Source organism: Streptomyces sp. NPDC102274, assembly GCF_044766385.1.
Classification (GTDB): Bacteria; Actinomycetota; Actinomycetes; order Streptomycetales; family Streptomycetaceae; genus Streptomyces.
In genome coordinates this window covers 80,624-138,294 of the sequence record NZ_JBIWLW010000024.1, presented here as the reverse complement: position 1 = coordinate 138,294, position 57,671 = coordinate 80,624, and the positions used below count along the sequence as shown (strand labels likewise).

At 70.4% G+C, this 57,671-nt stretch carries 46 protein-coding genes and 2 pseudogenes (2 of these 48 running past the window's edge); 31 read left to right on the top strand and 17 right to left on the bottom strand.

What is annotated here, in order from left to right; genetic code table 11:
- The 10 genes from ACIRQP_RS28375 to ACIRQP_RS28330 form a co-directional block, all read left to right on the top strand.
- Positions 1 to 4,417: the 3' portion of a HAMP domain-containing protein gene (locus ACIRQP_RS28375; protein ID WP_403894399.1), read on the top strand. Its footprint begins 1,127 nt before the window's first position; 4,417 of the gene's 5,544 nt are visible here — the last part of the coding sequence; its start codon lies beyond the left edge, outside the window; its stop codon occupies positions 4,415 to 4,417.
- Between the two features lie 277 nt (positions 4,418 to 4,694).
- On the top strand, positions 4,695 to 5,363 hold the full coding sequence (locus ACIRQP_RS28370; RefSeq protein ID WP_403894396.1) for a two-component system response regulator: 669 nt from the start codon (positions 4,695 to 4,697) through the stop codon (positions 5,361 to 5,363).
- 102 nt (positions 5,364 to 5,465) lie between these two features.
- On the top strand, positions 5,466 to 8,297 hold the full coding sequence (locus ACIRQP_RS28365; RefSeq protein WP_403894394.1) for a DNA translocase FtsK: 2,832 nt from the start codon (positions 5,466 to 5,468) through the stop codon (positions 8,295 to 8,297).
- 305 nt (positions 8,298 to 8,602) lie between these two features.
- On the top strand, positions 8,603 to 9,424 hold the full coding sequence (locus ACIRQP_RS28360; RefSeq protein ID WP_403894417.1) for a helix-turn-helix domain-containing protein: 822 nt from the start codon (positions 8,603 to 8,605) through the stop codon (positions 9,422 to 9,424).
- Between the two features lie 49 nt (positions 9,425 to 9,473).
- Positions 9,474 to 10,985: a 30S ribosomal protein S12 methylthiotransferase RimO gene (gene rimO / locus ACIRQP_RS28355; RefSeq protein ID WP_403894391.1), complete on the top strand. Its 1,512-nt coding sequence runs from the start codon at positions 9,474 to 9,476 to the stop codon at positions 10,983 to 10,985.
- Positions 10,982 to 11,677 (top strand): CDP-diacylglycerol--glycerol-3-phosphate 3-phosphatidyltransferase, encoded by a 696-nt coding sequence (pgsA, locus tag ACIRQP_RS28350; RefSeq protein ID WP_403894389.1) that lies wholly within the window; start codon positions 10,982 to 10,984, stop codon positions 11,675 to 11,677. The genes rimO and pgsA overlap by 4 nt, the downstream gene beginning before the upstream one ends.
- 35 nt (positions 11,678 to 11,712) lie before the next feature.
- Positions 11,713 to 12,255: a CinA family protein gene (locus tag ACIRQP_RS28345; protein WP_403894387.1), complete on the top strand. Its 543-nt coding sequence runs from the start codon at positions 11,713 to 11,715 to the stop codon at positions 12,253 to 12,255.
- A gap of 109 nt (positions 12,256 to 12,364) precedes the next feature.
- Positions 12,365 to 12,748 (top strand): helix-turn-helix domain-containing protein, encoded by a 384-nt coding sequence (locus tag ACIRQP_RS28340; RefSeq protein ID WP_030350081.1) that lies wholly within the window; start codon positions 12,365 to 12,367, stop codon positions 12,746 to 12,748.
- Between the two features lie 162 nt (positions 12,749 to 12,910).
- The gene (locus tag ACIRQP_RS28335) at positions 12,911 to 13,381 is read left to right on the top strand and encodes a Dps family protein (protein WP_403894384.1); all 471 of its coding nucleotides are present in this window, start codon (positions 12,911 to 12,913) and stop codon (positions 13,379 to 13,381) included.
- A 243-nt stretch (positions 13,382 to 13,624) separates the two neighbouring features.
- Entirely contained in the window at positions 13,625 to 13,813 is a 189-nt protein-coding gene (locus tag ACIRQP_RS28330; RefSeq protein WP_403894382.1) for a hypothetical protein, read from the top strand.
- 38 nt (positions 13,814 to 13,851) lie between these two features.
- Here the strand turns inward: ACIRQP_RS28330 and ACIRQP_RS28325 are convergent, their stop codons facing one another.
- Both ACIRQP_RS28325 and ACIRQP_RS28320 read right to left on the bottom strand, forming a co-directional pair.
- Positions 13,852 to 14,610, bottom strand: a complete 759-nt coding sequence (locus ACIRQP_RS28325; RefSeq protein WP_403894379.1) for an Fpg/Nei family DNA glycosylase — start codon at positions 14,608 to 14,610, stop codon at positions 13,852 to 13,854.
- Positions 14,611 to 14,628: 18 nt separating this feature from the next.
- A complete protein-coding gene (locus tag ACIRQP_RS28320) occupies positions 14,629 to 19,275 on the bottom strand; it encodes an ATP-dependent helicase (protein ID WP_403894376.1) in 4,647 nt (1,548 codons plus the stop codon).
- An 80-nt stretch (positions 19,276 to 19,355) separates the two neighbouring features.
- On the opposite strand from ACIRQP_RS28320, the gene ACIRQP_RS28315 reads away from it, so the two are divergent.
- The 5 genes from ACIRQP_RS28315 (at position 19,356) to ACIRQP_RS28295 (ending at position 23,299) form a co-directional block, all read left to right on the top strand.
- Positions 19,356 to 20,189 carry an AraC family transcriptional regulator gene (locus ACIRQP_RS28315; RefSeq protein ID WP_403894373.1) on the top strand — a complete coding sequence of 278 codons (834 nt, stop codon included), beginning with the start codon at positions 19,356 to 19,358 and terminating at the stop codon, positions 20,187 to 20,189.
- 181 nt (positions 20,190 to 20,370) lie between these two features.
- Positions 20,371 to 21,162 (top strand): AzlC family ABC transporter permease, encoded by a 792-nt coding sequence (locus ACIRQP_RS28310; RefSeq protein ID WP_403894370.1) that lies wholly within the window; start codon positions 20,371 to 20,373, stop codon positions 21,160 to 21,162.
- Positions 21,159 to 21,467 carry an AzlD domain-containing protein gene (locus tag ACIRQP_RS28305; RefSeq protein ID WP_403894367.1) on the top strand — a complete coding sequence of 103 codons (309 nt, stop codon included), beginning with the start codon at positions 21,159 to 21,161 and terminating at the stop codon, positions 21,465 to 21,467. Before ACIRQP_RS28310 ends, ACIRQP_RS28305 begins: the two co-directional genes overlap by 4 nt.
- Before the next feature lie 112 nt (positions 21,468 to 21,579).
- Positions 21,580 to 21,774 (top strand): DUF3046 domain-containing protein, encoded by a 195-nt coding sequence (locus ACIRQP_RS28300; RefSeq protein ID WP_030350089.1) that lies wholly within the window; start codon positions 21,580 to 21,582, stop codon positions 21,772 to 21,774.
- A gap of 334 nt (positions 21,775 to 22,108) precedes the next feature.
- Positions 22,109 to 23,299, top strand: coding sequence for an AI-2E family transporter (locus ACIRQP_RS28295; protein ID WP_403894414.1), 1,191 nt, complete (start codon positions 22,109 to 22,111; stop codon positions 23,297 to 23,299).
- 83 nt (positions 23,300 to 23,382) lie between these two features.
- On the opposite strand, the pseudogene ACIRQP_RS28290 reads toward ACIRQP_RS28295, so the two are convergent.
- Both ACIRQP_RS28290 and ACIRQP_RS28285 read right to left on the bottom strand, forming a co-directional pair.
- Positions 23,383 to 23,751: pseudogene (locus ACIRQP_RS28290) on the bottom strand (MMPL family transporter); the annotation flags it as partial.
- Between the two features lie 638 nt (positions 23,752 to 24,389).
- Positions 24,390 to 26,180 carry an FG-GAP repeat domain-containing protein gene (locus ACIRQP_RS28285; RefSeq protein WP_403894364.1) on the bottom strand — a complete coding sequence of 597 codons (1,791 nt, stop codon included), beginning with the start codon at positions 26,178 to 26,180 and terminating at the stop codon, positions 24,390 to 24,392.
- A 591-nt stretch (positions 26,181 to 26,771) separates the two neighbouring features.
- Here ACIRQP_RS28285 and recA point away from each other — a divergent pair.
- Together recA and recX are read left to right on the top strand one after the other, a co-directional pair.
- A complete protein-coding gene (gene recA, locus ACIRQP_RS28280; RefSeq protein ID WP_403894361.1) occupies positions 26,772 to 27,899 on the top strand; it encodes a recombinase RecA in 1,128 nt (375 codons plus the stop codon).
- Positions 27,791 to 28,489, top strand: a pseudogene (gene recX, locus ACIRQP_RS28275) (recombination regulator RecX); the annotation flags it as partial. The gene recA and the pseudogene recX, both read left to right, overlap by 109 nt.
- 130 nt (positions 28,490 to 28,619) lie before the next feature.
- On the opposite strand, the gene ACIRQP_RS28270 reads toward recX, so the two are convergent.
- The 8 genes from ACIRQP_RS28270 to ACIRQP_RS28235 all read right to left on the bottom strand — a co-directional run bounded on the left by ACIRQP_RS28270 (position 28,620) and on the right by ACIRQP_RS28235 (position 35,066).
- Positions 28,620 to 29,084: a rhodanese-like domain-containing protein gene (locus tag ACIRQP_RS28270; protein ID WP_403894359.1), complete on the bottom strand. Its 465-nt coding sequence runs from the start codon at positions 29,082 to 29,084 to the stop codon at positions 28,620 to 28,622.
- On the bottom strand, positions 29,081 to 29,677 hold the full coding sequence (locus tag ACIRQP_RS28265) for a cysteine dioxygenase (protein ID WP_403894357.1): 597 nt from the start codon (positions 29,675 to 29,677) through the stop codon (positions 29,081 to 29,083). Before ACIRQP_RS28265 ends, ACIRQP_RS28270 begins: the two co-directional genes overlap by 4 nt.
- A gap of 76 nt (positions 29,678 to 29,753) precedes the next feature.
- Positions 29,754 to 29,840: a putative leader peptide gene (locus ACIRQP_RS28260; RefSeq protein ID WP_311307652.1), complete on the bottom strand. Its 87-nt coding sequence runs from the start codon at positions 29,838 to 29,840 to the stop codon at positions 29,754 to 29,756.
- A gap of 54 nt (positions 29,841 to 29,894) precedes the next feature.
- The gene (locus tag ACIRQP_RS28255; RefSeq protein ID WP_403894354.1) at positions 29,895 to 31,487 is read right to left on the bottom strand and encodes an FAD-dependent monooxygenase; all 1,593 of its coding nucleotides are present in this window, start codon (positions 31,485 to 31,487) and stop codon (positions 29,895 to 29,897) included.
- A gap of 143 nt (positions 31,488 to 31,630) precedes the next feature.
- Positions 31,631 to 32,536, bottom strand: a complete 906-nt coding sequence (locus ACIRQP_RS28250) for an amino acid ABC transporter permease (RefSeq protein ID WP_403894351.1) — start codon at positions 32,534 to 32,536, stop codon at positions 31,631 to 31,633.
- Positions 32,533 to 33,207, bottom strand: a complete 675-nt coding sequence (locus ACIRQP_RS28245; protein ID WP_403894348.1) for an amino acid ABC transporter permease — start codon at positions 33,205 to 33,207, stop codon at positions 32,533 to 32,535. Before ACIRQP_RS28245 ends, ACIRQP_RS28250 begins: the two co-directional genes overlap by 4 nt.
- A 74-nt stretch (positions 33,208 to 33,281) precedes the next feature.
- Positions 33,282 to 34,115 (bottom strand): glutamate ABC transporter substrate-binding protein, encoded by an 834-nt coding sequence (locus tag ACIRQP_RS28240; protein ID WP_403894345.1) that lies wholly within the window; start codon positions 34,113 to 34,115, stop codon positions 33,282 to 33,284.
- 165 nt (positions 34,116 to 34,280) lie between these two features.
- Complete coding sequence (locus ACIRQP_RS28235; RefSeq protein ID WP_403894342.1) at positions 34,281 to 35,066, bottom strand: amino acid ABC transporter ATP-binding protein; 786 nt, start codon at positions 35,064 to 35,066, stop codon at positions 34,281 to 34,283.
- Between the two features lie 297 nt (positions 35,067 to 35,363).
- Here ACIRQP_RS28235 and ACIRQP_RS28230 point away from each other — a divergent pair, with 297 nt between their 5' ends.
- Together ACIRQP_RS28230 and ACIRQP_RS28225 are read left to right on the top strand one after the other, a co-directional pair.
- Positions 35,364 to 36,077 carry a response regulator transcription factor gene (locus ACIRQP_RS28230; RefSeq protein ID WP_403894339.1) on the top strand — a complete coding sequence of 238 codons (714 nt, stop codon included), beginning with the start codon at positions 35,364 to 35,366 and terminating at the stop codon, positions 36,075 to 36,077.
- 6 nt (positions 36,078 to 36,083) lie between these two features.
- A complete protein-coding gene (locus ACIRQP_RS28225) occupies positions 36,084 to 37,475 on the top strand; it encodes a sensor histidine kinase (protein WP_403894337.1) in 1,392 nt (463 codons plus the stop codon).
- A gap of 14 nt (positions 37,476 to 37,489) precedes the next feature.
- On the opposite strand, the gene ACIRQP_RS28220 is transcribed toward ACIRQP_RS28225, so the two are convergent.
- Positions 37,490 to 38,491, bottom strand: a complete 1,002-nt coding sequence (locus ACIRQP_RS28220; protein WP_403894334.1) for a TAXI family TRAP transporter solute-binding subunit — start codon at positions 38,489 to 38,491, stop codon at positions 37,490 to 37,492.
- A 118-nt stretch (positions 38,492 to 38,609) separates the two neighbouring features.
- Between ACIRQP_RS28220 and miaB the strand changes: the two genes are divergently transcribed.
- Positions 38,610 to 40,097 carry a tRNA (N6-isopentenyl adenosine(37)-C2)-methylthiotransferase MiaB gene (gene miaB / locus ACIRQP_RS28215; protein WP_403894332.1) on the top strand — a complete coding sequence of 496 codons (1,488 nt, stop codon included), beginning with the start codon at positions 38,610 to 38,612 and terminating at the stop codon, positions 40,095 to 40,097.
- A gap of 61 nt (positions 40,098 to 40,158) precedes the next feature.
- The gene (locus ACIRQP_RS28210) at positions 40,159 to 40,893 is read left to right on the top strand and encodes a class III extradiol dioxygenase subunit B-like domain-containing protein (protein WP_403894330.1); all 735 of its coding nucleotides are present in this window, start codon (positions 40,159 to 40,161) and stop codon (positions 40,891 to 40,893) included.
- A 371-nt stretch (positions 40,894 to 41,264) separates the two neighbouring features.
- Here the strand turns inward: ACIRQP_RS28210 and ACIRQP_RS28205 are convergent, their stop codons facing one another.
- Positions 41,265 to 41,510 (bottom strand): antitoxin, encoded by a 246-nt coding sequence (locus ACIRQP_RS28205; protein WP_403894327.1) that lies wholly within the window; start codon positions 41,508 to 41,510, stop codon positions 41,265 to 41,267.
- A 41-nt stretch (positions 41,511 to 41,551) separates the two neighbouring features.
- Entirely contained in the window at positions 41,552 to 41,713 is a 162-nt protein-coding gene (locus tag ACIRQP_RS28200) for a gliding motility protein (RefSeq protein ID WP_403894324.1), read from the bottom strand.
- A 293-nt stretch (positions 41,714 to 42,006) separates the two neighbouring features.
- On the opposite strand from ACIRQP_RS28200, the gene miaA reads away from it, so the two are divergent.
- The 6 genes from miaA to hflX all read left to right on the top strand — a co-directional run bounded on the left by miaA (position 42,007) and on the right by hflX (position 50,058).
- Positions 42,007 to 42,945 carry a tRNA (adenosine(37)-N6)-dimethylallyltransferase MiaA gene (gene miaA / locus ACIRQP_RS28195; protein WP_403894321.1) on the top strand — a complete coding sequence of 313 codons (939 nt, stop codon included), beginning with the start codon at positions 42,007 to 42,009 and terminating at the stop codon, positions 42,943 to 42,945.
- A 107-nt stretch (positions 42,946 to 43,052) separates the two neighbouring features.
- Positions 43,053 to 43,496, top strand: a complete 444-nt coding sequence (locus ACIRQP_RS28190; protein WP_403894412.1) for a hypothetical protein — start codon at positions 43,053 to 43,055, stop codon at positions 43,494 to 43,496.
- A 34-nt stretch (positions 43,497 to 43,530) separates the two neighbouring features.
- Positions 43,531 to 44,457, top strand: coding sequence for a diaminopimelate epimerase (dapF, locus tag ACIRQP_RS28185; RefSeq protein ID WP_403894318.1), 927 nt, complete (start codon positions 43,531 to 43,533; stop codon positions 44,455 to 44,457).
- Between the two features lie 137 nt (positions 44,458 to 44,594).
- On the top strand, positions 44,595 to 46,745 hold the full coding sequence (locus ACIRQP_RS28180; RefSeq protein ID WP_403894315.1) for a RelA/SpoT family protein: 2,151 nt from the start codon (positions 44,595 to 44,597) through the stop codon (positions 46,743 to 46,745).
- Between the two features lie 156 nt (positions 46,746 to 46,901).
- Positions 46,902 to 48,443, top strand: coding sequence for a M1 family metallopeptidase (locus tag ACIRQP_RS28175; RefSeq protein ID WP_403894312.1), 1,542 nt, complete (start codon positions 46,902 to 46,904; stop codon positions 48,441 to 48,443).
- A gap of 124 nt (positions 48,444 to 48,567) precedes the next feature.
- On the top strand, positions 48,568 to 50,058 hold the full coding sequence (gene hflX, locus ACIRQP_RS28170) for a GTPase HflX (RefSeq protein WP_403894309.1): 1,491 nt from the start codon (positions 48,568 to 48,570) through the stop codon (positions 50,056 to 50,058).
- Positions 50,059 to 50,193: 135 nt separating this feature from the next.
- Here the strand turns inward: hflX and ACIRQP_RS28165 are convergent, their stop codons facing one another.
- Together ACIRQP_RS28165 and ACIRQP_RS28160 are read right to left on the bottom strand one after the other, a co-directional pair.
- A complete protein-coding gene (locus ACIRQP_RS28165; protein ID WP_403894306.1) occupies positions 50,194 to 51,372 on the bottom strand; it encodes a trypsin-like serine peptidase in 1,179 nt (392 codons plus the stop codon).
- Between the two features lie 187 nt (positions 51,373 to 51,559).
- Positions 51,560 to 52,786 (bottom strand): trypsin-like serine peptidase, encoded by a 1,227-nt coding sequence (locus ACIRQP_RS28160; protein WP_403894303.1) that lies wholly within the window; start codon positions 52,784 to 52,786, stop codon positions 51,560 to 51,562.
- Positions 52,787 to 53,100: 314 nt separating this feature from the next.
- On the opposite strand from ACIRQP_RS28160, the gene ACIRQP_RS28155 reads away from it, so the two are divergent.
- From ACIRQP_RS28155 to ACIRQP_RS28140, 4 genes are all read left to right on the top strand, one after another.
- Entirely contained in the window at positions 53,101 to 54,459 is a 1,359-nt protein-coding gene (locus tag ACIRQP_RS28155; protein WP_403894300.1) for a diaminobutyrate--2-oxoglutarate transaminase family protein, read from the top strand.
- Positions 54,460 to 54,496: 37 nt separating this feature from the next.
- Entirely contained in the window at positions 54,497 to 56,410 is a 1,914-nt protein-coding gene (locus ACIRQP_RS28150; protein WP_403894297.1) for an IucA/IucC family protein, read from the top strand.
- Positions 56,411 to 56,451: 41 nt separating this feature from the next.
- Positions 56,452 to 57,189, top strand: coding sequence for a GNAT family N-acetyltransferase (locus ACIRQP_RS28145; RefSeq protein WP_403894294.1), 738 nt, complete (start codon positions 56,452 to 56,454; stop codon positions 57,187 to 57,189).
- Positions 57,190 to 57,368: 179 nt separating this feature from the next.
- Positions 57,369 to 57,671: the 5' end (the start) of an IucA/IucC family protein gene (locus tag ACIRQP_RS28140; RefSeq protein WP_403894291.1), read on the top strand. The gene runs 1,617 nt beyond the window's last position; only the first 303 of its 1,920 coding nucleotides appear in the window; its start codon is at positions 57,369 to 57,371; the stop codon falls past the right edge of the window.

The window sequence follows — 57,671 nt, the reverse complement described above, 5'->3', positions numbered from 1 at the left end:
GGGGCTGCTCGGCGGCCAGGCGCAGGTCCCCGGCGCGGCCGGGACGTGGAAGGACCTCACGGACTCGGTCAACAGCGTCTTCCGCAATCTGACCTCTCAGGTGCGGGACATCGCGCAGGTGACGACGGCGGTCGCGAACGGCGACCTGTCGCAGAAGGTCACCGTCGATGTCGCGGGCGAGATGCTGGAGCTCAAGAACACCGTCAACACGATGGTGGGTCAGCTGAAGTCGTTCGGTTCCGAGGTCACGCGGGTCGCCCGGGAGGTCGGCGTCGAGGGCCGCCTCGGCGGCCAGGCCGAGGTGCCGGGAGCGGCCGGGACATGGAAGGACCTCACCGATTCGGTGAACACGGCCTTCCGTAACCTGACCGGCCAGGTGCGGGACATCGCGCAGGTGACCACGGCGGTCGCCAATGGCGACCTGACCCAGAAGGTCACGGTCGACGTGGCCGGCGAGATGCTGGAGCTCAAGAACACCGTCAACACGATGGTGGCGCAGCTGTCCTCGTTCGCGGATCAGGTCACGGTCATGGCGCGGGACGTGGGTACGGAGGGCCGGCTCGGCGGCCAGGCGCGGGTGGACGGCGTCAGCGGTACGTGGAAGGAACTCACCGACTCCGTCAACTTCATGGCCGGGAACCTCACCGATCAGGTGCGCCAGATCGCGCAGGTGACCACGGCCGTGGCGCGCGGCGATCTGTCGCAGAAGATCGATGTGGACGCCCGGGGCGAGATCCTGGAGCTGAAGAACACGATCAACACCATGGTCGACCAGCTCTCGGCCTTCGCGGACCAGGTGACCAGGGTCGCGCGTGAGGTCGGTACGGACGGGCGGCTGGGCGGTCAGGCGCAGGTGCCCGGCGTCGCCGGAGTCTGGCGGGATCTGACCGACTCCGTGAACGGCATGGCGGGGAACCTCACGGCGCAGGTCAGGAATATCGCGGGCGTCGCCACGGCGGTGGCGCGCGGTGACCTGTCGCAGAAGATCGACGTGGACGCGCGCGGCGAGATCCTGGAGCTGAAGAACACCCTCAACACCATGGTGGACCAGCTGTCCAACTTCGCCGAGCAGGTCACCAGGGTGGCCCGGGAAGTGGGCACCGAGGGCATCCTCGGCGGTCAGGCCGAGGTCCAGGGCGTCTCCGGCACCTGGAAGGACCTCACCCAGTCCGTCAACTTCATGGCGAACAACCTGACGTCGCAGGTCCGCAATATCGCCGAGGTCACCACGGCGGTCGCCAAGGGCGATCTGTCGAAGAAGATCACCGTCGATGCCAGGGGCGAGATCCTCGATCTGGTCACGACCGTCAACACGATGGTGGACCAGCTGCTGAACTTCGCCGACGAGGTGACACGCGTCGCCCGTGAGGTGGGTACGGAAGGCATCCTCGGCGGTCAGGCCAGGGTCCGGGGTGTCACCGGAATCTGGAAGGACCTCAGCGACAACGTCAACACCATGGCCAACAACCTCACCAGTCAGGTGCGCAATATCTCGCGGGTCTCCTCCGCGGTCGCCAACGGTGATCTGACGAAGAAGGTGACGGTCGAGGCGCGCGGCGAGGTCGCCGAACTCGCCGACACCGTCAACACGATGGTGACGACGCTGTCCTCCTTCGCGGACGAGGTGACCCGGGTCGCACGCGAGGTGGGCACCGAGGGCGAACTGGGCGGCCAGGCCAGGGTTCCGGGCGTGTCGGGTACGTGGAAGGACCTCACCGAGTCCGTGAACTCGATGGCGTCCAATCTGACCGGCCAGGTGCGCCAGATCGCGACGGTCACCACCGCCATCGCCAAGGGCGATCTCACCAAGAAGATCGACATCGATGCCCGCGGTGAGATCCTGGAGTTGAAGAACACCATCAATACGATGGTCGACCAGCTCTCCTCGTTCGCCGATCAGGTGACCCGGGTGGCCCGCGAGGTGGGTACGGACGGGCAGCTGGGCGGCCAGGCCCGGGTACGGGATGTCGACGGCACCTGGCGCGACCTCACCGAATCGGTGAACGAGATGGCCGGAAACCTGACGCGCCAGGTGCGGGCGATCGCCGCCGTCGCCACCGCGGTGACCCGCGGCGATCTCAACCTCAAGATCGATGTCGACGCGGCGGGCGAGATCCAGGTCCTCCAGGACAACATCAATACGATGATCGCCAATCTGCGGGACACCACCCTCGCCAATGAGGAACAGGACTGGCTCAAGGGCAACCTCGCCCGTATCTCCGGGCTGATGCAGGGCCGCCGCGATCTCGACGACGTGGCCTCGCTGATCATGAGCGAGCTGACCCCGGTGGTCTCGGCGCAGCACGGCGCGTTCTTCCTGGCGATGCAGACCGGTACGGTGCCGCAGGTCGGTACGGACACCGGCAAGGACGCCTCGTACGAGCTCTGCATGCGCGGCAGTTACGGCTACTCGGCGGGGTCGATGCCGACGTCCTTCCGGCCGGGCGAGACGCTCATCGGGACGGCCGCCGAGGAGAAGCGCACCATCCAGGTCAATGTGCCGCCGGGCTATCTGAAGATCTCGTCCGGGCTCGGGGAGGCCGCGCCCGCGCATGTGATCGTGCTGCCGGTGCTCTTCGAGGGGAAGGTCCTCGGTGTGATCGAGCTGGCGTCGTTCCAGCCGTTCACGCATATCCAGCGGGACTTCCTCAACCAGATCGCCGAGATGATCGCGACGAGCGTCAACACCATCAGCGTCAACTCCAAGACGGAGGTTTTGCTGAAGCAGTCGCAGGAGCTGACCGAGCAGCTGCGGGAGCGCTCCGCCGAGCTGGAGAACCGGCAGAAGGCACTTCAGGAGTCCAACGCGGAGCTGGAGGAGAAGGCCGAACTGCTGGCACAGCAGAACCGCGACATCGAGGTGAAGAACACCGAGATCGAAGAGGCCAGGCAGGTGCTTGAGGAGCGCGCCGAGCAGCTCGCCGTCTCGATGCGCTACAAGTCGGAGTTCCTGGCGAACATGTCGCACGAGCTGCGCACGCCGCTCAACTCGCTGCTCATCCTCGCCAAGCTGCTCGCGGACAATGCCGAGTCGAACCTCTCGCCGAAGCAGGTGGAGTTCGCGGAGACGATCCATGGCGCGGGTTCGGATCTGCTCCAGCTGATCAACGACATCCTCGATCTGTCCAAGGTCGAGGCGGGCAAGATGGACGTCAGCCCGACCCGTATCGCGCTCGTCCAGCTCGTCGACTATGTGGAGGCCACCTTCCGGCCGCTCACGGCGGAGAAGGGGCTCGACTTCTCCGTACGGGTCTCGCCCGAGCTGCCCGCGACGCTGCACACGGACGAGCAGCGGCTGCTCCAGGTGCTGCGCAATCTGCTGTCCAACGCGGTGAAGTTCACCGACAGCGGGGCGGTGGAGCTGGTGATCCGGCCGGCCGGTACGGATGTGCCGGACGCCATCAGGGAACAGCTGCTTGAAGCGGGTTCGCTGCGGGACGCGGACGGCGATCTGATCGCGTTCTCGGTGACCGACACCGGGATCGGGATCGCGGCGAGCAAGATGCGGGTCATCTTCGAGGCGTTCAAGCAGGCGGACGGTACGACCAGCCGGAAGTACGGCGGTACGGGTCTCGGACTGTCCATCAGCCGGGAGATCGCCCGGCTGCTCGGCGGTGAGATCCATGCCGCGAGCGAGCCGGGGCGGGGCTCGACCTTCACGCTCTATCTGCCGCTCCACCCCAGCGAGCTGCCGCCGCAGGGTTATCCGCAGCTGACGCCCGCCGGGATGCAGCAGCTGACCTCCGTGGGCCTCCACCCGCGGGGACATCAGGCGGACGAGGGTGCGGCGGAGGCGGCGGGCCAGGCACAGGGGTCGCTGGCGGCGTCGTCCGCGCCCGCGGAACTGCCCGGTCCCACCGCGCTGTTCCGGCGCCGGCGCAAGAGCGCGGGCGCCGTGGAGAAGGGCTATCAGCCCCAGGGCGGGGCTCCGGGTACCTCGGACGGCCCGTCGGGCGGGTCGCGCGGGCTGGAGTCCTGGGGGTCGGGTGTGGCCGGCGCGGGCCGTCAGGAGGCGCCGCGGGAGAGCCGTACCTTCTCGTTCGACAACGAGAAGGTGCTGATCGTCGATGACGACATCCGTAATGTCTTCGCCCTCACCAGCGTGCTGGAGCAGCACGGACTGTCGGTGCTGTACGCGGAGAACGGCCGTGAGGGCATCGAAGTCCTGGAGCAGCACGACGATGTGACGGTCGTTCTGATGGACATCATGATGCCGGAGATGGACGGTTACGCGACGACGACGGCGATCCGCAGGATGCCGCAGTTCGCCGGGCTGCCGATCATCGCGCTCACCGCGAAGGCGATGAAGGGCGACCGGGAGAAGGCCATTGACTCCGGAGCGTCCGACTATGTCACCAAGCCGGTCGACCCCGATCATCTGCTGTCGGTAATGGAGCAATGGATGCGCGACAAGTGATCGGTGGGTGCACGAATCAGGGTGATGTGCTGACGGACTATGCCCGACGGCGTGTGAGGCACCGCGATTCGGGGAACCTTCTGGTCCCGCGCCGCGTTTCCGCTTCGAGCACAGTGACATAACGGTGACAGGGTGTGGCGACAGGCGGGGTGCGGCTACCATGACCGGCACAAGGACGGACGGCGTAAGGGAGCCGTCCCCTGGGGCGGCGCCCGGTGTTTCGCCGAGCTCCGCGAGCAGGGGACGCCCCATGCCGGGGCGAGGAGGGCGGGCGGCCATGGTGCAGAAGGCCAAGATCCTCCTGGTCGATGACCGGCCGGAGAATCTGCTGGCGCTGGAGGCGATCCTCTCCGCGCTCGATCAGACGCTGGTGCGGGCATCGTCAGGGGAGGAAGCGCTCAAAGCGCTGCTGACGGACGACTTCGCGGTCATTCTGCTGGATGTCCAGATGCCGGGGATGGACGGTTTCGAGACCGCCGCGCACATCAAGCGGCGGGAGCGTACGCGCGATATCCCGATCATCTTCCTGACGGCCATCAACCATGGCCCGCATCACACCTTCCGGGGATACGCGGCGGGTGCGGTGGACTACATCTCGAAGCCGTTCGACCCCTGGGTGCTGCGCGCCAAGGTCTCGGTCTTCGTCGAGCTGTACATGAAGAACTGCCAGCTCAAGGAGCAGGCCGAGCTGCTCAGACTCCAGCTGGCCGGGGCGGGCGAGGTCAGGGAGCCGGCCGGGCTGCTGGCCGAACTGTCCGCGCGGCTCGCGGCAGTTGAGGAACAGGCCGAAGCGCTCTCCAAACAGCTGGACGACGATTCGGCGGACGCCTCCGCCGTGGCCACCGCCGCCCATCTGGAGCGCAAACTCACCGGTCTGCGGCGGGCGCTCGACGCGCTGGAGCCGGGGACGGGGTGCGGTTCGCCGCCCCTTCCCTCGCCGAACTGACCGCGCGGGCACGTCAGTTTCCCGCCGAAGCGCGGGCGACACGAACGGGTGAAGCGGTGGGCACACGTGTCCCTGGCCGTTCACACCGGTAACCTCACCACCATGGCCTCACGTACGTCCGGCAAGGGCTCCCAGGGCACGGCGGGCACCGCGAAGCCGCGGGCCGGCCGTACGACCGGTGCCGCGAAGGCGGCGCCCGCCAAGAAGACCGCGGCGAAGAAATCCGCGCCCGGCAAGAAGGCACCGGTCAAGAAGGCTCCCGCGAAGAAGGCCGCCGCCAAGCCGGCGCCCAAACCCGCACCGAGCCCCACCGGCGGTGTGTACCGGCTCGTCCGCGCCATCTGGCTCGGAGCGGCGCACGGCGTCGGCGCGATGTTCCGCGGCATAGGGCGTGGCGCGAAGGGACTCGACCCGGCCCATCGCAAGGACGGGCTGGCCCTGTTGCTGCTCGGCCTCGCTCTCATCGTCGCGGCGGGCACCTGGTCGAATCTGCGCGGTCCCGTGGGCGACCTGGTCGAGATGCTCATCACCGGAGCCTTCGGCCGGCTCGATCTGCTGGTGCCGATACTGCTGGGCGCCATCGCCGTACGGCTGATCCTCTATCCCGAGAAGCCCGAGGCCAACGGACGGATCGTCATCGGACTGTCGGCGCTCGTGATCGGGGTGCTCGGGCTGGTCCACGTCGCCTGTGGCGCCCCGGGACGCGACGCGGGCACCGAAGCGATACAGGACGCCGGCGGGCTGATCGGCTGGGCCGCCTCTACACCGCTGATCTTCACAACGGGCGAGGTCCTCGCCGTACCGCTGCTTCTGCTGCTCACTCTCTTCGGTCTGCTCGTGGTCACCGCCACCCCCGTCGCCGCCATCCCGCAACGACTGCGGCTGCTCGGCACCAAACTGGGGATCATCCAGCCCGACCGGGAGCCGGAGGGGTTCGACGACGAGCGGTTCGACGACGACGAGCGGTACGACGAGCAGTGGCGCGAGGCGCTGCCCTCCGGCGGACGCCGTCCGGGCACGCGTCGGGGCGGGCGCCCCGGGGAGTACGACCCCGACCGGGCCGAGGTGGAGGCGCTCTCCAAGCGGCGCCGGCCGCGCAGGGCCTCCGTACAGCCGTCCATGGACCGTCCCATGGACGCCGTGGACGTGGCCGCCGCCGCCGCGGCGGCGCTGGACGGTGCCGTACTCAACGGGATGCCGCCCTCGCCGATCGTCGCGGACCTCACCCAGAGCGTTTCCGTGGACCGTGGACGGAAGACGGGGCAGCGGTCCGGAGAGCGCCAGGAGTCCCTGGAAGAGCCGATCGAGGACGCGACGGAGCGTTCCGGACCCGTACCGACCGCGCGCGAGACCGAGAGACCGTCCGCGGGCACCGCCGGTGTCGCCGATCTGACCAAGCCGCCGCCCGAGCGGGACAAGCCGCTGCCGCCGCGCGCCGAACAGCTCCAGCTCCGCGGGGACATCACCTACTCGCTGCCGTCGCTCGACCTGCTGGAGCGCGGCGGGCCCGGCAAGACGCGCAGCGCCGCCAATGACGCCGTCGTCGCCTCGCTCAGCAATGTCTTCATGGAGTTCAAGGTCGACGCGGCCGTCACCGGCTTCACCCGGGGTCCGACGGTCACGCGGTACGAGGTGGAGCTGGGCCCGGCCGTGAAGGTCGAGCGGATCACCGCGCTCACCAAGAACATCGCGTACGCCGTGGCCAGCCCCGACGTACGGATCATCTCCCCGATCCCCGGCAAGTCCGCGGTCGGCATCGAGATCCCGAACACCGACCGTGAGATGGTCAACCTCGGTGACGTCCTGCGGCTCGCGGACGCCGCCGAGGACGACCATCCGATGCTGGTCGCGCTCGGAAAGGACGTCGAGGGCGGCTATGTGATGGCCAACCTCGCGAAGATGCCGCACGTACTGGTCGCGGGCGCGACCGGGTCCGGAAAGTCGTCCTGCATCAACTGCCTGATCACGTCGGTGATGGTCCGGGCGACCCCGGAGGACGTCCGGATGGTCCTCGTCGACCCCAAGCGGGTCGAGCTGACCGCCTACGAGGGCATCCCGCATCTGATCACGCCGATCATCACCAACCCCAAGCGGGCGGCCGAGGCGCTCCAGTGGGTCGTACGGGAGATGGATCTGCGCTACGACGATCTCGCGGCGTACGGCTACCGCCATATCGACGATTTCAACAAGGCCGTGCGTGACGGCAAGGCCATGGCGCCCGAGGGCAGCGAGCGCGAGCTCTCGCCGTATCCGTATCTGCTGGTGATCGTGGACGAGCTGGCGGACCTGATGATGGTCGCCCCGCGTGACGTCGAGGACTCCATCGTCCGCATCACCCAGTTGGCCCGCGCGGCCGGAATCCATCTGGTGCTGGCCACCCAGCGTCCCTCGGTCGACGTCGTCACCGGTCTGATCAAGGCGAACGTGCCCTCGCGGCTGGCGTTCGCGACGTCCTCCCTGGCGGACAGCAGGGTCATCCTCGATCAGCCGGGCGCGGAGAAGCTGATCGGCAAGGGCGACGGCCTCTTCCTTCCGATGGGGGCGAACAAACCGACCCGTATGCAGGGCGCCTTCGTCACCGAGGACGAGGTCGCGGCGATCGTCCAGCACTGCAAGGATCAAATGGCACCCGTCTTCCGGGACGATGTCGTGGTCGGGACGGCGAAGAAGAAAGAGATCGACGAGGACATCGGCGACGATCTCGACCTTCTCTGCCAGGCCGCCGAACTGGTGGTCTCCACACAGTTCGGTTCGACCTCGATGCTCCAGAGGAAGCTGCGGGTCGGCTTCGCCAAGGCCGGCCGGCTGATGGATCTGATGGAGTCGAGGAACATCGTCGGCCCGAGCGAGGGCTCCAAGGCTCGCGATGTCCTGGTCAAGGCGGACGAACTCGATGGAGTGCTCGCGGTGATCCGCGGGGAGTCTCTCTCGTAGGCAGGGAAACGGAACCTCGGGACAGTCCGAGGGCAACCGTTTCCCGTGCGCATACGTCAAGTTGGAGAGAGGAAGAGCGTCAGCTTCTCCTCTGCGCCGTCCGGCCATTCTGATGGCGTACAAAATGCTTCCGCCCGGTTGCCCCACCCTTTCGTACCACCCATAGACTGAACGTCCAGCAGGTGGCTACACGCTCGAAAGGCGCCCCCGTGTCCATCGGCAAATCCCCCGACGGCAAGTCCCCAGACTCCCCAGACGGCAACGTTCCCGACGATCGAGTCGATGATCAAGTTGACGGCCCCGTCGTGGAACATGTCCCCGACGGCGCCGACTCCGACGCCAACCCCCCTGCGGTGGAACGGCCTTCGATCGGCCGGGTGCTGCTGCAGGCTCGTATCGCCGCGGATCTGACGGTCGACGAGGTCAGCGGCTCCACCCGAGTGCGCATCCCCATCGTGCACGCCATCGAGCAGGACGATTTCTCGCGCTGCGGCGGCGACGTCTACGCCCGCGGGCACATCCGTATGATCGCCCGCGCGGTCGGGCTCGATCCCGCGCCGCTGGTCGAGCAGTTCGACTCCGAGCACGGCGGGCGGCCGGTGCCCACGCCCGCGGCGCCGATGTTCGAGGCCGAGCGGATCAGGCCGGAGCGCCCCCGGCCCAACTGGACCGCGGCCATGGTCGCCGCGATCGTGGTCGTGACCGGCTTCGTCGGCTTCACGGCGTTCGGCGGCGGGGACGACAGCCCGAAGACCAAGCAGGTCGCCGAGGGAGCGAAGCCCTCGAAGAGCGGCAAGCCGAGCCCCACGAAGTCGGCCGACCCCAAGCCCGACCCGTCGGACAGCGCCATCGCCGCAGCCCCGCTCGACAAGGTCACGGTGAAGCTGTCCGCCATAGACGACAAGAGCTGGATCTCCGCCAAATCGTCCAACGGCAAGCTGCTGTTCGACGGAACGCTGAAGAAAGGCGATTCCAAGACCTTCCAGGACGACGAGCAGATCGATCTGATCCTCGGAAACGCGGGCGCGATCGAGCTCTTCGTGAACGGCAAAAAGGTCGAGGACGAGTTCGAGCCGGGCCAGGTTGAGCGACTCTCGTACACCCAGGGCGACCCCGAGGCCGGCTGAGCAACCCTGCACGGCGGGGGCGGGGCCAGGACAAAGTAGTCTTGAGCCCATGCCCGAACGCCGTACCGTCGCCCTTGTCACTCTTGGCTGCGCCCGTAACGAGGTGGACTCGGAGGAGCTTGCAGGCCGCTTGGCAGCGGACGGCTGGGAGCTCGTCGAGGACGCCTCGGGGGCGGATGTCGCCGTCGTCAACACCTGCGGGTTCGTCGAAGCCGCGAAGAAGGATTCCGTCGACGCCCTGCTGGAAGCCAACGATCTCAAGGATCAGGGCAGAACCCAGGCCGTCGTCGCCGTCGGCTGCATGGCCGAGCGGTACGGCAAGGAGCTGGCGGAAGCCCTTCCCGAGGCCGACGGCGTGCTCGGATTCGACGACTACGCCGATATCTCCGATCGGCTGCAGACCATCCTCAACGGCGGCATCCACGCCTCGCATACGCCTCGCGACCGGCGCAAGCTGCTGCCGCTCAGCCCGGTCGAGCGCCAGGGCGCCGAGGTGGCGCTGCCCGGCCACGCGCAGTCCCCGGCCGAGGTGGCGCCGGCCCCCGAGGACCTTCCCGAGGGGGTCGCTCCGGCCTCCGGGCCGCGCGCCCCCCTGCGGCGGCGGCTCGACCGCAGCCCCGTCGCCTCCGTGAAGCTCGCCTCCGGCTGCGACCGGCGCTGCTCCTTCTGCGCCATTCCCTCGTTCCGCGGCTCCTTCATCTCCCGGCGCCCCTCCGATGTGCTGGTCGAGGCACGCTGGCTGGCCGAGCAGGGCGTCAAGGAGGTCATGCTCGTCTCCGAGAACAACACCTCGTACGGCAAGGACCTCGGCGACATCCGGCTGCTGGAGACGCTGCTGCCGGAGCTGGCGGCCGTCGACGGGATCGAGCGGGTGCGGGTCAGTTACCTCCAGCCCGCCGAGATGCGGCCGGGGCTGATCGACGTGCTGACCTCGACGCCCAAGGTCGCGCCGTACTTCGATCTGTCCTTCCAGCACTCCGCGCCGGGTGTGCTGCGCGCGATGCGCCGCTTCGGGGACACCGACCGCTTCCTGGAGCTGCTGGAGACCATCCGGGGCAAGGCGCCGCAGGCCGGTGTGCGCTCCAACTTCATCGTCGGCTTCCCCGGGGAGAGCGAGGCGGACTTCGCCGAGCTGGAGCGCTTCCTGACCGGGGCGCGGCTCGATGCCATCGGCGTCTTCGGCTACTCCGACGAGGACGGTACGGAGGCCGCGACATACGCCGACAAGCTGGACGGCGACGTGATCGCCGAGCGGCTGGCGCACCTCTCCCGGCTGGCCGAGGAACTGACCTCCCAGCGGGCCGAGGAGCGGCTCGGCGAGAGCCTGGAAGTGCTCGTCGAATCGATCGACCCGGAGGGCGGGGAGGCGGCGGTCGGCCGCGCGGCGCACCAGGCGCCCGAGACGGACGGCCAGGTGATCTTCACCTCCGGCGAGGGCCTTCGCCCCGGCCTTGTGGTCGAGGCCAAGGTGGTCGGTACCGAGGGTGTGGATCTGGTGGCCGAGTATCACGACCTTCCGGGGGACGGCTCCCGGATCCCGGGCGAGGAGGCTGCCAGATGACCGGAGTCCCGGCGTCCGCGGCGGGCGGCGGCGCGACACCGGTGCCTGCTGGTGGCAACGGTTCGAAGCAGGCACCCGGCGGCAAGCTGGGGGCCGCGGCGGTCAATCAGGCCAGTCTGTGGAACATCGCCAACCTCCTCACCATGATGCGGCTGGTGCTCGTGCCGGGCTTCGTGCTGCTGCTGCTCCAGGACGGCGGTTTCGACCCCGTCTGGCGCGCCTGGGCCTGGGCCGCTTTCGCCGTCGCCATGATCACGGATGTCTTCGACGGGCATCTGGCGCGGACGTACAACCTGGTCACCGACTTCGGGAAGATCGCCGATCCGATAGCGGACAAGGCGATCATGGGAGCGGCGCTGATCTGTCTCTCCGCGCTCGGTGATCTGCCGTGGTGGGTGACGGGGGTCATCCTTTTCCGTGAACTCGGCATCACGCTGATGCGGTTCTGGGTGATCAGGCACGGAGTCATTCCGGCCAGCCGCGGCGGCAAGATGAAGACGCTGGCGCAAGGCGTGGCCGTCGGGATGTACGTACTCGCGCTGACCGGGCCGTTGGCCACGCTGCGGTTCTGGGTGATGGCCGTGGCCGTCGCGCTGACCGTGATCACGGGACTGGACTACGTACGGCAGGCGGTCGTCCTGCGACGCCAGGGGCTGGCGGCGGAGCGCGCGGCGGCCGAGTCCGCGCGGTGAGTGCCGTGGGGGCCGCGGCGCGGGGAGCCGGGGCGGTGTCGGACAGCGGCGCCGATGTGCGCTCGGCGGCTGACCGGGCGGCCCGGGTGCTGGAGATCCTGGCGGAGCGCGGCGGGACGCTGGCGGTTGCGGAATCCCTCACCGGCGGTCTGGTGGCCGCGGAGCTGACGGCGGTCCCCGGTGCCTCCCGGACCTTCCGCGGGTCCGTCACGGCCTACGCGACGGACCTCAAACGGGATGTTCTGGGCGTCGACGGGACCCTTCTGGAGGAGCGCGGCGCCGTGGACCCCGAGGTCGCGCTCCAGATGGCGGCCGGCGTACGCCGCGTGCTCGGTGCGGGCTGGGGAGCGGCGACCACCGGGGTCGCGGGTCCCGATCCACAGGACGGGCGGCCCGTCGGCACCGTGTACGTGGCCGTTGTGGGACCGGAAGGCGTGGGGAAAGTGGCCGCACCGCGGTTGAACGGCGGCCGGGCGGACATTCGTAAAGAGAGTGTACGGAGCGTGCTCGGACTGCTCCTCAGCGAACTCTCCGGGAACGGGCGGGCACAGGATACGGAACAGAACGGGGGGAATTGATGTTTGCAGCCCTGAGTGAACACGACATCGCTCCCCGCACGGCCGCAGCACTAGGCGGTACGGTGGGGCGTGAAGGATGCGGCTACGCGGTCCGAGGAGGGAGCCACCGATGATTCTGCTCCGTCGCCTGCTTGGTGACGTGCTGCGTCGGCAGCGCCAGCGCCAGGGCCGTACTCTGCGCGAAGTCTCCTCGTCCGCCCGGGTCTCGCTCGGTTATCTCTCCGAGGTGGAACGGGGGCAGAAGGAGGCTTCCTCCGAGCTGCTCTCGGCGATCTGCGACGCGCTTGACGTACGGATGTCAGAGCTCATGCGTGAAGTGAGCGACGAGCTGTCGTTGGCCGAGCTGGCCGCGTCGGCGGCGGCGAACGAGCCGGTGCCCGCGGCAGTACGTCCAATGCTCAATTCCGTCTCTGTGACGTCGGTGGCCGGAGTGCCGACGGAGCGGGTGACGATCAAGGCACCTGCGGAGGCGGTGGACGTCGTCGCCGCCTGATCACGGCTGTGAAGCTTTGACCTGAGCCCCGGTCGGCAGAGATGCCGAGGCCGGGGCTCTCGTCTTTCCCAAATGCCCGTTTTGTTGTGGTTGTGTCATGGTGGAAGGTGCGTAAGCACCGAACTGTGAACGCAGAACTGCGAGCGGAATGGGAGGACATGCATGTCAGTCGTGAAGAGTCCGCTGCCCGAGGAGGATCTGAAGCTGGTCGGCGAGGCGCTGCAAGGCGCCCTCGTGGACCTGGTGGATCTTTCGCTCGTCGCCAAGCAGGTCCACTGGAACATAGTCGGGCCGCGCTTCCGCTCCGTACACCTGCAACTCGACGAGGTCGTCTCCACGGCCCGGAAGCACTCGGACACCATTGCCGAGCGGGCCTCCGCGCTGGGGGTGACACCGGACGGGCGGGCCGCGACGGTGGCGGCCACGAGCGCGATCCGTACGGTGCCCAACGGCTGGATCACCGATGTGGACGTGATCCGGACCCTGGTGGACGCGCTCGGCGCGGTGATCGGGCGGATGCGTGAGCGCGTCGAGGTGACGGACGAACCGGACCCTGTGACGCAGGACATACTGATCCAGGTGACCGCCGACCTAGAGAAGCACTCCTGGATGTTCCAGGCGGAGAGCGCTTGACCGGGCCGGAGCCCCGGTCGAAGGACGAGGGGCCGGCCGCGCCCCTGCCGCGTTGTCGCTGCGGCAGGGGCGCGACCGGTGTTGAGTGCGCGCGCCGGGGAGTGCATCCGATGCGCTCTCCCGGCGGATGATCGTGCGTGACTAGGGTCCTTCGGTTGGATCGGGCCGGATCAGGGAGTGCCGGAGCACGCGCGCCGGGCGAGATCCAGACGAGAGGCCCCAGGTCGGCCGGAGGAGGCAGCCATGGCGAGGTGGTGGATCCCTCTTCCGGCGCTCGCTCTGGGCGGGGTGTGGTGGTGGGCCGTACTGCGCATCGTGCTGGTGCCCGAGAACACCGGACTGGTGGAGGGGACGGTGGCGGCGGGCGGTTGGGGGCTGAGCCTGCTGCCGGTGCATGTCGCGTCGGCGCGGCAGCGTCGTCCACGGCTGTGACGCGTCGTCGGCTGACGCGGCGACGAGTCAGCGGTCTGTCAACTGGCGGGGGCCGGTTGGCAGAGCGGGCACCAGTAAGTGGGCCGGCCGTCCTGTTCGGCCGTACGGATCGAGGTGCCGCAGCGGGGGCAGGGGCGCCCCGCGCGGCCGTAGACATACAGCCGCCGGGAGCCGCCCGGACGGTTCCGGTTCGCTTCGAGCAGCTTCTTCGCCGCGGCCACCAGGTGCTCGGGTGAGGGGAGTTCGCCGACCGGGAGCCAGGGGTTCGCGCGAACGAGGAAGCATGTCTCGGACTTGAAGATATTGCCGACCCCGGCGAGGTTGCGCTGATCGAGCAGCGCCTCCCCGATCGGGCGCGGGGCGTCGGACAGCAGATTGCGCAGGGCCGCGGCGGCGTCCCAGTCCGGGCCGAGCAGATCGGGGCCGAGATGCCCCACCACCCGCTCCTCGTCGCTGGTACGCAGCAGCTCAAGGACGGGGAGGCGAAAGCCCACGGCCGTGCGCTCGACGGTGCCGAGGATGGCCCGGATCTGGTGCGCCACACCGCCGTTCCAGCGCTCACCCGGGGCATAGACCTTCCAGGAGCCGTCCATGCGCAGATGCGAGTGGAGGGTGAGGCCGCCCTCGATACGGGTGAGCAGATGCTTGCCGCGCGGTGTGACATCGAGGACGGTGCGGCCGGTGAGATCGGCGGTCGCGAACCGGGGCACCCGCAGGTCCGAGCGGATCAGCCGGTGCCCCGCGAGCGCGGTGTGCAGACGCTGGGCGGCGTGCCAGACGGTGTCTCCCTCGGGCATGGTTTCAGGCTCGCACGCTCAGGCCCGCAGGCGCAGACCCCGGGGGGTGGCATGGAAGCCCGTGGCCTCCAGAGCACGCCCGAGGGGGGATGTCAGGGCAGGGGTGCCGTTCGTACGCTCCACCGTGACCGTACCGAGCGCCCCCGCGCGGGCCGCGCCCGCCAGGGCCTCCGCGGCGGCCCGGAGCGAGGGGTCTTCCGGGTCGGTGGGCCAGGCCAGCAGCGTCTTGCCGCCGCGCTCCATGTAGAGGGTCAGCTCGCCGTCGACGAGAACGACGAGGGAACCGGCCTTGCGGCCCGGTTTGTGGCCGGCGCCGTCCGGGGGATCCGGCCAGGGAAGCGCGGCCCCATAGGCGTTGGCGGGATCGGCGGCGGCCAGCACCACGGCGCGGTGCGAGGGGTGCGCGTCGGCGCGGTCACGGGCAGTCGCCGCCGCGCGCAGCCGGTCGACGGCGCCGTCCATCGCGAACTGGGCCGCGCCCAGGCCCTCCACGACATAGCCGCGGCGGGCCTGGCCGCTGTCCTCGAAGGCGGACAGGATGCGGTACACCGCCGAGAAGCCGCCCACGACCCCCTCGGCCGCGACCGCGCCCCGGGTCACCACCCCATGGCGGTCGAGGAGAGTACGGGCCAGCGCGTGCGCGCGGTGCGTGGGCTCCGGCTCCTGGGCGGGCAGCAGCGACCAGCGGCCACTGACGGTCGGCGGGCCCGTACGGGAGGCGGGACGGGCCGCGGCCGTGAGCGTGCCGTACCGTCCCCGCGGCACCGGGCGCCGGGCGCGGTGCGCCGTGGAGCCCGCCGTACGGCCCGAGCCGAGCAGCGAGCGCAGTGGCGCCAGGGTGTCGTTGGTGAGCCGGCCCGACCACGCCAGATCCCATAGGGCGTCGGCCAGTTGAGGATCGGTCGCATCCGGGTGCGTGGTGGCCCGGACCTGGTCGGTGATCTGCCGGAAGAACAGGCCGTAGCCGCCAGAGAGCGTGGCCAGGACCGATTCGTGGAGGGCGGTCAGCTCCAGGGGGTGCGGGGGCGGGAGCAACAGCGGCGCGGCGTCGGCGAGATAGAGCGAGACCCAGCCGTCCTTGCCGGGCAGGGCGCCCGCTCCGGCCCACAAGACCTCGCCCGTGGTGGTCAGCTCGTCCAGGAGCGCGGGTGTGTAGCCGGAGACCCGGGACGGCAGGATCAGCTTCTCCAGCGCCGACGCCGGGACAGGAGCGCCCTGCAACTGCTCCACGGCGCGGGCGAGTCCGTCGATACCGCGCAGGCTGTTGCCGTTCAGATGTTGCCACTGCGGGAGGAAGGCGGCGAGCGCGGCCGGCGCCACCGGCTCCAGCTCCTGGCGCAGCGCCGCCAGCGAGCGGCGGCGCAGCCGGCGCAGGACCGTGGCGTCGCACCACTCCTGGCCGATGCCGGAAGGGTGGAATTCGCCCTGCACGACCCGGGAGCTCGCGGCGAGGCGCTGGAGCGCGCCGTCTGTGACAGCCGCGCCGAGGCCGAAGCGCTCCGCCGCCGCGTTCGAGGTGAACGGGCCGTGCGTACGGGCGTAACGGGCGAGGAGATCGCCCAGGGGATCCTTCACCGGCTCCGTGAACGCCTCGGGGACACCGACCGGCAGCGCCGTGCCCAGGGCGTCCCGCAGCCGGCCCGCGTCCTCGATCGCCGCCCAGTGGTCGGCGCCGCCGATCCTGACCTTGATGGCGCGGCGGGCGACGGCGAGATCCTCCGCCCAGGACTGCCGCGCGCCGCGCTCGGCCAACTCCGCGTCCGTGAGCGGGCCGAGGACCCGCAGCAGATCGGCGACGCCTTCCAGGTCCTTGACGCGCCGGTCCTCCGTGAGCCACTGGAGCTCCCGTTCCAGTTCGGTGAGGACCTCCGGGTCGAGCAGCTCACGCAACTCGGCCTGGCCCAGCAGCTCGGCCAGCAGCCGGGAGTCCAGGGAGAGCGCGGCGGCCCGCCGCTCCGCGAGGGGGGAGTCGCCCTCGTACAGGAACTGCGCGACATAGCCGAAGAGCAGCGACCGGGCGAAGGGGGAGGGCTCGGGGGTGGTGACCTCGATCAGCCGGACCCGCCGGGACTCGATGTCCCCCATGAGTTCCGTGAGGCCCGGGACGTCGAAGACATCCTGGAGGCACTCCCTGACCGCCTCCAGCACGATCGGGAACGAGCCGAACTCGCTCGCCACCTGGAGGAGTTGGGAGGCGCGCTGGCGCTGCTGCCACAGCGGAGTGCGTTTTCCCGGACTCCGGCGGGGGAGCAGCAGCGCCCGCGCGGCGCACTCCCGGAACCGGGAGGCGAACAGCGCGGAGCCGCCCACCTGGTCGGTGACGATCCCCCGGATCTCACCGCCGTCGAAGGCGACATCCGCGGCGCCGATGGGCGCCTGTTCGCTGTCGAAAGCCGTACTGAGACGGTCCGGCTCGTCATCGAGGAGGTCCAGGCCCATCAGATCGGCGTCGGGGAGCCGTAGCACGATGCCGTCGTCGGCGTGCATGACCTGCGCGTCCATGCCGTACCGCTCGGAGAGGCGGGCGCCGAGGGCCAGCGCCCAGGGCGCGTGTACCTGCGCGCCGAACGGGGAGTGGATCACCACGCGCCAGTCGCCCAGCTCATCGCGGAACCGCTCGACGAGGATCGTCCGGTCGTCCGGGACATGCCCGCAGGCGCGGCGCTGCTCGTCCAGATACGACAGCACATTGCCGGCGGCCCAGGCGTCGAGACCCGCGGTCAGCAGCCGCAGTCTGGCGTCCTCTTCGGAGAGGGCGCCCACCTCGCGCAGAAACGCGCCCACCGCGCGGCCCAGCTCCAGCGGGCGGCCCAGCTGGTCGCCTTTCCAGAACGGCAGCCGCCCCGGGGTGCCGGGGGCGGGGGTGACCAGGACCCGGTCACGGGTGATGTCCTCGATCCGCCAGGAGGTCGTGCCCAGGGTGAAGACATCGCCCACCCGGGACTCGTACACCATCTCCTCGTCCAGCTCCCCGACCCTGCCACCGCCCTTCTTCGGGTCGGCTCCGGCGAGGAAGACACCGAAGAGCCCCCGGTCGGGGATCGTGCCCCCGGAGGTGACGGCGAGCCGCTGCGCGCCCGGCCGGCCCGTGACCGTACCGGCCACGCGGTCCCACACCACGCGCGGACGCAGCTCCGCGAAGGCGTCGGAGGGATAGCGTCCGGCGAGCATGTCCAGCACGGCGGTGAACGCCGATTCGGGCAGCGACGCGAACGGCGCGGCGCGGCGGGTCAGGGCGAGCAGATCGTCGGCCTGTCGGGTGTCCAGCGCGACCATGGCGACCAGCTGCTGGGCAAGCACATCGAGGGGATTCGCGGGGATCCGCAGGGCCTCGATGGCGCCGGTGCGCATCCGCTCGGTGACCACGGCGGCCTGTACGAGATCGCCTCGGTACTTGGGAAAGACGACGCCCGTGGAGACCGCGCCCACCTGGTGTCCCGCGCGGCCGACCCGCTGGAGGCCCGAGGCGACGGAGGGCGGCGACTCGACCTGGATCACCAGATCCACCGCGCCCATGTCGATGCCCAGCTCCAGACTGGAGGTGGCCACGACGGCGGGCAGCCGGCCCGCCTTGAGGTCCTCCTCGACCTGGGCGCGCTGCTCCTTGGAGACCGAGCCGTGGTGCGCGCGCGCCAGCAGAGCGGGTGCTCCCCTGGCCGCGCCCGACTGGCCCATCAGCTCGGCCGGGGAGTGGTCCTCGGGCATCGTCGAGGCCGAGTCGGGCGCGTCCGGAACGGTGCCCGTGGCCCGTTCGTACGCGATCTCGTTCAGCCGGTTGCACAACCGCTCCGCCAGCCGGCGGGAATTGGCGAAGACGATCGTGGAGCGGTGCGCCTGGACGAGATCGGCGATCCGCTCCTCCACATGAGGCCAGATCGACGGCTTCTCCCCGCCGTCCGTGTCCGAGGCCGGGGAGCCGCCCAGCTCGCCCAGATCCTCGACCGGGACGACCACGGAGAGATCGAACTCCTTGCCGGAGCGCGGCTGGACGATCTCCACCCTGCGCTGCGGCGACAGATAGCGCGCGACCTCCTCCACCGGACGCACCGTCGCCGACAGACCGATCCGGCGGGCGGGGCGCGGCAGCAGCTCGTCGAGCCGCTCCAGGGACAGGGCGAGATGGGCGCCCCGCTTCGTCCCGGCGACGGCGTGCACCTCGTCCAGGATCACCGTCTCGATCCCGGCGAGGGCGTCCCGGGCCGAGGACGTGAGCATCAGGAACAGCGACTCGGGGGTGGTGATCAGGATGTCCGGCGGCTTCGTGGCGATCGAACGGCGCTCGGCGGCCGGGGTGTCACCGGAGCGGATACCGACGCGCACCTCCGGCTCAGGCAGCCCGCGTCGCACGGACTCCTGCCGGATTCCCGTGAGCGGGCTGCGCAGATTGCGCTCCACATCGACGGCGAGCGCCTTGAGCGGCGATACGTACAGCACCCGGCAGCGCTTCCTCGCCTCGGCGGGCGGCGGCTGCGAAGCCAGCTGGTCCAGGGCGGCGAGAAAAGCGGCCAGCGTCTTGCCCGAGCCGGTCGGGGCCACGACCAGCACGTCCGAGCCCTTCTGGATGGCACGCCAGGCTCCCTCCTGCGCCGCGGTGGGCGCGGAGAATGCCCCCGTGAACCAGCCGCGGGTCGCGGGGGTGAAGGAGTCGAGTGCGGAGCGTGCCATGCCCCCCATCGTGCACCCCGCCACTGACAATCGCCCGGACCTGGGCAAACGCCCCGGGACCGGCAGCGCAGAATGGAATCATGACACCGCGGGAGCAGGCACGGCACTGGCGCTATTCCGAGCTACCGGGCGTCGATCTGCTGCGTGCGCGCTACATAGACAAGAGGTTTCCGCGGCACACCCACGAGACCTTCGTCATCGCCGCGATCACGGACGGGGTCGAGGTCTTCCACTACGGAGGCGGCGATCAGTACGCGGGCCCGGGTTCGCTCGCGCTGATCAACCCCGAGACCCCGCACACCGGCCACGCCCAGGGCCCCGAGGGCTGGCGGTACGGGGCCGTCTACCCGGCCGTCGACGTCATCGCCTCCATCGCGGCGGAGACCACCACGATCCGAGGCACCCCCGGCTTCGTCGCCCCCGTGGTGGACGATCCGTACACCACGCGCCTCGTCCACCACGTGCTGCGCGCCGCCGACGAGGGCAACGCGCTCGCCGCCGACACGCTGCTGAGGGTCGCGGTGACGCGGCTGCTGCGGCTGAACGGCGGGCCGGCGCGGCAGCGCCGGGTGCGGGGCGCCGGAGCACGGATCGCGGCACGCGCGCGTGCCGTGCTGGAGGAGCGGATGGCGGACCCGCCGTCCCTGGAGCGGCTCGCGGCGGACATCGGCACCAGCCCCTTCGCGCTGCTGCGGGCCTTCAGGAACACCTACGAGCTGCCGCCGCACAGCTGGCTGACGGACGCGCGGGTGCGCCGGGCCCGGCAACTGCTGGACGGCGGTACGACACCGGCCGAGGCGGCCGTGGCCGTCGGGTTCACCGACCAACCCCATCTGAACCGTCATTTCACCCGGATCGTCGGGGTGCCGCCCGGTGCGTACCGCAGGGAGCGGACGGCCGCCTCAGAGGACTGAGCGGGCCTCTGGACGAGGCTCTGGACGAGGTGGGGGCGAGGCGCGGGAGCGGGGAGCGGGGAGCGGGAGCGGGGAGCGTGGGGCGGGGAGCGTGGGGCGGGTCGGGGCGCGAGGCGGGTCCGGGCGCGGGGCGCAAGAACGTACAAGACCCGGCCCCCGCACCCCGCGTAACGTCCCCGGCGTGGCAGAACAGACAGCGTCCGCGTCCGCGGACATACCGGCGCACGGTCCCGCCCGGAGCGCCCAGGGGCCCAACTCCGCCCCCGCCCCCGCCCCCGAACCCAAGTCCGACTCGGCCGTCGTGCGCGATGCCCTGGGCGTCGGTATCGCCGTCGGGCTCTCCGGCTTCGCCTTCGGCGTCACCTCGGCGGGCGCGGGGCTCACCGTCCTCCAGACCTGCGCGCTCAGCCTGCTGGTCTTCACCGGCGCCTCCCAGTTCGCGCTGGTCGGCGCCCTCGCGGCGGGCGGCAATCCGCTCACCGCCGCCGCGGGCGCGTTCTTCCTCGGCGTACGCAACGCCTTCTATGGGCTCAGGCTGTCCCAGTTGCTGCGGCTGCCGGGGCCGGTACGCCCGTTCGCCGCCCAGTGGGTGATCGACGAGACCACCGCCGTCGCGCTCGCCCAGCCCACCCGGCGCAGCGCCCGCATCGGCTTCAGCGTCACCGGGCTCACGCTCTACGGCCTGTGGAACCTCACCACCCTGGGCGGGGCGCTGGGTGCCGAAGCGCTCGGCGACACCGACGCCTGGGGACTCGACGCGGCAGGACCCGCCGTCTTCCTCGCCCTGCTCGCGCCCATGCTCCGTACGGTCACCGAGCGGGCGGTCGCGGGGCTCGCCGTCGTCCTGGGGCTCGGCTTCCTGCCCGTGCTGCCCGCCGGTGTCCCGGTGCTCGTCGCGGCGCTGGCCGCACCCGCTGTCCTCTGGCTCGAAGGCCGCAGGCTCGGCGCCCGTAGGAAGGGAACGGACCGTTGACCATCTGGATCGCGATCGGCGCGACCGCCATCGGCTGCTACCTCGTGAAACTTCTGGGCCTGCTCGTGCCCGCGGGCGCGCTGGAGCGCCCTCTCGTCCAGCGGTTGTCGGCCCTGCTGCCCGTGGCCCTGCTCGCCGCGCTGACCGCTCAGCAGACCTTCAGCGCGAACGGCGCACTCGTGCTGGACGCCCGGGGCGCGGGACTCGCCGCGGCGGCTCTCGCGCTGGTGCTGCGCGCCCCGTTCCTGGTGGTCGTCGGCGCGGCGGTGGTTGTCACGGCGGGGGTCCGGGCACTCGGCGGCTAGGTCCTTTCCGGCCGAGGGCTTGTGCGGCCAGGGCACGTGAGGCGAACCGTCGCTCGGTTCCTGGCACGCGGGACCGGCAGGGCCGCACGCTCAGGGGCGCGATACTGGTGGCATGCGGTTGACGATTTTCTGGGAGCGCATGGCGGACCACTTCGGGGCGGCCTACGCCGACTCCTTCGCCCGTGATCATGTGATGGCGGAGCTGGGCGGTCGTACGGTGCACGAGGCGCTGGAAGCCGGCTGGGAGGCGAAGGACGTCTGGCGCGGGGTCTGCGTCGCCATGGGGATTCCGCCCGAGAAGCGCTGACGCGCCGGCCGGGGACAGCCGCCGGGGACGGCCACCGGGGCACCGGGGCGGCACGGAGCCCGCCGGGGCGATGTGATTTCGTCCGAGAGCGGGGCAGGTTGTCACAGCGGTAGGCGACACTTGCTCAGTGGCACCGACCGACAACTCCGCACCGGACCTCCCACCACCGATCCCTCCGCCGGATCCCGCACCGGACGTGCCTCCCGAGGCGTCTTCCGCCGCGTCCTCGGCGGCTCCTTCGGCCGCCCCTTCACTGACGGCTCCCGCGGGCCCTTCCACGAACCCCGCGGGCGCGTCGGCGCCCCCCGCGGGCAGCGACGACGAGCGGCGTCAGATGCCCCGCTGGCTGCCGCGCGCCATGGTCCTCGCGCTGGCGCTCATAGCCTGCTTCCAGTTCGGCAGCTGGGCGTTCCACCAGCTCATCGGCCTGCTGATCAATATGCTGATCGCGTTCTTCCTGGCGCTGGCGGTCGAGCCCGCCGTGAGCCGGATGGCGGACCGAGGGATGCGGCGTGGACTCGCCACTTTCCTGGTCTTCTTCGCGGTCCTGATCGTCAGTGCCGGCTTTGTGGTGATGCTCGGCTCCATGCTGGCGAGCCAGATCATCGAAATGGTCGATTCCTTCCCCGAGTACCTCGACTCGGTGATCAACTGGATCAACGACACCTTCCACACGGAGCTGTCCCGGGTCGCCGTCCAGGACAGCCTGCTGCACTCCGACTGGCTCCAGCGCTACGTGCAGAACAGCGCGACGGGTGTCCTCGACATCTCCACCACCGTGCTCGGCGGGCTGTTCCGGTTGCTGACGATCTTCCTGTTCTCGTTCTACTTCGCGGCCGACGGGCCCCGGCTGCGGCGCGCGCTCTGCTCCGTACTCCCGCCGGCCCGCCAGTCCGAAGTCCTGCGTGCCTGGGAGATAGCCGTCGTCAAGACCGGCGGCTATCTCTACTCACGCGGGCTGATGGCCCTCATCTCCGGTGCCGCGCATTACATACTTCTGGAGATCCTGGGCGTGCCGTACGCACCGGCACTGGCTATCTGGGTGGGGCTCGTCTCCCAGTTCATCCCCACAATCGGCACCTATCTGGCGGGCGCCCTGCCGATGCTGATCGCCTTCACCGTGGACCCCTGGTACGCGCTCTGGGTGCTCGGATTCGTGGTGTTCTACCAGCAGTTCGAGAACTACATGCTCCAGCCCAAGCTGACCGCCAAGACCGTCGACATCCACCCGGCCGTGGCCTTCGGGTCGGTCATCGCGGGTACGGCGCTGCTGGGCGCGGTCGGCGCCCTGATCGCGATCCCGGCGGTCGCCACGCTCCAGGCGTTCCTGGGGGCGTATGTGAAGCGGTACGACGTGATGGACGATCCACGCGTGCACGGCCGCAGAACGCGCGACGGCGTGCCGCTCCTGCGCCAGATACGCCGCGTACTGCGTGCGGACACGCGTACAGACACGGACACGCGCACAGACACGGACACAGGCACGCGGACAGGCGCGGACGACGAGCAGCGGCCGCGGCCGTAGGAGGACCGGGCCGCCGTCCCCCTCGTGGGCGGTGGCCCGGTCTCGCCGCCGGCCGGTCCGGGTCAGTGGCGTTCCAGCGCCACCTTCGGCAGGACCCGGCCCAGCGGACCGGGCAGCCACCAGGCACGGCGCCCCAGCAGCCGCATCACCGCCGGCACGATCAGACAGCGGATGACCACCGCGTCCAGCAGGATCGCCACCGCCAGTCCCGGCCCGAACTGCCGCAGCATCCGGTCGGGGCTCAGGATGAACGCCGCGAAGACCACGATCATGATCGCCGCAGCGGCCGTGATGACCTTCCCCGTCGCCGCCAGCCCCTCACGGACCGCGCCCAGCGGGTCCTTCGTACGCTCCCACTCCTCGTGGACGCGGGAGAGCAGGAACACCTCGTAGTCCATCGAGAGCCCGAAGACGATCGCGAAGATCATGACGGGGATGAACGCCTCGATCGGCCAGCGCCCGCTGCTCGACCTCGTGGAGATAGGCGAGCCGGGTGCGCTGGGCGCGGCCGATCGCGACGAGACTGATCAGCCAGCCGGCGAGCATGGCGACGGAGACGTCGTCGATGTGGCGGTCGCCGGAGTTCATGATGACCTCGCCGAAGCCCACGGTGAGCAGAGTGGCGGCCGCCAGGGCGACCGAAACGGTGAAGTGTCCTTCGGCGGCCAGGGTGTAGAGCGCGAGCGCGAAGGCGGCCAGCACCGGGCCGTCGGTCACGCTCACCGGATAGTAGATTCCGCAGGCCAGCAGCGTGATCACGGCCACGGTCACGGGCCGGCGCCGCCGGAAGTACAGGGCTCCGCAACTGATACCGATCAGCGCCCAGCCGATTGCCGCACGGACGGGCGGCTCGCTCCCGGAGGCCATCTGGATCAGCGTCGAAACGACCACGACGGCGGTGACGAGATGCGGCATGGCGACTTCGGCGGCTCGCGAGGACGTCCGACCGCTGCGGACGGACGAGGGGAGCGCCATGCGAGGAAGGATAGGCGCGGCCGGGCGCCCCGGCCGGTGCGGTGCACCGGCCGAGACGCCCGGGGAGAGCGACCGCGGGTCCCCGGAGGGTTCGCGACGCCTGGGGGGCGGATGCTCAGAGCAGGTCGGCGTACTGGTTCCAGCCGCCGCTGCCGATCTTCACCCGGGCCTTCAGGGGCGCGGACGCCTTGCCGGTGCCCGCGTAGAAGTACAGCTCGCCCGCCGAGTTCGAGGCCAGCAGGTCGGCCACGCCGTCGCCGTTGAGATCGCCGGGGGCCGCGATGTTCTTGTACTGGCTCCAGCCCGCGCCGCCGATCTGCGCCTTCGCCCCGAACGGTGAATCGGCCGTGCCGGTACCCGCGTACAGGTACAGACCGCTGGAGCTGCGCGCGAGGAGATCGGCGCGGCCGTCGCCGGTGAAGTCACCCGCGCCGACGATCTTGTTGAACTGCGACCAGCCGTTGCCACCGATCTGGACGCGGCCCTTCACCGACATGCCCGTACCGGAGCCCGCGTAGAAGTAGAGGGCGGTGGAGCTGCGGGCCAGCAGATCGCTCTTGCCGTCGCCGTTGAGATCCCCGGGGCCGATGACCAGGTTGTACGACTTCGAGCCGCCCGCGATCTCGGAGTCGGACGGGGCGTAGGCACCGGAGTTGTACAGATGGCCGTCGTACGTGCTGTGCCCGATCAGGTCCGAGCTGCCGTTCGCGCGCAGCGACACCGCGTGGGTGAGCCGTATCAGCGAGCGGTCCCAGCCGTCGCCGATCAGGTACTTCGAGGTGAGACGGCCGGTGCCGGTGGTGCCGTAGTAGTAGAGCGTGCCGCCGGAGGTACGGGCGAAGACGCCGGCCTTGCCGAAGTGCGGCCGGTTGCCCGCGCCCGCGAACTGGGTGACCAGTCCCCAGCTCGTGCCGGCCTGTTCCCGGGCGGCGAACGTTCCGTTGCCCATGCCCTCGTAGAAGTACGAGGTGCCGTCGTATGCGCGGGCCACCAGGTCGGGGGTGCCGTTCCCGCTGTAGTCCGTGCCGCCGACCAGCTGGTTGTACTGGTTCCAGCCGGCGCCGCCGATCTGGATCCGCTCCTTGAACGGGTAGCCGGTGCCGCTGCCGTTGCCGGGGTAGAGATACAGCCCGGTGGCGTTGCGCGCGAGGAGATCGGCCAGCCCGTCACCGTCGACATCGTCCACGCCGACCAGCTGGTCGAACTGGCTCCAGCCGGCGCCGCCCACCTGGATCCCGGCCTTGAACCCCTTGCCGGTGCCGGGGAAGAGGAACAACCCCGAAGAGCCGCGGGCCAGCAGGTCCGGCGTGCCGTCACCGGTCAGATCGCCGGGGACGACCAGCTTGTCGTACGCCTGCCAGCCGGTGCTGAGCGTGGTGTACGCGGTCATGCCGCCGTAGAGGGTGGAGTTGGCCCCGCTGTGCAGTCGCAGGGAGCCGGTGGGCGTCACGGTGAGCAGGTCGGCCCTGCCGTCGCCGGTGAGGTCGCCGGGCAGCAGCAGGTCCTTGACCTGGGAATCGTCCGCGGAGATCACGGCCGCGCCGTCGGAGCCCCAGTCGGCCCAGACCTCGCCGTAGTCGGTGCGGTACACCAGATCACCGAAGCCGTCGCCGTCCATGTCGCCGCGCTGCGCGGGGGTGCCCGCCGCGGCCCGGCCTGCGGCGAGACGGCGGTCCTCGCCCTTGGTGGCTTCCGCGGTGTCACGGCCCGGGACGCTGAAGGTGGGCCGGGTGGACGGCGGAACGGGAAGGGTGACGGCGCCGTGCGGTCCGGTGCCCGGCGTATCGGCCGCCGAGGCCGTAGTGACCATCAGCGAACCGCTCACCAGCAGTCCGGCGCAGCCGAGCACGGTCGAGCGGGCGATTCTGCGGGGCCAGTCGGCCCCAGGTCGTGCGGCAATGGACATGCTGCCTCCAGTGAGGTGTGAAGGAGCCCGGGGATCAGCGGCGGCATACGCCGAGCACGGCGGTGCGCGGGTCGCGGGGTGTCAGCGGGTCGCGGGGCGCCAGACGGTGTCGCACCACTGGAATCGTCGTCGGAGTGCCGTCGGCCCATGGCACGACGGGAACTGCCCCCACAGTGATGGAACTGCCCCCACAGCGTGACGCCCTCCCCAGGTCGTGAGGTAGGTGTATCCGTCCGGGGGTCCTGTCGGCAAGTCAGTTGTGAAGTCCTGATGGATATTTTGTTAACGAAGGTGGGGAAACGGGTGAATCGCCGTGCCGGATCGGGGCGGGGGTAGTGGCCTCGTCAGGCCCTGTCGCGTGCTTGGCGGGTGTGTCGCGTGGTGCGCTTGACAGTAAAATCGAACATCCATTCTCATGGATGACTGCCGGTGCTTCCCGGGACCGGCCGGCGGTGTGGTGCGGTGGGACATCCGGAGAGGGTGGCCGCCGGGGTTTTCCACAGGCCGGGAGCTCGTCGGGACGCGTTGTCAGTGGCAGGGGATAGCGTCTTTGACGTGAAGCGATCGACTCAAGCAAATCGGGTGGAACCCATGGCAGGAACCGACCGCGAGAAGGCGCTCGACGCCGCTCTCGCACAAATTGAACGGCAATTCGGGAAGGGCGCGGTGATGCGCCTCGGCGAGCGGCCGAACGAACCCATCGAGGTCATCCCCACCGGGTCGACCGCGCTCGACGTCGCGCTCGGCGTCGGCGGCCTGCCGCGCGGCCGTGTGGTGGAGGTGTACGGGCCCGAGTCCTCCGGAAAGACGACCCTGACGCTGCACGCGGTGGCGAACGCGCAGAGGGCCGGCGGCGCGGTGGCCTTCGTGGACGCCGAGCACGCCCTCGACCCCGAGTACGCGAAGAAGCTCGGCGTCGACATCGACAATCTGATCCTGTCCCAGCCGGACAACGGCGAGCAGGCGCTCGAAATCGTCGACATGCTGGTCCGCTCCGGCGCGCTCGACCTCATCGTCATCGACTCCGTCGCCGCCCTGGTGCCGCGCGCGGAGATCGAGGGCGAGATGGGCGACTCGCACGTCGGCCTCCAGGCGCGGCTGATGAGCCAGGCTCTCCGGAAGATCACCAGCGCGCTCAACCAGTCCAAGACCACCGCGATCTTCATCAACCAGCTCCGCGAGAAGATCGGCGTGATGTTCGGCTCGCCGGAGACCACGACGGGTGGCCGCGCGCTCAAGTTCTATGCCTCGGTGCGTCTCGACATCCGTCGTATCGAGACCCTGAAGGACGGCACCGACGCCGTCGGCAACCGCACCCGCGTCAAGGTCGTGAAGAACAAGGTCGCGCCGCCCTTCAAGCAGGCGGAGTTCGACATCCTCTACGGCCAGGGCATCAGCCGCGAGGGCGGTCTGATCGACATGGGCGTGGAGCACGGCTTCGTACGGAAGGCCGGCGCCTGGTACACGTACGAGGGCGACCAGCTCGGGCAGGGCAAGGAGAACGCGCGCAACTTCCTCAAGGACAACCCCGATCTCGCCAACGAGATCGAGAAGAAGATCCTGGAGAAGCTGGGCGTCGGCGTGCGGCCGGACGCGGCGACGGCCGAGCCAGTGGCGGACGCGGCGGGTGCTCCGGCCCCCGCGGAGGACCCGGCCAAGTCCGTGCCCGCTCCTGCCTCCAAGGCCAAGTCGGCCAAGGCGGCCACGGCCAAGAGTTAGTACGTCCCATGCCTTATGCGAAGAGGCGGCGGACGGAAAGGCCGGGCGACAGCTCCGACCCGTCGAGGGCCGGGCAGGAGCTGTCGCCCCAGGATCCGGCGGAGCGGGCGCGGGCGATCTGTCTGCGCCTGCTCACCGGGACGCCCCGCACCCGCAAGCAGCTGGCGGACGCGCTGGCCAAGCGGGAGATCCCCGAGGACGTGGCGCGGGAGGTGCTCTCCCGTTTCGAGGATGTGGGGCTGATCGACGACGCGGCGTTCGCGGACGCCTGGGTGGAGTCCCGGCACCACGGCCGGGGCCTGGCCCGGCGTGCGCTCGCCCGTGAGCTGCGTACGAAAGGGGTGGACGCCACCCTGATCGACGAGGCGGTCGGGCAGCTGGACTCCGACCAGGAGGAGGAGACCGCCCGCGAACTGGTCGCCCGCAAGCTCCGCGCCACCCGCGGTATGGAACGCGACAGAAGGCTGCGCAGGCTCGCGGGCATGCTGGCCCGCAAGGGCTATTCGGAAGGCATGGCGCTCCGGGTGGTCCGACAGGCGCTCGAGGAGGAGGGGGAGGACACCGAGGGGCTGGACGAGGGCCTCTACTAGGCCATGCCCGGCATCGGCACGGCCGCCCTGGTCGCGATCGCGCCGCCGGGTCGGGCGGCGCTCCGGATCCGTCCGGTCGACGCGACGGCGGTCAGGCGATGATCAGGCCCGGAGTCCCGGCCCGCCGGCTTCACGCCGTGTCCCCGGCCTCCGCGCCGTCCCCCGCCGGGACAACCGGCAGGCCCTCGGCCTTCCACGCCTGGAATCCCCCGACGAGGTCGGTCGCGCGGTGCAGTCCCAGCTGCCGCAGGGACACCGCCGCGAGGCTCGACGCGTACCCCTCGTTGCAGATCACCACCACGCGCAGATCGTGGCTCGTGGCCTCCCGCGCGCGATGGCTGCCCTGGGGGTCGAGCCGCCACTCCAGCTCATTGCGCTCGACGACCAGCGCCCCCGGGATCAGCCCGTCGCGCTCGCGCAGCGCCGCGTACCGGGTGTCCACCAGCAGAGCGCCGTCCGCGGCGGCCTCGGCCGCTTCCCGCGGCTCCATTCGGTCCAGGTCCTCACGCACCCGTTCCAGCAGCTCATCGATGCCCACGCGCTCGATCCTCGCACGCTCGATCCCGACGCGCTCGGTCACGGCCCGGTCCGTCACTGCCACTCCTCGGGACGCTCGACCTGCTCAAGACGGAGCACGGCGCCCGTGCGGCTGTAGCGCCGCATCAGTGGCAGCGGCGGATAGTAGGCGTGTACGGAGACGGCGTGCTCGGCCCCGGACTCGTTGCGCACCTCGTGCACATGGTGCCTGCCGAACGCCCTGCCCTCCCCGGCCGCCAACTGCCGCTCGCGGTCGACGTCTTCGGTCAGTTCCAGGGTTTTCCACCCCTCGGTGGGCAGCCGGGCCGCGAGCGAGTCCTCCTTGAGCGTGCCCGCCGCCGTGGCGAACGCGCCGTGCGAGCCGCCGTGGTCGTGCCAGCCGGTGCCCGTGCCGGGCGGCCAGCCGATCAGCCACGCCTCGCTGCCCGCGGGACCGTTGAGCCGGATCCAGGTACGGCCCTCCGGGTCCAGCGGGAGCGAGGAGATCAGCTCGGCGTCGGCCGCGCACCCGCCGACGAAGTCGAGCAGCTCGGCGGGGGTGGGCCCGGCCGCCGAAGCCGTTGCGGCGGCGCGACCGGTATCAGCGGCGCCGACGACATCAGTGGCGGCGCCGGCGCCGGAGGATGTGGAGGTACGTACAGGTAGAGACATGGTGACCGTCCTGAGATGTTCGCGAAGAGATGCCGCCGCGGCGCCGCGCGACGAGCGTGTGATGAGAAGGGGCGAATCAGCAGGACGGGCGACACACGCAGCCCGCGTAGCGGAGCAAGTCCATATGGACTCTCCGCCACAGGCGTACATCGGTGTCGGTCACGTTCCGGAGTACACCACGCGAGCCCGCGTCGGTCAATCGACGTTCGCAGTGTGGTCAGGGGGCGTCCGCGGGAACCTCCGTCGGTGCGGACGGACTGCCTCCGCGCGCCGCGTCCGCCGCGGCGTAGAGATCGGCGGGGCGCACTCCGCCGAAGGCCGCCACCAGATGCCCGTCCGGCCGCACCAGCAGCACGCTGTGCGCGGAGGCTCCCGGATACGCCTCCGTGACCAGCAGCTCGGCCCGTACCGGCAGGGCGGTCACCGCCGCGGCCAGCCGCGGCATCACCCCCGCCGTCAGCCAGTGCCGCCGGTCCCACACCCCGGTGCCGGGCGCGACCAGTACCACCAGATGCAGGCCACGGCCGAGCCGGTCCCCGAGCCGTACGGTCGTACCGTCGGGCGCGGTCACCCTTACGTCCTCGACGGGAGCGCCCGGGGGCGTACCGACAGCCGTCTGCGCCTCGGCGTGCGGAGGCGCGAGGGGGGAGTGCGGATAGGCGGGCGGTGCCCCCAATGGTCCGTGCCCCAGATGCCCGTCGGCGAGCAGGGTGTCGTGTCCGCGCGTGGCGCCCGGCATGTACGTACGCAGTCCGCCGCCGCCCCGCAGTATCGGCAGCGACTGGTCGGCGGCGCGCAGCCGGGCGGCGACGGCCGTGCGCCGCTCCGCCTGGTAGCTGTCCAGCAGGGTCTCCGACGCCCCGTGGTGCCAGTCCTCGGCGATCTTCCAGGCGAGATTGCTGACGTCCCGCAGCCCTTCGTCGAGCCCCTGCGTGCCCACCGCGCCCAGCAGATGGGCGGCGTCCCCGGCAAGGAAGGCCCGTCCGGCGCGCCAGCGCCTGGCCAGCCGGTGATGCAGGGTGTAGACGCCCGTGTCGAGCAGTTCGTACGGCGGTGTCTCGCCGCACCAGCCGGCCAGGGTGTCCCGTAAACGCGTCACCAGCGCGTCCGGCGTGACCAGTTCGCCCCGGGAGGGCAGTAGCCAGTCGAGCCGCCACACACCGTCCGCGAGCGGCCTGGCGGACACCTCCTCGCCGCTGCCCGACCAGGGCGGCTGCCGGTGCAGCAGTGCCTCGCCCGGCCAGGGCAGCTCGGCGCGGAGCGCGGCGACCGCGTGGCGCTCCACCGCCGTACGCCCGGGAAAGCGGACGCCGAGCAGCTTGCGGACCGTGGACCTGGCGCCGTCGCACCCCACCAGATGGCTGCCGCGCCACCAGGTCGCCCCCGGGCCGCGTGTGTGAACGGTGACCCCGCGGGCGTCCTGCTCCAGCGAGTCGAGCCGGTCGCCGGTGACCACGCGCACCAGCTCCTGGTCGGCGATGGCGCTCCGCAGCCCGCGTGAGAGGGCGTGCTGGGGGATGTGCAGGGGCGTGGGGGCGCCGTCCGCGCCGAGCGGCAGCTCCCGCATCAGCTGCTTGCGCCGCATCAGACGCCAGCCGGTCCAGTGCGCGCCCTCGTCACCAAGGGTGGTGCAGCCGAGCCGGGCCACCAGGGCGGCGGTGTCGGGCCGCAGTATGGCGGTACGGGCCGGACGCGGATCGTCCGTACCGGTCCCCTCGTCCAGGACGACGGAGGGGACACCCTGTGCGGCGAGGGCCAGGGAGAGCGCGAGACCGACGGGGCCCGCGCCGGCGACGATCACCGGGTCCACGGCGCGACCCCTCCGGCCCGTGCGGTCATACGGTCAAGGGCGGTAGGAGCCCGGTGCGTGATCACAGAACGTATGCAACCTACTGGGGGTGCTTGCGTCAAGCGACGGCCTGAGCGGCGCGTACACCCCCAGTCCCGTCCGCCTCAGGTACCGCCGCCGCCCCCGGGGCCGGCCGGGGCGCCGACCTGTTGTGGCCCATCCACTCCGAGAACCGCGCCCGTGCTCTTCTTGCCCCGGCGCAGCCGCTGTTCCAGCCAGCTCGCGAAGGTGGTGAGGATGAAGTTCAGCACGATGTAGATCAGCGCGATGACGACGAGCGTGGCGATGGTGTTGGCGCCGTAGTTCGCGGTGATCGTGCGGTTCTGCGAGAGCAGTTCGGACAGACCGAGGATCGCGCCGCCCAGCGCGGTGTCCTTGACGATGACGACCAGCTGGCTGACCAGGGCCGGCAGCATCGCCGTCACGGCCTGCGGCAGCAGCACGTACGCCATGGTCTGGCCCTTGCGCATACCGATCGCCTTCGCGGCGTCGGTCTGCCCGTTGGGCAGCGTGAGAATGCCGGCCCGGACGATCTCGGCGATGACCGAGGCGTTGTAGAGCACCAGGCCCGTCACCACGGCGTAGAGAGGCCGCATGTCGGACGAGACATTGGTGAACTGCGCGTACGCCTGGCTGGCGAACACCATCATCAGCAGGACGGGAATGGAGCGGAAGAACTCGACGACGGCGCCGACCGGTACCCGTACCCACGAGTGGTCGGAGAGTCGGCCGATACCGAGCAGCGCGCCGAACGGCAGGGCTATCACGATGGCCAGAGCCGCCGCCTTGAGGGTCTCACCGAGCCCCGGCAACAGATAGGTCGTCCACACCTCGGAGTCCGTGACGAACGGGCTCCACTTCTCGGACGCCAGCTGGTTCTTGTCGGCCATCTGAACGAGCACCCACCATGCGGCGAGCGCGAAGACCACCAGGAACACGATCGTGTAGAGGATGTTGCGCCGCTTGGCGCGCGCACCGGGAGTGTCGTACAGAACGGACGTGGCACTCATCGCTTCACCGCCACTCGCTTGCTGACCCAGCCCAGAAGCAGACCGGTCGGGAGGGTGAGAACGACGAATCCGAAGGCGAACACCGCGAACACCGCGAAGAGCGCGCTGCTTTCGTTCTCGATCATTGTCTTCATCAGCGCCGACGCCTCGGCGACGCCTATCGCCGCGGCGACCGTGGTGTTCTTGGTCAGCGCGATCAGTACGTTGGCCAGCGGCGCCACGACGGAGCGGAACGCCTGGGGGAGCACGATCAGCCTCAGCACCTGGAAGAAGCTCAGGCCCAGGGCGCGGGCTGCTTCGGCCTGCCCCACGGGCACGGTGTTGATACCGGAGCGCAGGGCCTCGCAGACGAAGGTGCTCGTGTAGGCGATCAGACCCAGTACGGCCAGCCGGAAGCCGATGGACTCGAAGTCCCCGCCGCCGAGCGTGATCTGGAGGGTCTGGCCCAGCCCCAGTGAACAGGCGACGAGGACCACCGTCAGCGGGGTGTTACGGATCAGATTGACGTAGGCGGTACCGAAGGCACGCATCAGCGGCACGGGACTGACACGCATCCCGGCCAGCAGCGTTCCCCAAATGAGAGAACCAACTGCGGAGTAGAGGGTGAGCTGCACCGTCACCCAGAAGGCGCCGAGCAGGTCGTACTGCCCGGAATCAAGAAAGTCGAACACGATGCCCCGCGCTCTCCCCTGGTTGGCTGGTCGGTACGCGCCGCCGGACCGGCCGGCGGCGCGTCACTGCTGTCTCAGCTGCCTTCGGTGATCTTCGGGGCAGGCTCGTTCTTGTAGTTCGCCGGACCGAAGTTGGCCTTCACGGCCTTCTCCCAGGAGCCGTCCGACTCCATCTTGGTCAGCGCGTCGTTGATCTTCTTCTGAAGATCGGTGTCGCCCTTCTTGAGGCCGATGCCGTAGGGCTCGTCGCTGAGCTTGAGGCCCGCGAGCTTGAACTTGCCCTGGTGCTCCTGCTGCGAGGCATAGCCGGCGAGGATGGAGTCGTCCGTGGTCAGGGCGTCGACGGCCTCGTTCTCCAGGCCGGTCAGGCACTCGGAGTAGCCGCCGACGTTCTGGAGGTCGGCATCGGGCGCGAAATCGTTCTTGACGTTCTGCGCCGAGGTGGAGCCGGTCACCGAACAGAGCTTCTTGGAGTTCAGGTCGGCGGCCTTGGTGATGGAGCTGTCGTCCGTGCGCACCAGCAGGTCCTGGTGGGCGAGGAAGTACGGTCCGGCGAAGTCGACCTTCTTCTTGCGCTCGTCGTTGATCGTGTAGCTGGCGGCGACGAACTTCACGTCTCCGTTGGCGATCAGGTTCTCGCGCTCGGCGCTGGGCGCCTCTTTCCAGACGATGTCCTTGGCCTCGAAGCCCAGTTCCTTGGCGACATAGGTCGCGACATCGACGTCGAAGCCCGCGAACGTACCGTCCGGCTTCTTCAGGCCGAGGCCCGGCTGGTCGTACTTGATACCGATGGTGATCTTGTCGCCGCCACCGTTGCCGCTGCCAGCGCTGTCGCCGCCACAGGCGGTGGCGGTCAGGGAGAGGACGACAACGGCGGCTGCCGCCGCGCTTGCCTTGCGAAGCTTCATGCGTGAACTTCCCTCGGGTGAGACGTGAACGAACCGGTTCTGCCGCACTCGGCAGAGCCGTAAGAACAGCCGTGACGAGCCGTGTGAACGATCCGGGCGAAAGGATGCGGACGACAGGATCCGGGCGAAAGAACCCGGATGAGAGATCCGTATCCAGAGCGGTGATCAGTGATGCAGGATCTTCGACAGGAAGTCCTTGGCGCGGTCGCTGCGTGGGTTGCTGAAGAACTCGTCCGGCGTGGCCTGTTCGACGATCCGGCCGTCCGCCATGAAGACGACCCTGTTCGCCGCGGAGCGCGCGAAACCCATCTCATGGGTGACGACGACCATCGTCATTCCGTCGCGCGCCAACTGCTGCATGACCTCAAGCACTTCATTGATCATCTCGGGGTCCAGCGCGGAGGTCGGCTCGTCGAAGAGCATGACCTTCGGGCCCATCGCCAGCGCTCGCGCGATGGCGACACGCTGCTGCTGGCCACCCGAGAGCTGGGCCGGGTACTTGTCGGCCTGCGAGCCGACGCCCACGCGGTCCAGCAGCGCGCGCGCCTTCTCCTCGGCCTCCGCCTTATCCGTCTTGCGGACCTTGATCTGGCCCAGCGTGATGTTCTCCAGCACCGTCTTGTGCGCGAAGAGGTTGAACGACTGGAAGACCATGCCGACATCGGCGCGCAGCCGGGCGAGCTCCCTGCCCTCCTCCGGCAGCGGCTTGCCGTCGATCGTGATCGCACCCGAATCGATCGACTCCAGGCGGTTGATGGTGCGGCACAGTGTGGACTTGCCGGACCCGGAGGGCCCGATGACGACCACGACCTCGCCACGGGCGATGGTCAGGTCGATGTCCTGGAGCACATGCAGCGCGCCGAAGTGCTTGTTCACGTTGCTCAGTACGACCAGGTCGCCCGTCGCAGGCACGGCGTCCTCGACGCCCTTGGTCACTGACACTCCGCTCATCGGCTTTTTGCTCCGTCCTCCTCGGTTGGGAGGACCTTAGTCACGCACTGCGATCAGCGTCATTACATCTGAGGGGAAATTGAGCATAACGATCCGGCCGCAACCGGACACTCCGTGTGAAGAGGGCGGTGGAGGGAGTACCGGGTGGGTAACGGAAACCTTGGCGTAACGGGAAGACCCTTGACTGACCGTGCGCGATCGGCGTGGATGCCTGGTACGTAGTAACAGCGCACGCAACGGCGCGACGTATCAGTGCGACCGACGTCGCGATCCGAACCGTGACCGTGAAGGGGGCTCGTGAGACTGCTGCTCGTGGAGGACGACGACCATGTGGCCGCCGCCCTGTCGGCCGTGCTCGCCAAGCATGGATTCCAAGTCGTGCATGCCCGCAGCGGTGAGGAGGCGCTCCAGGCGGCGCTGCCCGCGGCCAACGTGGGCAAGGTGCCGTTCTCGGTCGTCCTGCTCGACCTCGGACTGCCCGACCAGGACGGCTACCAGGTCTGCGGCAAGATCCGCAGGATCACCTCTACCCCGGTGATCATGGTGACCGCGCGGGCCGATGTCCGCTCCCGGATCCATGGCCTGAACCTCGGTGCCGACGACTACGTGGTCAAGCCGTACGACACCGGCGAACTGCTCGCCCGTATCCATGCCGTCAGCCGGCGCACCGTGAGCGGGGACGAGTCGGCCCCGGCCCCCGAGAGCGCCCAGCGGCTCGGGCGTCTCAGCCTCGAACTGCCCACCCGGCGCGTGAGCGTGGACGGTACGGCCGTCCAGCTGACCCGCAAGGAGTTCGATCTGCTGGCCCTGCTCGCCCAGCGCCCCGGTGTGGTGTTCGGCCGCGAGCAGATCATCAGCGAGGTCTGGCGCACCAGTTGGGAAGGTACGGGCCGCACGCTGGAGGTCCATGTGGCCTCCCTGCGCGGCAAGCTCGGCATGCCGGCGCTGATCGAGACCGTCCGGGGCGTCGGCTACCGCCTGGTCGTCCCCGGCTCGCACCAGGGGCCGTAACGCCCCGTGCGCACCCGACTACTGCCGCTGCTCATCATCCTCATGGCGGGCGTGCTCCTCGCCCTGGGCTTCCCGCTCGCCGTGAGTCTCGCCGCCGCCGAGCAGCAGCGCGTCGTCGTCGACCGGATCGACGACACCTCGCGGGTCGCGGCCCTCGCCCAGTTCGCCTCCGAGAGCCGCTCGGGCGCCGAGGAGCGGCGCGCGATGCTGGAGGCGGAACTGACCAGGTACTACGAGGTGTACGGGGTCAGAGCGGGCGTTTTCTACCGCGACAGCGGCGTCATGGCCCGCGCCCCCGAGGGCTGGAGCGTCCCCGAGGAGGGGCCGGCCCGGCAGTCCTTCGAGGAGGCGCTGCTCGGCCGGCGCAGCGGTGACCCCGAGCAGGTCTGGCCCTGGCAGAACGGTCGGCTGATCGTCGACTCGCCGGTCGTACGGGACGGTGACGTCGTCGCCGTGGTGGTGACCGACTCGCCGACAGGCCAGATGCGTTCGCGCATCCTCCACGGCTGGCTGATCATCGCCGCGGGCGAGGTGGCGGCCATGCTGCTCGCCGTCGGGGCCGCGATCCGGCTGACCGGCTGGGTGCTCCGTCCGGTACGGGTACTGGACGCGGCCACCCACGACATCGCCACCGGCCGGATGAACTCCCGGGTCGCGGCGGCCGGCGGACCGCCCGAGCTGCGCCGACTGGCCAGCTCCTTCAACGAGATGGCCGACAACGTCGAGGATGTGCTGGAGCAGCAGCGCGCCTTCGTCGCGGACGCCTCGCACCAACTGCGCAATCCGCTCGCGGCCCTGCTGCTCCGTATCGAACTGCTCGGCCTCGAACTGCCCGAGGGGAACGAGGAGATCGCCTCCGTACGGACCGAGGGCAAGCGCCTCGCACAGGTCCTCGACGATCTGCTGGACCTGGCGCTGGCCGAGCACGCCGCCGCGGATCTGCGGCTCACCGACATCGGTGAGGTGGCGGCCGAGCGGGTCGCCGCCTGGCGGGCCCTCGCCGAGGAGAAGGGCGTCAGGCTCACCGAGCACCGCGCCGCGGTCACAGCCTGGGCCGACCCCATCGCGCTCTCCAGCGCCCTGGACGCCGTGATCGACAACGCGCTCAAGTTCACCCCGGCCGGCGAGGAGGTCACGGTCACGGTGGCCCGCAACGGCACGACCTCGAAGATCGTCATCAACGACGGCGGTCCCGGTCTCACGGACGACGAACTCGCCAGGATCGGGGACCGCTTCTGGCGCAGCAACCGCCACCAGAACATCAAGGGATCGGGCCTCGGCCTGTCGATCACGAGTGCCCTGCTCGCGGCCGGCGGCGGCTCGATCGCCTATGAACACGGTGAACCGCGCGGACTCCGGGTCACGCTCAGCGTCCCGAGATCATCTCCGACGGCCTGATCGGGGGCTTCGACCTACGGCTTCTCCGACCGGTAGTACTTCTTGGCGCCCTCATGCAGCGGCAGCGGGTCCGTATAGATCGCGGTCCGTAGATCCACCAGCTGCGCGGGATGCACCTCGTCGCCGATCCGGTCCCGGCTGTCGATGACCGTGCGGGTGAAGCCCTCCGTCAGCCCGGCGTTTATCCGGTCGGTGGTCACCAGCAGATTCGCCACCGCGACCGTCGGTACGGCCGTGCCGTTCTGCGCCTTGCCGTAGGCGTCGGCGGGTATCACCGCGGAACGGTAGTAGCGGGACGCCGCCTCGCCCGACGCATGCAACCTGTCGACCAGAGCGGACTCCAGCGGCACCAGCCGTATGTCGAAGCGCTCCGACAGGTCCTGCACCGCGCCGGTGGGCAGCCCGCCCGACCAGAAGAAGGCGTCCAGCTCGCCCCGTTCGAGAAGGCCCGGCATCGTGTCGATCCCGACCGAGAACGGGACGATGTCCTTCCGTGGATCGAGATCCGCGGCGGCCAGCACCCGATCCGCTATCAGCCGGACCCCCGAGCCCTCCTGTCCCACGCCCACCTTTCTGCCGCGCAGATCGGCGGTGGAGCGGATGTCCGAGTCCTTCGCGACGACCAGCTGCACATAGTCGTCGTACAGCCGCGCGCAGCCGCGCAGCCGGTCCGCCCCCGGCTTGCCGTCCTTCTGGTACTTGGCGACGGCGTCGGCGGTGGCGATGGTGAAATCGGCCTCGCCGGCCGCCACCCGCGCGATGTTCTGCTGCGAGCCCTCGCTGGTCCGGAGCTGTATCGACACATCCGGCAGATCGCGGGCGAGATCCTGCTTCAGGAGCGTTCCGTACCGCTGGTAGACCCCGCTCGTCACGCCCGTGCTGAACGTGACCGAGCCGCTCGGCGAGGACGGCCCGATCGGCAGCAGCCACCACAGCAGCAGCCCGAGCAGCACCAGCACCGCGGCGGCGCCCGGGACGGCGCGGCCACGGCTGATACGGGACATGGGGCCGAACATGCCACGATCCTGTCAGCTCACTCCCCGTAATGGCCAGGCCTTGTCTTGTGCTCGCCACGGGCCCCGCGGGGAATCCCCGGGCAGCCGTCCCGGGTGACCCCTTACCCTAGTGGGCGAGATGAGCGCGAAGACTTACGAGGTACGCACCTACGGGTGCCAGATGAACGTCCACGACTCCGAGCGGCTGTCGGGCCTGCTGGAGGGAGCCGGATACGTCCGCGCGCCCGAAGGCTCCGACGGGGACGCGGACGTCGTTGTCTTCAACACCTGCGCGGTGCGGGAGAACGCCGACAACAAGCTCTACGGCAACCTCGGCCGGCTCGCGCCGATGAAGACCAAGCGGCCGGGCATGCAGATCGCCGTCGGCGGCTGCCTGGCGCAGAAGGACCGCGACACCATCGTGACGCGCGCCCCCTGGGTCGACGTCGTGTTCGGTACGCACAACATCGGCAAGCTGCCGGTGCTCCTGGAGCGCGCGCGGATCCAGGAAGAGGCCCAGGTCGAGATCGCCGAGTCGCTGGAGGCATTCCCCTCCACGCTGCCGACCCGCCGCGAGTCCGCCTACGCCGCGTGGGTCTCCATCTCCGTCGGCTGCAACAACACCTGCACCTTCTGCATCGTCCCCGCGCTGCGCGGCAAGGAGAAGGACCGCCGCCCCGGCGACATCCTGGCCGAGATCGAGGCGCTGGTCGCCGAAGGCGTCTCCGAGATCACGCTGCTGGGCCAGAACGTCAACGCGTACGGATCCGACATCGGCGACCGCGAGGCTTTCTCCAAGCTGCTGCGGGCCTGTGGCGCGATCGAGGGCCTGGAGCGGGTCCGCTTCACCTCACCGCACCCGCGTGACTTCACGGACGATGTGATCGCGGCGATGGCCGAGACGCCGAATGTGATGCCGCAGCTCCACATGCCGCTGCAGTCCGGGTCGGACACCATCCTGAAGGCGATGCGCCGTTCGTACCGGCAGGAGCGGTATCTCGGCATCATCGACAAGGTGCGCGCCGCCATCCCGCACGCCGCCATCTCCACCGACATCATCGTGGGCTTCCCGGGCGAGACCGAGGAGGACTTCGAGCAGACCATGCGGGTCGTACGCCGGGCGCGCTTCGCGCAGGCGTTCACCTTCCAGTACTCCAAGCGCCCCGGAACCCCGGCCGCCGAAATGGAGGGACAGATCCCCAAGGAGGTCGTCCAGGAGCGCTATATGCGGCTGTCCGCCCTCCAGGGGGAGATCTCCTGGGAGGAGAACAAGGCGCAGGTCGGCAGGACGCTGGAGGTCATGGTCGCCGAGGGCGAGGGGCGCAAGGACGGCGCCACGCACCGGCTCTCCGGACGAGCCCCCGACAACCACCTGGTCCACTTCACCAAGCCGGACGAGGAGGTGCGTCCCGGCGATGTGGTCACCGTCGAGATCACCTATGCCGCGCCGCACCATCTGCTCGCCGAGGGGCCGACGCGGAAGGTACGCCGTACCCGCGCCGGAGACGCCTGGGACCGGCGGAACACGACCGAGGCGGCGAAGCCCGCGGGTGTGCTGCTGGGTCTGCCCACGGTGGGGGTGCCGGCCCCGCTGCCGGCGGTGACGGGCGGCTGCTCCGTCGAGTGACGGGGCATCGCGCTCCGGGCGGACGACGCCCCTTCGGACTTACTCGCCTAGGCTGCGGATCATGCTCGTAGCCGCCGCAGTGTGTCCCAGCCCGCCCCTGCTCGTACCCGCCGTGGCCGCCGGAGCCGCCCCCGAGCTCGATGCCGCGCGCGCCGCGTGTGCCGATGCCCTCGGGGTGCTGGCGGCCGCCAGGCCGGAGCTGTTGATCGTCGTCGGGCCCGCCGAGCGGGAGCGCTGCGGGGAGCACCCTCCGGGGACCGCCGGGTCCTTCCGCGGCTTCGGCGTGGACCTCGATGTCGTACTCGGCGCGGGCCCGGCCGCGGCGGAGGGCGGGACCGGTGAAAGCCCTGGGCGTGAGCTGCCCGCGTCCCTGGCGGTCGCGGCCTGGCTGCTCGAACATGCCCATTGGGCCGCCGCTCCCGTCAGCGGACTGGGCGTGGGGGAACCTCTCGACACCGAGCGGTGCCTGCGGACGGGACGGGAGATCGCGGCGCGGGACGGTCGGCTGGCGCTGCTGGTGATGGGCGACGCCAGTGCGTGCCGCTCCCTGAAGGCGCCGGGCTATCTGGACGAACGGGCGGCCGGATTCGACGAGGAGGCCGCCAGGGCCCTGGGCACAGCGGACGTGACGGCGCTGAAGGCGGTGGACGCGGAGCTGGCGTACGAACTCAAGGCGGCGGGCCGGGCGCCCTGGCAGGTGCTCGCGGGCGCCGCCGAAGAGGCCGGCCTGGGCGGCGAGCTGCTGTACGAGGACGCGCCCTACGGCGTGGGATATCTCGTCGCGGCCTGGTCCTAGGGCGTGTCTGATAAATAGCGCCGTCCGCCCGGAGGGCGGGGCTCACGGCGTCTGGTGCGTGCGATCGCAAGGCGGAGGGTCGTCCTCGTAGCGGAGCTACGTGGACGGGCCCGACAACGCAGCGAGCGCGCGTGCCAGACGCCGTGAGCCAGGAGGGATTTGTCAGACACGCCCTAGGTGTATTGCCCTCTCCCGGCACGAGCGGGCCATGAGCCGGCCATGACAGACGGCCTGGTTCGGGGTGCAAAAGGCGACGGCCGCGAAGCGCTGTGAAGCGCCTCGCGGCCGTCCCTGCCGGTGTTTCCCGGCCACTCTCTGTCGAGGATCAGGACAGAAATTCTGTCCGAGGATCAGGACAGAATAGGAGAGGATCAGGAAGCGGGCGGTGGCGGCGGGGTGGTGCCGTCATCCTTGTGAGCGAGCTTGCCCAGGGCGTCCTTGGCTTTGCCCGTCCCGCTGTCGATCTTGTCGCTGTACTTGCCCTTGGTCTTCTGATCGACCGTGCGGGCGGCCTTCTCCAGCCCGTGCTCGATCTTGCCCCCGTGCTGCTGCGCGAGGTCAGCGACCTTGTTCTTGGCAGGGCCGATCTTGGCCTTCAATGAATCCAGGAAGCTCATGGGCCACCTTCCCTCGGAGGAGACAACAGCCTACTTGCAGCCTACTTGCGGGTGCTCTTTCCGGCCTCATTGTCCGCCGCGGCCTCCGCCGACTGCTGCTTCGGGATCTCCACACCCTCGGCCGCCGCCGTCTCGGGCCCGGCACTCTTCGCAGGCTGGGCCGTCGCCGCTCCGGTCTCCCCGGATTCGGACTCCGCCGCCACGACAACGCTGTCCGCGGCGGGACCGGCCGTCGGAGTGGTGGCCGGTGCCTCTGCGGTTGACGCCTCGGATGTGGGTACCGACTTCCGGCGAAACCGTGAAAAAACACCCATATCTTCTCCATACGTTACTCGTGAGGGCGAAATTCCGCGCCGCCCGGAGCGTTCCATCGCGCCGCCCAGGGGCACCGGCCGGAAAACCGGCGGCCGGAACCTCGCAACAGGCAACGAAGCCGACCGTGTGCCGTCACGTAACTCGTTCGGGTAGCAGCCTGTGTGTTTGCGAGACTGGGGCAGTGAGAAGCGCAGCTACCGCACCGCGGGTCATCGCCGTCGTCGGTCCCACCGCGGCCGGCAAGTCCGATCTGGGCGTTCATCTCGCCCGGCAACTCGACGGTGAGGTCGTCAATGCCGACTCCATGCAGCTCTACCGGGGGATGGATATCGGGACCGCCAAGCTGACGGCCGAGGAACGTGCCGGCATCCCGCATCACCTCCTGGACATCTGGGAGGTCACCGAGGCCGCCAGCGTCGCCGAGTACCAGAGGCTGGCGCGGGCGGAGATCGACCGGCTGCTCGCCGCGGGCCGTACCCCCGTCCTGGTGGGCGGCTCCGGACTGTACGTACGCGGTGCCATCGACGCCCTCGAATTTCCCGGCACCGACCCCGAGGTGCGCTCCCGGCTGGAGAGCGAGCTGACCCTGCGCGGATCAGGCGCCCTGCACGCCAGGCTGTCCGCCGCCGATCCCCGGGCCGGCCGCGCGATCCTGCCCAGCAACGGCCGTCGTATCGTCCGGGCGCTGGAGGTGATCGAGATCACCGGCAGGCCCTTCACCGCCAATCTGCCGGGCCATGACTCGGTCTACGACACCGTGCAGATCGGCGTCGACGTCGCCCGCCCCGAGCTGGACGCGCGGATCACCCAGCGCGTGGACCGGATGTGGGCGGCGGGGCTGGTGGACGAGGTGCGGGTCCTGGAGGCCCAGGGCCTGCGCGAGGGACGTACCGCCTCGCGCGCGCTCGGGTACCAGCAGGTACTCGCGGCGCTCGCGGGGGAGTGCACCGACGACGAGGCGCGCGCCGAGACCGTACGCGCCACCAAACGCTTCGCGCGCCGCCAGGACTCCTGGTTCCGCCGCGACGCGCGGGTCCACTGGCTGGGCGGCGGATCGGAGCACCGGGAGGAACTGCCGCACCGGGCGCTGGCGTTGGTCGAACGAGCGGTCACAGCCTGATCACGTGATGGCATCGGGACGCTCCGTGCGCCCTTGCGGTACCTCCGGGCGTGCCATCATCGAGCATCGATCGACCAGTGAAGTCCGATTGGGGAGGGCGCGTGGCGATGGAGGCCGGCCCTCGCGACAGAGAACCCACGGCACCGGACATCCCGGAAGCTTCCCCGGGGCTGAGCCCCGACGGGCCGGAGCCGGAGGACGAGACCACGACCCCGGAGGTCGAGGTCGAGCTGCGTCCCCAGCGCCGGATGCGGATCTGGCAGCTGGCCCCGATCGTGGGGCTCGCCGCGATCGGCTCGCTGATGTTCGCCTTCCCTCTCGCCTTCGGCACGGGGGACGGTGGCGCGGTCGTCGCCATGCTGGGGCTGCTGATCAGCTGCTGCGCGGCGGGCTGGGGCATGATGGCCGCCCGCAGGGTCGGCCACACCTGGCCGGGCCTGCCGACCCGCGCCTCCGGCGAGCGCCCCGACTGGCGGGTCATCGCCCTGTACCTCTCCGTGGCCGCGGCCCTGGTCGCCCTCGCCATCTGGCGGGTCGCCCGGCTGCGCTGACCGCGTGGTGGCGATGTCGGACCCTGCTCGTACGATGGATCACGTGAGCACCTCGCCGACCGCGCCGGTCGCCTTCCTCAAGGGACACGGGACCGAGAACGACTTCGTGATCGTCCCCGACCCGGACAACACCATCGACCTGCCTTCCCGCGTCGTCGCCGCCCTGTGCGACCGCAGGGCCGGTATCGGCGGCGACGGGCTGCTGCATGTCGTACGGTCGGCCGCGCACCCCGAGGCGCGTGCCATGGCCGGCGAGGCGGAGTGGTTCATGGACTACCGCAACGCCGACGGATCCGTCGCCGAGATGTGCGGCAACGGTGTGCGGGTCTTCGCCCGCTATCTCCAGCGCGCCGGACATGTGACGGCGGGCGATCTGGCGGTGGCCACGCGCGGTGGGGTGAAGCGGGCGCATCTCGCCAAGAGAGCGGTCCGCGCGACCGGCACCGAGGACGGCGACATCACGGTCCGTATGGGGCGTGCCGTGCTCCCCGACGACGGGGTGACCGTGGCTGTCGGCGGCCGGGAGTGGCCCGCGCGGAACGTCAACATGGGCAATCCGCACGCGGTCACCTTCGTGGAGGAGCTGGCGCACGCCGGGAATCTGTACTCCGCGCCGCCGGTCAGCCCCGCGTCCGTCTACCCGGACGGCGTGAACGTCGAATTCGTCGTCGACCGCGGCCCGCGCCATGTCGCCATGCGCGTCCACGAGCGCGGCTCGGGCGAGACCCGCTCGTGCGGTACGGGCGCCTGCGCCGTGGCCGTCGCCGCGGCCCGCAGGGACGGCACCGACCCCGCGGTGACCGGAGTCCCCGTCGCCTACACCGTGGATCTGCCCGGCGGACGGCTCGTCATCACGGAGCACCCGGACGGCGAGATCGAGATGACCGGACCCGCCGTCATCGTCGCGGAGGGGAACCTCGATCCGGCCTGGCTCGAAACGGTCTTTCGCAACACGCCCTGAAGCTCGCTCGAATGGGTGATCCGTTTCACGCCGGGCGAGAGCGGGACTGCTCCACGTGGTGGGCTCGGTAGCATCAAGCACCGGCCCGGAGGGCGCCCTTGCTCTTCACCGCCGGTAGAAGCTGCCGGAGGTGCCCCATGAGTGCAGAGGCGACCAACCCTGGTGCCCAGGTCAGTCGCAGACGCGGCCTTCCCCGGATCGACCTGCGCAGAATCGGCCGGGCCGCGTTACTCGGTCCCACCTCCAGGGACAGGCTGCCCGACGCCATGGGCCATGTCGCGGACGCCCACCGCGCACACCATCCGGACGCGGACCTCGGCGTGCTGCACAAGGCGTATGTCCTCGCCGAGGCCTCGCATCGCGGGCAGTTCCGCAAGAGCGGCGAGCCGTACATCACGCATCCGCTGGCCGTGACCCTGATCCTCGCCGAACTGGGCGCCGAGACCACGACGTTGACGGCCTCTCTCCTCCACGACACCGTGGAGGACACCGAAGTGACGCTCGACCAGGTGCGCGCGGAGTTCGGTGACGAGGTCTGCTATCTGGTCGACGGAGTCACCAAACTGGAGAAGGTCGACTACGGCGCCGCCGCTGAGCCCGAGACCTTCCGCAAGATGCTCGTGGCCACTGGCAACGATGTCCGAGTGATGTCGATCAAGCTTGCGGACCGGCTGCACAACATGCGGACCCTCGGTGTGATGCGCCCCGAGAAGCAGGCCCGGATCGCCAAGGTCACCCGGGACGTCCTCATCCCGCTCGCCGAACGCCTCGGTGTGCAAGCACTCAAGACCGAGCTGGAAGATCTGGTCTTCGCGATCCTCCATCCCGAGGAGTACGCGTACACCCGTGCCCTGATCGCCGACAACGCCACCGCGGGGGACGCTCTCGCGGCGATCTCCGAGGACGTCAGGAGGGTGCTGCGCGAAGCGGGCATCGCCGCCGAAGTCCTCGTACGGCCGCGGCACTTCGTCTCCGTGCACCGGTCCGGGCTGAAACGCGGCGAGCTGCGCGGTACGGACTTCGGCCGGCTGCTGGTGCTCGTCGGTGAGGACGCCGACTGCTACGCGGTCCTGGGCGAGCTGCACACCTGTTTCACCCCGGTCATCTCCGAGTTCAAGGACTTCATCGCCGCGCCCAAGTTCAACCTGTACCAGTCGCTGCACACCGCGGTCGCGGGGCCCGACGGCGCGGTCGCCGAAGTCCTCATCCGGACGCACCAGATGCACAAGGTCGCCGAGGCCGGGGTCGTCGCCCTCGGTAATCCGTACGCGTCCGTCGAGAGCGCGGGAACGTCGGACGGCGCGGGATCCGGCGCCGGGAGCGCCGCCCCGGCCGGTACCGCGCCGGAGTCCGCCAAGGAGCCGCAGGACGGTGAGCGCGCCGACCCGACCAGGCCCGGCTGGCTCTCCCGGCTCCTGGAGTGGCAGCAGGCGGCGCCCGACCCGGACACCTTCTGGACGACGCTCCGCGCGGACCTCGCTCAGGACCGGGAGATCACCGTCTTCCGCGCCGAGGGCGGCATGCTCGGGCTCCCGGCCGGAGCGACCTGCGTGGACGCCGCGTACGCGCAGTACGGCGAGGCCGCGCACGGCTGCCTCGGGGCGCGCGTCAACGGCCGGCTGGCGACGCTCAGTACGGTCCTGAGCGACGGCGACACGGTCCAGCTGCTGCTGGACAGGGACGCGGTCTCGGGGCCCTCCCCGGAGTGGCTGAGCCACGCCCGTACCGCCGCCGCCCGGATCGCGATCACGGGATGGCTCGCGGAACACCCGGAAACGGTCGGACTCCCCGCCGCCGCGCCCCGCGCCGCCCTCGCCGTCAGCGCGGGCCGACGGGACGTCGCCAACGCGATGGTGGACCTGCCGGGCGCGACGGTCCGGCTGGCGGGCTGCTGCACGCCCGTACCGCCGGACGCCGTCACCGGCTTCGCGGTCCGCGGCGGCGTGGTCACCGTCCACCGGCAGGAGTGCCGGGCGGTGGAACGGATGCGGGCCCTCGACCGCGCCCCCGTCGCGGTGAGCTGGGGGGACGCGCCAGAGTGCCGGGTCACGCTGTACGCCGAGTCCTTCGGACGTCCACGGCTGCTCGCCGATCTCACGGAAGCCATCGCCACGGCGGGCGCCGCGATCGTCGCGGCCACCGTCGAGCCGCCCAGCGAGCAGCGCGTACGGCACACGTACACGCTGGAGCTGCCGGACGCGGCGGGCCTGCCCGGTCTGATGCGGGCGATGCGCGACGTGCCGGGGGTGTACGACGTCAGCCGCGCCCAGCATCCGGCGACGGCCTGATCGCTCCGCCGGGTGTGGCCGTCAACCGCGCGCCGCTGTTCGTCAACCGCGTGCCGATCGGCATCCGGCCCGTGCGCGCGCTCTGACCTGCCCCTTTCGGGTGGGTGCGGAGCGCGCCGTCGCGGTGCGCCGGGGAGGCGCTGGTAGCCGTGGGGCATGCTCCTCACCAACCGCCGACTGCGCGCCGCCCTGCTGGCCGCCGCCTCGGTCACTCTCGTCGCCGCGACCCTGCCCGCCCCCGAGCCGCTCGGCATCGGCGATCCGCTCTTCCCGCAGCTCGGCAACCCCGGCTACGACGTGCTCACCTACGACCTCGACTTCACCTACGGCGGCGACAACCGCAAGCCGCTGGAGACCGTCACCAAGATCGACGCGCTGACGACCCAGCGGCTGGAACGGATCAACCTCGACTTCACTCACGGAAAGGTCCGTTCGGTCGAGGTGAACGGCGCGGCGGCGCGCTTCGCGACGGCCGGCGAGGATCTGGTGATCACCCCGGCCGCGCCGGTCGAGGAAGGCGTGCGGATGCGGATCACCGTCGGCCACACCAGCGACCCCGCGGGCAAGCGCGGCGGCTGGGTACGGACCACCGACGGACTGGCGATGACCAACCAGGCCGACGCCGCCCACCGCGTCTTCCCCGGCAACGACCACCCCGCGGACAAGGCCTACTTCACCATCCGGATCACCGCGCCCGAGCGGCTGACGGCCGTGGCCAACGGCGTACAGGAAGAAAAGGCACGCCGGGGCGCGAACACCATCTGGACCTACCGCACCCACCACCCCATGGCCACCGAACTGGCCCAGGTCTCCATCGGTGACTCGGCCGTGTTGCGTCGTCAGGGGCCCGGCGGACTGCCCGTACGGGACGTGGTGCCGGCCGCGGACCGCAAGAAGCTGGAGCCCTGGCTGAAGAAGACACCGGGCCAGATCGGCTGGATGGAGCGGCAGGTCGGGCCGTACCCCTTCGAGAACTACGGGGTGCTGGTCGCGGGCGCCGACACCGGCTTCGAACTGGAGACACAGACCCTCTCGCTCTTCGAGCGCTCCCTGTTCACCCAGCCCGGATACCCGGAGTGGTACGTCGACTCGGTCATGGTCCATGAGCTGGCCCACCAGTGGTTCGGCGACAGCGTCTCCCCGCGCAGGTGGTCCGACCTCTGGCTGAACGAGGGGCACGCCACCTGGTACGAGATGCGCTACGCGCAGGAGCACGCCGGGCAGTCGATGGAGACCCGGATGCGGGAGGCGTACCGGCAGTCCAACGGCTGGCGGGCGGCGGGCGGCCCCCCGGCGAACCCGATGCCGCCGGTCGAGGGGCAGCCGATCAGCCTGTTCCGGCCGGTGATGTACGACGGAAGCGCTCTGGTGCTCTACGCACTGCGGCACGAGATCGGCGAGGCGGCCTTCACGCGCCTGGAGCGGGACTGGGTACGGATCCACGGGGACGGAACGGCGACCACGGCGGACTTCACCGAGCTGGCGTCGTCCGTCGCGGGGCGTGATCTGTCCGCGTTCTTCACGGCGTGGCTGTACCGGCAGAAGACCCCGCCGATGCCCGGCCACCCCGACTGGCGCTCCGAAGCACCGGCCAAGAACCAGAACGTCCCGCGGAACCGGTACGCCGCACCGGACCGGGCGCCCCACGGCATCGGGTCACCGCACGGCATCGGGTCACCGCACGGGAACGGGGCGTGAAACCCGGGTGACGGCCGGACCGAACCGTGCCACCATCGAAGGGTCGGCGACGCGGCCGGGAATCATTTCCCGTCGTCACGCGTTGTGACTGATGTATCGGATTTCTCTTCGACGTAAGGATCCAATGACCTCCTCTTCCTCCCCTTCCCAGGACGCGCAACGCTTCGCGGACTCCCGCACCGAAAGCCTTCGGGCCGATGCCCTGATGGAAGAGGACGTCGCCTGGAGCCAAGAGATCGACGGAGACCGGGACGGCGATCAGTTCGACCGCTCCGAGCGCGCCGCGCTACGGCGCGTGGTGGGCCTCTCCACCGAGCTGGAAGACGTCACCGAGGTCGAGTACCGGCAGTTGCGCCTGGAGCGCGTGGTGCTGGTCGGCGTATGGACCTCGGGGACCGTGCGGGACGCCGAGAACTCGCTCGCGGAGCTGGCGGCGCTCGCCGAGACGGCGGGTGCGCTCGTGCTCGACGGTGTGATCCAGCGCCGTGACAAGCCCGATCCGGCCACGTACATCGGCTCCGGCAAGGCTCAGGAGCTGCGGGACATCGTGCTGGAGAGCGGCGCCGACACCGTCGTCTGCGACGGTGAGCTGAGCCCCGGCCAGCTGATCCATCTCGAAGATGTCGTCAAGGTCAAGGTCGTCGACCGTACGGCCCTGATCCTGGACATCTTCGCCCAGCACGCCAAGTCCCGTGAGGGCAAGGCGCAGGTCGCCCTGGCGCAGATGCAGTACATGCTGCCGCGACTGCGCGGCTGGGGTCAGTCGCTGTCCCGTCAGATGGGTGGCGGCGGCGGTGGCGGCATGGCCACCCGCGGTCCCGGTGAGACCAAGATCGAGACGGACCGGCGGCGTATCCGCGAGAAGATGGCGAAGATGCGCCGGGAGATCGCGGCGATGAAGACCGGCCGCGAGATCAAGCGGCAGGAGCGGCGGCGCAACAAGGTGCCGTCGGTCGCGATCGCCGGATACACCAACGCGGGCAAGTCCTCGCTGCTCAACCGGCTCACCGGCGCGGGCGTGCTGGTGGAGAACGCGCTGTTCGCCACCCTCGACCCGACCGTGCGCCGGGCCGAGACCCCGAGTGGCCGGATCTACACCCTGGCCGACACCGTCGGATTCGTCCGGCATCTGCCGCATCACCTCGTCGAGGCGTTCCGCTCCACGATGGAAGAGGTCGGTGACTCCGATCTGATCGTGCATGTGGTGGACGGTTCGCACCCCGCGCCGGAGGAGCAGTTGGCCGCCGTGCGCGAGGTGATCCGCGATGTGGGCGCGGTGGACGTACGCGAGATCGTGGTGATCAACAAGGCCGACGCGGCCGATCCGCTGGTGCTCCAGCGGCTGCTGCGCGCGGAGCGGTACGCGATCGCCGTCTCGGCGCGTACCGGCCAGGGGATCGGCGAGCTGCTCATGCTCATCGACGAGGAGCTGCCCCGGCCCGAGGTCGAGGTCGAGGTGCTTCTCCCGTACACCGAGGGCGGGCTGGTCTCCCGGATTCATGCCGAGGGTGAGGTGCTCTCCGAGGAGCACACGCCGGAAGGCACGGTGCTCAAGGCGCGTGTCCATGAGGAGCTGGCCGCCGCGCTCGCCCCGTATGTACCGGTGGCCGGCTGACCGTAGGCCCTCGCAGTCCGCGCAAGGCGAAAGGCCCGCGCGGACTGCGGCCCGAACAGGACGAAGGCCCGCCCCCTCCGTGAGAAGAGGGCGGGCCTTCGTGCGTACGGCGGCTGTCCGCGCCGCTGCCGGCTGCTACCGGCCGGCGAACTTGTCGCTCATGGCGGTGTAGATCTCCTCGGCGCCCGCGCCGAGCCTCGGGCCCGCCAGCCAGCCCGAAGTGACCGGGCCGATGGAGGTGTTGGAGACCAGCACGAGCCTGCCGCCCGGCTGCGTCGCGAACCAGCCGCCGCCCGAGGAACCGCCGGTCATCGTGCAGCCGATCCGCCACATCGTCGGCGTACCGGGGGAGACCGAGAGCCGGCCGGGCTTGTCGAGGCACTTGTGCATGATCAGGCCGTCGTAGGGCGGAGCCGCCGGGTAGCCCCAGGCTCCCATGCCCTCCACGGAGGCCGCCTCGGGAAGATCGAAGTCGACGTCCAGGGCGACGCCCACGGTCTCTTCCAGTGACGTGCCGCCGTTCTCCGGCTTGACGTGCATCACGGCGTAGTCGTACGCGGCGCCCGCGCCACCGGTCGGGCCGCCTTCACCGATCCACTCACCGGAGGTGGAGACCCAGTCGGCCCAGTAGACGCCGTACGGGGCGATCTCCTGCGGCTGGGCGTTCTCCAGGGCGGCAGCGGACTTGCCCAGGTCGTTGTAGGCGGGGACGAAGGCGAGGTTGCGGTACCAGCCGCCCTCCCGGCCCGCGTGGACGCAGTGGCCCGCTGTCCACACCAGGTTGGACTTGCCGGGGTTCTTCGGGTCCTTGATCACGGTCGCGGAGCAGACCATCGAGCCCTCGGGAGCGTCGAAGAAGACCTTGCCGACCGGCGCCGCGTTCTGGTGGTACGGGGTCTTCTCCGCTTCGGCCTGGACCGGGCGGGGCTCCGGGTCGGTGACCCCCTGGTCGCCGGAGAGGTCACCGGCCGCGAGTGTCTTCGTCGGTGACTTGGCGCTCTTCATCCGCTCGGGCTTCCACATGCCCTCGATCACCGGGTTGACGAAGTCCTTGGCCTCGCGCAGCCAGGTGTCCTTGTCCCAGTTCTTCCACTCGCCGTTCTTCCACTTCTCCGGGTCCACGCCATGCTTCTTGAGCGCTTCGGCCAGGTCGGCGGCGATTTCCGCGCCGTCCTGGCCGTCGGCGGGGCCGGTGGCGGGGCTGGAGACGGCGGGTCCGGCCGCTCCGTCGTCCTCCGGTCCGCAGCCGGTGGCTGTCAGCGCGAGGATCGCGGCCATGCCTGTGGCGGCCAGCAGTGGACGTATGGATCGCATGAGACAAGTCCCCCTGAGAATACGAAAGCGTGCATACGAAAAGCGTGTGTACGTGAAGAGGTTGGCATGGGCGTGTCATGTCGAGGCGTGTGGTTCCCGGCGGGGACCTTCCAGCGGGGGCCCTCGGCCGTTGTGCCGAAGACCCCCGATGACCTCGTAACCGCCGGGCCCGGGACGGGCCCGCGCGTCACTGACCGGCGAACTTCTTGCTGACGCCGTCGTAGACGCCCTTGGCGACGTCACCAAGACGCGGTCCGGCGAGCCAACCCGCCGTGACCGGACCGATGGAGGTGTTGGACACCAGGGCGGGCTTGCCGTCCGCGCCGTTCGCGACCCAGCCGCCACCGGACGCGCCACCGGTCATCGTGCAGCCGACCCGGTACATCGTCGGGTCATCGGCCGTCAGCGACAGCCGGCCCGGCTTGTCCTCGCACTGGAAGAGCTGCTGGCCGTCGTACGGCGGCGCCGCCGGGTAGCCGGTCGCCGTCATAGCGTCGATCTGCGGGGTGGCCGGAGCGTTGAACTCCACGGGCAGCGCCGCACCGACCGTCTCCTCCAGGGACTTGCCGGTGCCGCCCTTCTCCGGAGTGACATGGATGACCGCGAAGTCGTACGGAGCGCCCTGACCGCCGGTCGAGGCGCCCTGCGAGATCCACTGCTCGGAGGTCTGCGCCCAGTCGGCCCACCACACGCCCTCCGGAGCGATCTGCTCCTTGGGGGCCGTCTCCAGATCGGCCATCGACAGACCGCTGTTGTTGTACGACGGGACGAAGGCGAGGTTGCGGTACCAGCCGCCGGTCTTGCCCGCGTGCACGCAATGGCCCGCGGTCCACACCAGGTTGGACTTGCCGGGGTGGGCCGGGTCCTCGACCACGGTCGCGGAGCAGACCATCGAGCCCTCGGGGCCGTCGAAGAACAACTTGCCCGCCTCGGCGGCGTTCTCGCGGTACGGCGCGGTCACCGCCTGCGCGGTGACCGGCTCCGGAGTCGGGTCGGTCACGCCCTCGTCGCCGGAGATGTCCTGATCGTCGACGGGCTTCTCCGGCGGCTTCTCCGCGTCTCGCATCCGGTCGGGGTCCCAGAGGCCCTCGATGATCGGGTTGATGTAGTCCTTGGCCTCACGCAGCCAGGTGTCCTTGTCCCAGTTCTTCCACTCGCCGTTCCTCCACTTGTCCAGATCGAACCCGCGCTCCTTGAGCCGGTCCTTGAGCTCGTCGGGTATCTGGATCTTGCCGTCGGACGAGGCGGTGGCGGCGTCGCTCGCCCGACCGGTGGCGGTGTCCTCCTCCGGTCCGCAGGCCGTGGCCGTCAACGCGAGCGCCGCGGCCATCGCGGCCGCGGCGAGGACGGGGGAGGTTCTGCGCCGTGGGCTCCTTCCACGGCGTCCGGCGAGTGTGGGGCGAATGGGTCGCATGGCGTGATCCCCCTGGTACTTCGGGCAATTCGGAACGATGAAACAAAAGGCGCGCCCCGGCCGCGGTGCCGGAGCCGGGACGACGGCCCCCCACTATGCCGGTGCCGAAGGGGACGGTGCGCGGCAGGGCCGCGGTTCCGCGTACCAAGGATCTTTCGACTGCCCGTGATCCCGGGCACTTCCCGTCGTTTGTACGTACGGGGCGGGCGCCCCGTCTCAAGTCGGCGTCCACCGTCGAACATTCGGCGGGCGAGCGCCGTACTGACAGACGACCGACTGTGACATGAAGTGTGACAATGGGAGGACCGACAGCCGTGGCCGTGACCGAACCCCCTCCAGCGGCACCGACCGTCGCCCACGAGGGCATTCTCCGGCGGCAGTCCTTACGGGAATCGGCGGCCCGCACCTATGCGAGGTCCCTGCCCATCGTGCCCGTGCGCGCACGGGGACTGACCATCGAAGGCGCCGACGGGCGGCGGTACTTGGACTGCCTCTCCGGCGCGGGCACGCTCGCTCTGGGGCACAACCATCCTGTCGTCCTCGACGCGATCAGGAAGGTCCTCGACTCCGGGGCCCCGCTCCATGTCCTCGATCTCGCCACACCCGTCAAGGACGCTTTCACCACCGAGCTGTTCGCCACTCTGCCACCACGGTTCGCCGAGAACGCCCGGGTGCAGTTCTGCGGACCCGCGGGCACCGACGCCGTCGAGGCCGCGCTCAAGCTCGTCCGTACCGCCACCGGCCGGGGCGGGCTCCTCGCCTTCACCGGCGCGTACCACGGGATGACGGCCGGAGCCCTCGCCGCCTCCGGAGGAGCCGAGGACGTACGGGTGACCCGGCTGCCCTATCCGTACGAGTACCGCTGCCCGTTCGGCATCGGCGGGGAGCGCGGCGCCGAACTCGCCGCCCGCTGGACCGAGAACCTCCTCGACGACCCCAAGGGCGGCCTGCCCGCCCCCGCCGGAATGATCCTCGAACCGGTGCAGGGCGAGGGCGGGGTGATCCCCGCCCCCGACAGCTGGCTGCGCAGGATGCGCGAGATCACCGCGGACCGCTCCATCCCGCTCATCGCCGACGAGGTGCAGACCGGGGTCGGCAGGACCGGCACCTTCTGGGCCGTGGAGCACAGCGGGATCACCCCCGATGTGATGGTGATGTCCAAGGCCATCGGCGGCTCCCTCCCGCTGGCCGTGATCGTCTACCACTCGGATCTCGACTGCTGGCCGCCCGGCGCCCACGCGGGCACCTTCCGCGGCAACCAGCTCGCGATGGCGGCGGGCGCGGCCACCCTCGCCTACGTACGGGAGAACCACCTCGCCGACCGCGCCGCGATCCTCGGCGCGCGCATGATGGGGCAGCTCCAGGGGCTGGCCGCCAATCATCCCTGTATCGGAGACGTACGGGGCCGTGGTCTCATGATCGGTGTGGAACTCGTCGCCCCGGAAGCCGGCGACCCGGCCCCGCCGGATCCGGCCCTCGCCACAGCGGTCCAGCGGGAGTGTCTGAGCCGCGGCCTCATCGTGGAACTGGGCGGACGCCGGGCCGCCGTCGTACGGCTGCTCCCGCCGCTCACGCTCACCGACGAGCAGGCCGTCGCGGTCCTCGACCGCTTCGCCGACGCCCTGGCCGCCGCCGAACGCGCCGCACTCCGCCGGAAAGAAACCGGCCCCTAGAACTGCCCCCGGACACCCTCACAAGGAAGCCCCCGCCGTGAACTCCACCCCCGCACCTGATGTGCCCGAGGCCGCCGGCCGCCCCACCGCCCACCCCGGAGGAGACGACCGGGAGGAGGACGGGTCCCACGCCGCCGGCACCGCCGAGCCGACGACGGTGCCGCGGCAGCCGACGGGCGGATTCGACGGCCAACTCGCCACCGGTGCCGAGACGTTCGCCGGAGTGCCGGTGGCCGACCAGCTCGACCACCCCGACCCGCTGAAGGCCGCCGACGCGGCGGCCGTCGAGAATCTGCTGCGCTGCTGGGTCAGGGAGAACGATCTGCCCCGCCCCGAGGGCCATGTCCTCCGGATCCCCCTCCGCGCCAGCGGCAGCGCGCTCCTCGTCCCCGTCCGGTACTGGTCGGTGACGGGCTGGCACCGCTTCGGGATGCCGTTCCTGGAGAGCGCCCCCCGGGACGCCCCCGCCGCCGAGGCCGTCACCGTCGCCGCCCTCCTCGGCCGTGAGTCGGGCCGCTACCAGGGCGGGGAACTGGTCGGCAGAGTCGCCAACTCCCTTCTCCACACGGCCGACTTCCTCACCGACCGGCGACGCCGCCCCGACGCCGCGCCCGATGCCGACCTGTTCCTCACCGCCGAACAGTCGCTCCTCCTCGGCCATCCCCTGCATCCCACGCCCAAGAGCAGGGAAGGGCTCTCCGAGGCCGAAGCCCTGCTCTACTCGCCGGAGTCGCGCGGCTCGTTCCCGCTGCACTGGATGGCCGTCGACCGGTCCGTACTCGCCACCGACTCCGCCTGGACCGAGCAGGGCCGCGTCCTGCCCGCCGAGAAGCTCACGGCACGCCTGCTCGGCGACGTCCCCCTTCCCGAACACTCCGTCGCCCTGCCGCTCCACCCCTGGCAGGCGCGTGAGGTGAGGCACCGTCCCGCCGTGGCCCGCCTCCTCGACGCCGGTCTCCTCCATGACCTGGGCCCCCACGGCGCACCCTGGCACCCCACCTCGTCGATCCGTACCGTCTACCGGCCCGGCGCCCCCGTCATGCTCAAGCTCTCCCTCGGGCTGCGCATCACCAACTCCCGCCGCGAGAACCTCCGCAAGGAACTGCACCGCGGCGTCGAGGTCCAGCGGCTGCTGCGCGGCGGACTCGCCAAGGAGTGGCAGGCCGCCCACCCCGGCTTCGACATCGTCCGTGACCCCGCCTGGCTCGCCGTCGACACCGAGGACGGCGAAGCGGTGACCGGACTCGACGTCATGGTGCGCCACAATCCGTTCACCGCCGGGGACGACGCCGTCTGCATCGCGGGACTCACCGCCGTGCGCCCCTGTCCCGGCCGCACCGGCATGCGGTCGCGGCTGGCCGAGATCGTCTCCACGCTCGCCGCCCGCACCGGCCGCTCCGGCGGGGCCGTGGCCGCCGAGTGGTTCCTGCGCTACCTGGACCAGGTCGTACGCCCGGTGCTCTGGCTGGACGGTACGGCGGGCATCGCCCTGGAGGCGCACCAGCAGAACACACTCGTCCTTCTCGACGCCGCGGGCTGGCCCGTCGGCGGTCGCTACCGCGACAACCAGGGCTACTACTTCCGCGAGTCCCACCGCGCGGAACTGGAACGCAGGCTGCCGGGCATCGGAGCCGCCAGCGACACCTTCGTCTCCGACGGGGTCACCGACGAGCGCTTCGCCTACTACCTCGGCATCAACAACGTCTTCGGTCTGATCGGAGCGTTCGGCGCGCAGGGCCTCGCCGATGAACGCGTCCTGATCGCCGCCTTCCGCCAGTTCCTCGCCGGGGCGGTACGGCTCGGCTCACCGCTGCCCGAGCTGCTCCTGGAGGCCCCCACCCTCCGCTGCAAGGCCAACATGCTCACCCGGCTGCACGGCCTCGACGAACTCGTCGGCCCCGTCGACACCCAGTCCGTCTACGTCACCATCGCCAACCCCCTTCGCCGTTGAAGGGTACGAACCGTCCGCCCTGCCGAGAGGAGAGCGCCACTGTGCCTCCCACCGATGCCGGCACCGACACCGGAGCCGGCCCCACCCCGCATACCGGCGGGGGCACCGATGACACCCTCGACATGCGGTGGTCCGACGAGCTCGTCGCACTGTTCGGAGAGGGCGATCCGATGGCCCTGACCCCGTCGTGCGACGACCCCCCGGGCGGCGATCTGCTCGACGCCCCCGCCGAATGGGGGCCCGCCGCCACCTCCATGGGTGTCTTCCGGCTCGTGCCGGTACGCGTCGCCCGCGATCTGGCGCTGATCAGCCGCTGGATGAACGACCCCGCCGTCGCCGCCTTCTGGGAGCTGGCGGGGCCGGAAGAGGTCACCGCCGCGCATCTGCGGCCGCAGCTCGAAGGCGACGGCCGCAGCGTTCCCTGTCTCGGTGTGCTCGACGGAGTCCCGATGAGCTACTGGGAGATCTACCGAGCGGACCTCGACCCGCTCGCGCGGCACTACCCCGCACGCCCGCACGACACCGGGATCCATCTCCTGGTGGGAGGCGTCACCAACCGCGGCCGCGGAGTCGGCAAGACCCTCCTCAGAGCCGTCTCCGATCTCGTCCTCGACCACCGTCCCCGCTGCGGGCGCGTCATCGCCGAGCCCGACCTCCGTAACACGCCCTCCGTCTCCGCCTTCCTCAGCGCCGGCTTCCGGTTCTCCGCGGAAGTCGACCTGCCCGACAAACGAGCCGCTCTCATGGTCCGCGAACGCGCGCTGCGCGATGTGCTGTGAACGATCGGCTCCCTGGCCACCCCGCTCGAAGCCCGGCCCGCTGGACGCTCAGCCCGCTGGACGCCCGCCCGTTCGATGCTCAGCCCGCTCGATGCTCAGCCCGTTCCGTGCCCATCCCGCCCGACGCCCAGCCCGCTCGACCCCCTCGTTCCCATCGGTTCCCTCCCCGAGGAGTCCACGTGCCGACGTCCCCTGCGACCCATGACTCCGCCGGCCTCACCGGCCCCATATCCCCCGGCTCGTCAACCGGTTCCACCGAGCCGGCCGGGCTGTTCTCCCCACCCGAGCTGAACCCGCGGACCTGGGAGCGGGCCGCCGGCCGCCTTCTCGCCAAACTTCTCGGTGAGTTCGCGTACGAGGAGATCATCGAGCCGGCACCGGTCCGGTCGGCCGAAGAGGGATCTCCGCATGACTCGGAGGCCTCTTCGCGAGACTCGACGGACGGCCTCCCGTACACCCTCACTCTCGACGGCGGCGAGACG

Bases quoted from the DNA above. Each gene is read 5' to 3' on its own strand.
- ACIRQP_RS28300 (WP_030350089.1), top strand. From the start codon at position 21,580: ATGCGGTTGACGATTTTCTGGGAGCGCATGGCGGACCACTTCGGGGCG.
- ACIRQP_RS28160 (WP_403894303.1), bottom strand. From the start codon at position 52,786: ATGCGACCCATTCGCCCCACACTCGCCGGACGCCGTGGAAGGAGCCCA.
- rimO (WP_403894391.1), top strand. From the start codon at position 9,474: ATGCCCGAACGCCGTACCGTCGCCCTTGTCACTCTTGGCTGCGCCCGT.
- ACIRQP_RS28240 (WP_403894345.1), bottom strand. From the start codon at position 34,115: ATGAAGCTTCGCAAGGCAAGCGCGGCGGCAGCCGCCGTTGTCGTCCTC.
- ACIRQP_RS28265 (WP_403894357.1), bottom strand. From the start codon at position 29,677: ATGTCTCTACCTGTACGTACCTCCACATCCTCCGGCGCCGGCGCCGCC.
- ACIRQP_RS28250 (WP_403894351.1), bottom strand. From the start codon at position 32,536: ATGAGTGCCACGTCCGTTCTGTACGACACTCCCGGTGCGCGCGCCAAG.
- ACIRQP_RS28285 (WP_403894364.1), bottom strand. From the start codon at position 26,180: ATGTCCATTGCCGCACGACCTGGGGCCGACTGGCCCCGCAGAATCGCC.
- pgsA (WP_403894389.1), top strand. From the start codon at position 10,982: ATGACCGGAGTCCCGGCGTCCGCGGCGGGCGGCGGCGCGACACCGGTG.
- ACIRQP_RS28340 (WP_030350081.1), top strand. From the start codon at position 12,365: ATGATTCTGCTCCGTCGCCTGCTTGGTGACGTGCTGCGTCGGCAGCGC.
- ACIRQP_RS28295 (WP_403894414.1), top strand. From the start codon at position 22,109: ATGCCCCGCTGGCTGCCGCGCGCCATGGTCCTCGCGCTGGCGCTCATA.
- ACIRQP_RS28320 (WP_403894376.1), bottom strand. From the start codon at position 19,275: ATGGCACGCTCCGCACTCGACTCCTTCACCCCCGCGACCCGCGGCTGG.
- hflX (WP_403894309.1), top strand. From the start codon at position 48,568: ATGACCTCCTCTTCCTCCCCTTCCCAGGACGCGCAACGCTTCGCGGAC.
- ACIRQP_RS28335 (WP_403894384.1), top strand. From the start codon at position 12,911: ATGTCAGTCGTGAAGAGTCCGCTGCCCGAGGAGGATCTGAAGCTGGTC.
- ACIRQP_RS28325 (WP_403894379.1), bottom strand. From the start codon at position 14,610: ATGCCCGAGGGAGACACCGTCTGGCACGCCGCCCAGCGTCTGCACACC.
- miaB (WP_403894332.1), top strand. From the start codon at position 38,610: ATGAGCGCGAAGACTTACGAGGTACGCACCTACGGGTGCCAGATGAAC.
- ACIRQP_RS28235 (WP_403894342.1), bottom strand. From the start codon at position 35,066: ATGAGCGGAGTGTCAGTGACCAAGGGCGTCGAGGACGCCGTGCCTGCG.
- ACIRQP_RS28165 (WP_403894306.1), bottom strand. From the start codon at position 51,372: ATGCGATCCATACGTCCACTGCTGGCCGCCACAGGCATGGCCGCGATC.
- ACIRQP_RS28370 (WP_403894396.1), top strand. From the start codon at position 4,695: ATGGTGCAGAAGGCCAAGATCCTCCTGGTCGATGACCGGCCGGAGAAT.
- ACIRQP_RS28175 (WP_403894312.1), top strand. From the start codon at position 46,902: ATGCTCCTCACCAACCGCCGACTGCGCGCCGCCCTGCTGGCCGCCGCC.
- ACIRQP_RS28210 (WP_403894330.1), top strand. From the start codon at position 40,159: ATGCTCGTAGCCGCCGCAGTGTGTCCCAGCCCGCCCCTGCTCGTACCC.
- ACIRQP_RS28365 (WP_403894394.1), top strand. From the start codon at position 5,466: ATGGCCTCACGTACGTCCGGCAAGGGCTCCCAGGGCACGGCGGGCACC.
- ACIRQP_RS28315 (WP_403894373.1), top strand. From the start codon at position 19,356: ATGACACCGCGGGAGCAGGCACGGCACTGGCGCTATTCCGAGCTACCG.
- ACIRQP_RS28190 (WP_403894412.1), top strand. From the start codon at position 43,053: ATGGAGGCCGGCCCTCGCGACAGAGAACCCACGGCACCGGACATCCCG.
- dapF (WP_403894318.1), top strand. From the start codon at position 43,531: ATGGATCACGTGAGCACCTCGCCGACCGCGCCGGTCGCCTTCCTCAAG.
- ACIRQP_RS28180 (WP_403894315.1), top strand. From the start codon at position 44,595: ATGAGTGCAGAGGCGACCAACCCTGGTGCCCAGGTCAGTCGCAGACGC.
- ACIRQP_RS28205 (WP_403894327.1), bottom strand. From the start codon at position 41,510: ATGAGCTTCCTGGATTCATTGAAGGCCAAGATCGGCCCTGCCAAGAAC.
- ACIRQP_RS28220 (WP_403894334.1), bottom strand. From the start codon at position 38,491: ATGTTCGGCCCCATGTCCCGTATCAGCCGTGGCCGCGCCGTCCCGGGC.
- recA (WP_403894361.1), top strand. From the start codon at position 26,772: ATGGCAGGAACCGACCGCGAGAAGGCGCTCGACGCCGCTCTCGCACAA.
- ACIRQP_RS28330 (WP_403894382.1), top strand. From the start codon at position 13,625: ATGGCGAGGTGGTGGATCCCTCTTCCGGCGCTCGCTCTGGGCGGGGTG.